Source organism: Neobacillus terrisolis, from assembly GCF_051233475.1.
GTDB lineage: Bacteria > Bacillota > Bacilli > Bacillales > Cytobacillaceae > Bacillus_BU.
Genome location: NZ_JBKFGH010000013.1, coordinates 1 through 57,671 on the forward strand (window position 1 = coordinate 1; position 57,671 = coordinate 57,671).

Genomic DNA, 57,671 nt, shown 5'->3' on the forward strand with positions numbered 1-57,671 from the left:
TAGGCACGCCGCCAGCGTTCGTCCTGAGCCAGGATCAAACTCTCCAAGAAAGTTGATTTAGCTCATAAAGTTACGTTGGCTAGTGTTTCTCGACCGAAGTCGATCGCACTATAAAATATTATTGTTGACGTTTGTTTGTTTAGTTTTCAAAGAGCAATTTTTCTTCAGTCACCTTGAGGCGACTTTATTAATATATCATTCTCAGGAAAATATGTCAATAATTATTTTTCACTATCTAAATAATATTTACATATTGTTACTGACCTGAATTATTATATCAGCTCTTTATATTAATGACAAGTGGTTTTTTAGAAAAAAGAAAAAGGTGACTTTTTATGCCACCTTTTTCTTGAAATATTATTCAGTATCGTTATCTGAATTTGATGAATCAGTGTCTGCCTCTAAAGCATCAACTTCTAAATTTTCTTCTTCTAAAGAGTCTAGATCCTCTTCTTGTTTTTCTTCTTTTGCAACTTTAGCTACAGTTGCTACTTGATCATGCTCCTCTTCACCTAAACGGATCAATCTGACACCCTGCGTGTTTCTTCCCATTGTAGAAATATCGTCTACGGCCATTCGAATTAACACACCGCCAGTTGTTATAAGCATGATATCTTCCTCACCAGTTACAACCTTCATCGAAACAAGATGCCCGTTCTTTTCAGTTATATTAAAGGTTTTTATACCTTTTCCGCCTCTTCCTTGAATACGGTACTCGGAAGCAGGAGTACGTTTGCCATAACCTTTTTTCGTAACGATTAGAATTTCCGTATTTTCTTCAAGTACTTCCATTCCAACCACTTCATCACCTTCATCAAGGGTAATTCCTTTTACACCAGTTGCGGTTCTACCCATTGATCTTACGTCTGTTTCTGGGAATCTTATCAGCATACCATTTTTTGTTCCGATAATGATTTCTTTAGTACCATCAGTCAATCGGACAGAAATTAACTCATCTTCCTCGCGCAGATTAACAGCTATTAATCCATTATTACGGATATGAGCAAATGAAGTTAATGGAGAACGCTTTGAAATACCGTCTTTAGTTGTGAAGAATAAGAACCAATCATCGACAAATTCTTCAACCGGAATAATTGCATTTACCCATTCACCTTTATCAATTTCGAGTAGGTTAATAATCGGTAAACCTTTTGCTGTTCGGCTATATTCAGGAATTTCATAGCCTTTAGCACGATATACTTTTCCTTTGTTTGTAAAGAAGAGAATAGTATTATGCGTTGAAGTTGTGATTAGATGTTCAACGAAATCATCCTCATGAGTATTCATTCCCTGAATCCCGCGTCCTCCTCGTTTTTGAGCACGATAAGTAGAAACAGGGAGACGTTTTATATACCCATTATGAGTTAAAGTGATAACAATACTCTCTCTAGGAATTAAGTCTTCGTCTTCAATCATTTCGATTCCGCCTGTTACAATTTCTGTGCGGCGCTTATCATTAAAGCGTTCTTTAATTTCAGTAAGCTCTTCACGAATGATCTCTAATACTTTTTCTTCATCAGCAAGGATGGCCTTTAACTCTGCTATTAACGCAAGTAAGTTTTGGAATTCTTCCTCGATCTTATCTCGTTCCAACCCGGTTAAGCGTTGCAGACGCATATCTAGTATTGCCTGTGCTTGCTTTTCAGATAATTGGAATTGGGTCATTAAGCCTTCACGAGCAATGTCTGTAGTTCTAGAGCTGCGAATTAAACTAATGACAGCATCAATGTTGTCTAAAGCAATTTTTAATCCTTCTAAAATATGGGCACGAGCTTCAGCCTTGCGAAGTTCAAATTCTGTTCTACGGCGAATAACAACTTTTTGATGATCTAAGTAATGTACTAAACATTGCTTAAGACTAAGTACCTTAGGTTGTCCGTCAACAAGTGCTAAAGTGTTAATTCCGAAGCTTGTTTGTAACGCTGTATGTTTGTATAAATTATTTAAAAGAACATTTGCATTCGCATCTTTACGAACTTCAATGACAATCCTCATCCCATTACGGTCTGATTCATCTCGTAAGTCGGTAATCCCATCAATTTTTTTCTCACGGGCTAATTCAGCGATTTTTTCGATTAATTTTGCTTTATTTACTTGATATGGCAATTCGTTAACAACGATAACTTCTTTACCGTTGGATTTTTGTTCAATTTCAACTTTTGAACGGATCGTTATAGAGCCTCTGCCGGTTTCGTATGCTTTACGGATTCCACTTCGGCCTAAAATTTGTCCTCCAGTTGGAAAATCAGGACCCGGGATGATTTCCATAAGTTCTTGTGTCGTGATTTCAGGATCTCGGCTAATTGCTAATACTCCATCAATAACCTCGCCAAGTTGATGGGGAGGAATATTAGTTGCCATACCAACAGCAATACCTGTTGTCCCATTAATTAATAGGTTCGGAAATCTTGCAGGAAGAACGATTGGTTCTCTTTCCTCACCATCATAGTTGTCTTGATAATCAATCGTATCTTTGTTAATGTCTCTTAAAAGCTCCATCGAGATTTTCGACATTCTTGATTCCGTATAACGCATTGCCGCAGCTGCATCACCATCAACTGAACCAAAGTTACCGTGGCCATCTACAAGCATATAGCGGTAATTAAAATCTTGTGCCATACGAACCATGGTTTCGTAAACGGCAGAATCCCCATGCGGGTGATATTTACCAATTACGTCTCCAACGATACGAGCAGACTTTTTATATGGTTTATCTGCATGGATTCCAAGATCATGCATAGCATAAAGAATACGACGATGAACCGGCTTTAGACCATCACGGACATCTGGAAGTGCTCGAGAAACAATAACACTCATTGCATAGTCAAGAAAAGAAGATTTCATCTCTTGGCTAATATTAATCTCTTTTACTTGAGAATTTGGTGATTCAGACATATTTGGTACCTCCTATTTAGGGTGAAAGGGAAGCCTTTATTCATCACCCTTCGATCTGGTAAAAGAAAAAAGGAGGATAGTGGTCTAACCTCTACCCTTACACTTTCTTATTGTCTCACTCAGGCGGTGAGCAGCTTTCGCTTTGCTTTTGTCCAGCTCCAGGCGCCATTGGCTCCTTCCGCTTTTCTATATATCTAAATTCTTAACGTATTGTGCGTTTGCTTCAATGAAATTACGACGCGGTTCTACTTTGTCACCCATTAACATTTCAAAGGTTTCGTCCGCTTCAATGGCATCCTCTAAACTAACTTGAAGCATTGTTCTTGTTGATGGATCCATTGTCGTTTCCCATAACTGACCTGGATTCATCTCTCCTAAACCTTTATAGCGTTGAATATTTGGCTTAGGTGCACTAGGCAATTCAGCGAAAATGCGATCCAACTCTTTATCGTTATAGGCATATTCAATCCGCTTCCCTTGTTGAACCTTATAAAGTGGTGGTTGAGCAATATAAACATAACCAGCCTCTAATATTTGTCTCATGTAACGGTAAAAGAAGGTTAATAATAGTGTTCTAATATGAGCACCATCAACATCGGCATCCGTCATAATGACTATTTTATGATAACGAGCTTTTGAAATATCAAAATCTTCCCCGATTCCTGTTCCGACAGCCGTAATCATTGCACGTACTTCATTGTTAGATAGAATTTTATCTAATCGTGCCTTTTCAACATTTAAAATTTTCCCTCGTAAAGGCAGGATTGCTTGGAAATGACGATCCCGTCCCTGTTTTGCCGAACCACCTGCTGAGTCACCCTCAACAATATAAAGTTCGCTAATAGATGGATCCTTTGAAGAACAATCCGCTAATTTCCCGGGCAAACTTGAAACCTCTAGTGCACTTTTACGTCGCGTTAATTCTCGGGCCTTTTTAGCTGCGAGCCTTGCTCGGGCAGCCATTAACCCTTTATCAACGATTTTGCGGGCAACTGCAGGATTTTCAAGCATAAACTTCTCAAAATGATCCGAGAATACCATATCTGTGATCGTACGAACCTCGGAATTCCCTAGTTTTGTTTTCGTTTGTCCCTCAAATTGCGGGTCTGGATGCTTAATCGAGATAATCGCAGTTAAACCTTCACGAACATCTTCACCTGATAAATTCGTATCATTTTCTTTAATTATGCCATTTTTTCGGGCATAATCATTTATTACTCTTGTTAATGCTGTTTTAAAGCCGGATTCATGTGATCCACCTTCATAGGTATGAATATTGTTAGCAAAAGAGTAGATATTACTTGTATAAGATTCATTATATTGGAGGGAAACTTCAACGGTAATTCCATCTTTTTCACCTTCAATATAAATTGGTTCTTCATGAATAACTTCTTTAGTTCTGTTTAAATGTTCAACGTAAGACTTAATACCGCCCTCATAAAGATACTCATTTTTCTTATTCTCTACTCGTTTATCTTCGATCGTGATCTTAATATTTCGGTTTAAGAAAGCAAGTTCACGTAAACGATTGGCAAGTGTATCATAGTCATACTCGAGTGTTTCAGTGAAAATTTCTCCATCTGGAACAAAATGAATCGTTGTTCCTGTTATGTCTGTTTCACCAACGATTTCTAAATCCGCAAGCGGAACGCCACGTTCATACTTTTGGTAATGAATGTGTCCGTCACGATGGACAAATACTTCAAGATTAGTTGATAATGCGTTAACAACAGAAGCACCTACACCATGAAGACCACCAGATACTTTATATCCGCCTCCGCCAAACTTACCTCCGGCATGAAGGACTGTTAAAATAACTTCAACAGCAGGACGACCCATTTTTTCTTGGATCCCGACAGGAATACCACGTCCGTTATCTATCACAGTAATACTGTTGTCCTTTTCAATAATGACATTAATCTCCGAGCAATATCCTGCAAGCGCCTCGTCAATACTATTATCAACGATCTCCCAGACAAGATGGTGTAATCCTTTTGCACTCGTAGAACCGATGTACATTCCTGGACGTTTTCTTACTGCTTCTAATCCTTCTAAAACTTGTATCTGACTTTCATCATAGGTTTCCTCTTGCACTGCTTTTTGCTCCATTGCCATTTCGATCACCTACACTTTCTGCATGCACTCGTCTTCCTCAATTTAAAAAAGCAAGTTTTCACTTTTATGATTCTAGATTGAATAGTCCTTGTGAGCGTTTTTTTAATGTACTTGAAGAAAAAGGGGAAAAGTAGATCTTATCTAGTGTGACCACAACCGATTTATATGGTCCTTTTGCTGCATTGATTATTCTGTCTTGACGATGTTGAATGAAACCAGCCATGAGTGGTGAAGACTTTATGCTATCTTTATCAATGATTGCAATAAGATCACTTGTTTTGATCGTGATCTCTTCTCCTACATGAAGATACACTTTCTCACCTCATTGGATCCGGTTCATTTTTCCGGTTTCTACACGATAGGTGGATGCCTCTTTTAACGTTTGGTGGTCAATCCCTTCAACACTTGTCGTTGTTACAAACGTTTGAACCTTGCCTTGAATGGTATTGAGCAAATGAGATTGACGATAATCATCTAATTCTGAAAGGACATCATCTAACAATAAAATTGGGTATTCACCGATTTCTGAACGAATTAATTCAATTTCGGCTAACTTAACGGAGAGAGCTGTTGTTCTTTGCTGTCCTTGTGAGCCAAATGTTTGCACATCACGTTCGTTGACGATAAAAAGGAGATCATCACGATGGGGACCAAACAAAGTTATACCGCGCTCAATTTCTTTATGTTTAACTTTTAAATATTTCTGTTCATATACTTCTAACATTTTCGACAAACCTTGGCCTTCTGATACATCAACAGAAGGTTTATACTCCATTTTTAACGTTTCTAACCCTCTGGATATACCTTGATGAATCGGAATTGCCCATTTCTCCAATAGTTGAAGGAATTCAAACCGTTTAAAAATGATTTTTACTGCAAGTCCAATAAATTGTTCTGTTAGTATATCGAGCATCGTGAGGTCGGTTTGTTTTTTCGTTTGAAGAAGCTTTAAATAATGATTCCTTTGTTGTAATACTTTTTGAAATTGACCCATATCATGTAGATAAATTGGAGAAACTTGGCCAATCTCCATATCAATAAAACGACGCCTTACTTGAGGGCTTCCTTTTACAAGGTTAAGGTCCTCAGGCGCAAACATTACAACATTCATATTGCCAACATATTGACTTAATTTTTGCTGTTCAATATGGTTGCATTTTGCCTTTTTTCCCTTTTTTGAAATAATTAATTGTAAAGGCAAAGAACCGTGCTGTTTTTTTACCCTACCTTCTATTTTAGCATATTCTTTGTCCCAGGAAATAAGTTCTTTATCATTTGATGTACGATGGGATTTTGCCATCGCTAAAACATATATGGATTCCATCACATTCGTTTTACCTTGTGCATTTTCGCCTAAGATAACATTTACTTTATTTTCGAACTGTGCATCTAGTTCCATATAGTTCCGATAATTTTTTAATTGTAATTGCTCGATATACATGAAAGTCACCTTTGTTTATTACATCACAATAAACGATCCAAACTCGGGGATATTGACTTTATCTCCGGAATAAAGTTTTCTTCCTCTACGTTGATCCTGTTCATCATTTATAAAAACAGGATATTCGCTTAAAAACCATTTAGCCATACCGCCAGTTTGAATCACTTCTGCCAATTTTAAAAACTGACCCAATGTAATATAATCCGTATCAATTTTGATTTCTTTCATTATCTCACTCTTTTCATTTTTAAAGAAAGATGATCTTGAAAAAAATATCTTTTTCAAGAGACTCAATTCTTTTATTTTACTAAAAAAAAACTTGCTAGACAAATGGCATAAGAAAAAAGCTGCAGCGCATAGGGGCCGCAGCTTGACATTAGTGAGTAATTAATACGTTCTTACCGGTAGAATTAATTGAAGAATGGATTCGTCTCCGATTGGACGAATGACGAATGGCCGCATTGCCCCAGTAAAACTGATTTTAATTTCTGTTCCTTCCAATGCTTTTAAAGCATCCATCATATATTTAGCACTGAAAGAAATTTTCAATTCTTCTCCATCAATTTCTTGTGCTTGAACTTCTTCAACAACTTTTCCGATCTCTGGAGTATTAGAAGAAACTTCAATACCTTTGTTATCTAGAGTCGCAAATTTTACGACATTGTTTTTTCCTTCACGTGCTAAAAGGGACGCACGGTCAATGGCATGTAAAAATTCTTTTGTAGTGACCGTTACATTTGTTTTATTATCTGTAGGAATTAAACGGGATGTATCAGGATAGTTTCCTTCAAGCAATCTTGAGAAGAATAATAAGTGTTTCGCTTTAAACAATACTTGATTTTCGGTAATGACGATATCAATTAAATCGTTTGAGTCATCTAAAATCTTGCTTAGTTCGTTTAAGCTTTTTCCTGGAATAACAACGTTGTATGTTTCATCTGTTTCGGATTCTATCCTTGCTTTTCTTAATGCAAGTCGATGACTATCTGTTGCAATACAGTTCAATTCATTGTTTTCAACCTTCCAGTTGACACCTGTCAAGATTGGTCGTGTTTCTGAGGTGGACACTGCAAACACAGTTTGACGAATCATCATTTTTAATAGATCGGTTGGGATACGGAAAACATTTTCCTCCGCAATTTGTGGTAAGTGCGGATATTCTTCTGCATCCAATCCATTTAAATTAAATTCCGATTTACCTGAGCGAATTACAGTTTGCAAATGATTTTCAACATGAATTTCGACGGAATCAGTCGGCAGCTTTTTGACAATTTCACTAAAGAATTTTGCCTGTAATACGATTGCTCCAGTTTGCTTGATTTCGACAATCTCATCTCCAGCTTCCTCTTTTGGAATAAAAGATTCAATAGAGATATCAGAATCACTTCCTGTTAAGGTTACGCCCTCATTAGTCGCCACAATTTTTATTCCTGTTAAGATTGGAATCGTTGTTCTTGATGTTACAGCTTTCATAACATCTTGGACGCTTTGAACAAGCCGATCTCGTTGGATTATAAATCTCATTTAATTAATCCTCCGTTAATGTGCATATTTTTTTGTTCTTAATCATATAATAATAAGTTTTAAAAATAGTAGAAGTACTAGTAGGGCTTGTGTATATGTGGATAACTTATTTTCATCAAAGGAAACACAGTCTATCCACATGTGGACAGACTGTGCGTAAGTCAACTAAAGTTATACACATTTTCCAAGCTAAGATTCTAAATTATTTATTTCCTACTGTTAAAATTTTAACAGTTCATTGATTTCTTTTAGCTGTTTTTGCAATTGAGGATCGGATTGAAGCAGCTTTGAAATTTTTTCATGAGCATGAATAACGGTTGTATGGTCCCTGCCGCCAAATTCCTCTCCAATTTTAGGTAACGAAAAATCAGTAAGCTCTCTTGATAAATACATGGCAATTTGCCTTGGAAAAGCGACAGACTTTGTTCGCTTTTTTGCTTTGAAATCATCCAGTTTGATGCTGAAATGTTCTCCGACTACTCGTTGAATTTCTTGAATCGTAATGACTTTCGGTTTAGAGCTCGGGATAATGTCCTTTAATGCTTCTGCAGCCAAATCAGCATTAATGTCTTTATTAATCAAGGAAGAATAAGCGACAACGCGAATAAGTGCACCCTCTAATTCTCTAATATTTGAATCGATTTGATTAGCAATATAAAGCATCACTTCATTAGGAATATCTAAACCTTCAGCTTTTGCTTTCTTTCGAAGGATTGCGATCCTTGTTTCTAAATCGGGTGGGGTGATGTCAGTAATTAAGCCCCATTCAAAGCGTGATCTCAAGCGGTCCTCTAAAGTTGGTATTTCGCGTGGTGGTCGGTCACTGGAGATGACAATTTGTTTACTTTCCTCATGCAGCGTATTAAAAGTATGGAAAAATTCCTCTTGGGTAGATTCTTTCCCGGCCAAGAATTGAATATCATCAATTAATAAAACATCTACATTTCGGTATTTATTTCGAAATTCAATCGCTTTATTGTCTCGAATTGAATTAATAAATTCATTTGTAAATTTTTCAGATGATAAATAAACCACTTTTGCTGATGGATTATGATCCAATACATAATGGCCAATTGCGTGCATTAAGTGTGTTTTTCCTAATCCAACTCCCCCGTAGATAAAAAGGGGATTATAGGCTTTTGCCGGTGCTTCTGCCACTGCTAAAGAAGCGGCATGGGCAAAGCGGTTGCCTGACCCGATAACGAAAGTATCAAATAAATATTTTGGATTAAGCAAACTTTGAGGAAGCTCCGTTACATCATCATCTTTTATTGCTTTTTTCGGAGGTACCGGAAGATTAATTTCTTCCTCACTTTGATTTTGCGGAATGATGAATTTCACGATAAGCTCTTCACCGGTAATTTCATAAAGGATTCCAGAGATCAGTTGAGAATATCGTTCCTCCAACCAATCACGGGCAAACTCATTTGGGGCTGTTATGGTTAACGTATCACCCTGAAGCGAATGTGCCTTTGTTGACTTTAACCAGGTTTCAAAGCTCGGTTTGCTTATCTTTGTCTCTATTGTTGCCAAAGCTTTATTCCACAGATCCGCAATATTTTCCAATAAATATCCCTCCTTTTCAGTATGTTAGATAACGGAACAGCCAATTACATTTCTTTTACTGGGCAATTAGTATTGATGGAAAATTTATAAATATTCAATCCTATTCATCCGAATAAACTATGAATTTATAAATATACAAAAAGCTTAATGTGGAAAAATATATAATAAGGAAGGAAAGTGGAGTTTCGACAATATCCACGACTTGTGGACAAACTTTTTCCTTACCCCTGAATAACCTGTCCACAGCTTATCCACAATCTGTGGATAAGCGAATTATTCACAACCATTTATTCAGAGTGAAAACACAAATATAATATCAAATAATCTCTAGCGGTGCAATGCTTTTTAATACATTATCCACAAGCGTCACATCTTGTTTATAAAAATTGTCCACAGCCTCTTGATCTGTGAAAAAGCTGTCTATATCTGCTGTGGATAATAAAAAAGGCTGTCGAAATATATCCACAACCGCCAGGATTTATTATTTTTGTTAAAAAAGTTTATAATAAAATATTAGAGATCCAAAAATAAAAGAAATGTTTTCTTTACCACGGAGAGAAAGAATATTTCTGTCAAAGAGTTGACAATTTTCAAGGTTGGTCATTATAATTAGAAAGACTGTCTTTAGCAGTTAATCCTCAGGGAGGTGTTATATATGAAAAGAACTTATCAACCAAACAAACGTAAACACAGTAAAGTTCACGGATTCCGTAGCCGAATGAGCTCCGCTAATGGACGTAATGTTCTAGCGCGTCGCCGTCGTAAAGGAAGAAAAGTATTATCTGCTTAGGCCACTGAAACGTCAGTGGTCTTTTTTCTCATATGCTTATTTTTTATGTTTAGCTAGAGACCACTGACTTCACTATACATAGATCCATCCCGGATTGAGGGTGTAATGATTTGAACAAAGAATTTCGTATTAAAAAAAATAAAGAATTTCAAACTGTTTTTAAGCAGGGAAAATCCTTTGCAAACAGACAGTTTATTGTTTATAGCCTGGAAAAACCTGATCAATTGAAGTTTCGGATTGGTTTGTCGGTAAGCAAAAAAATTGGCAATAGTGTGATGCGTAATCGGATAAAAAGATGTATCCGCCAATCTATTCTAGAACTTCAGGATCAATTAAAAGAAGGCTATGACTACGTTATTATCGCCCGTAAGCCAGCTGCAGAAATGGACTTTCATGAAATTAAAAGCAGTTTAATTCATGTGTTAAAGCTAGCAAAAGTGTTAAATAAACACGTTTAAAAACACAAAGGTTCATTAAAATAATAAAAGCGCTTTATTGGAAAAGATGATAAAATAAAAATAGTGTGCTTGTTTAGCTTTGAATCGAGACAAAAGTAAAAATAAAGTAGGGGATCTTTTGATTCTCCTTTATTATTATTGAATATTTTTTGAAGTCAGGAGGATAAACGCTTGAAAAAACGAATATTTCTTGTTGTTGGGTTGGTTTTTTTAATGGCGCTGATATCTGGATGCAGCCAAACAAACCTTCCGATTACTTCTGAAAGCACTGGCTTTTGGAATGAATACATTGTGTATCCTTTATCTTTATTAATCATAAAGGTGGCTGAATTTTTAGGTGGAAGCTTTGGTTTATCCATCATAATAGTAACTCTCATCATTAGACTTGCTATTTTACCACTCATGATTAAACAAACGAAAAGCTCCAAGGCCATGCAAGCATTACAACCAGAGATGCAGGCTTTAAAGGAAAAGTATAGTTCTAAGGATCAAAAAACGCAGCAAAAATTGCAAGAAGAAACAATGAAGTTATTTCAAAAACACGGTGTAAATCCATTAGCAGGCTGTTTCCCACTATTGATTCAAATGCCAATTTTAATTGGCTTTTACCACGCAATCTCAAGAACAAGAGAAATTGCTGAGCATAGCTTCTTATGGTTTGACCTAGGTTCTCCGGATCCATTTTATATACTGCCTCTAGTTGCAGGTGCGACAACTTTCATTCAACAAAAAATGACAATGGCTGGAACAGCTAATCAAAATCCACAAATGGCGATGATGTTATGGATGATGCCAATCATGATCATTGTCTTTGCAATCAGTTTTCCGGCAGCCCTTTCTTTATATTGGGTAGTAGGTAATATTTTCATGATTGTACAAACTTACTTCATTAAAGGCCCAGAAATTAAAGCTGAAACAGGTAAAGCGGGAGGAGCAAAAAAGTGAAACAAGTAACTGCTACAGGACAAACAGTCGAAGAAGCAGTAAAAAGTGCTTTAGCTCAATTAAATACAACAAAGGACCGTACAGAGGTTTCAATCATTGATGAAGGAAAAAAAGGCATATTCGGTATTTTTGGATCCCGTCCAGCAGTGGTTAAAGTATCCGTTAAAATTGATCCAATTGAGGAAGCAATGAAATTTATTACGGATGTTGCGAATAATATGGGAGTAAATGTCGAAATTGAATCTTTTCAAGACGGAAAACATGTTCATTTTGTGTTAACCGGAGAAAAAATTGCTTTATTAATCGGCAAAAGAGGACAAACTCTCAATTCGCTTCAATATCTTACCCAATTAGTGATTAATCGTTATGCCGATCAATATTTAACGGTTATGCTTGATGCTGAGGATTATCGCAAAAGAAGAAACGAAACGTTAATTCAATTAGCGGAACGCCTGGCGTCTAAAGCAGTAAAAACGGGGAAACATGTTGCTTTAGAACCGATGCCTTCATATGAGCGAAAAGTCATTCATACAGCTTTAGTCGAAAATAAAAAAATTAAAACATATTCAGACGGCACCGAACCGTATCGTCATATTGTGATAGCACCGAAATAATTATAGTTAAATAATAAAAAATCCATTCCAATCGGAGTGGATTTTTTTTGTGGATAAAGTTCAAAGATAAAAATTAAATTTTTTATAGGTAAAAAGATTGAGGAAAAATCGTGTTTTATTGTTATTCACATGTGGATAAGTTAAAATAAAGCGTAATAAAAACTTAGTGTGGATAACTCGCGGATTATTCTTTTGTCCAGAGGATGCTTATGGTATTCTAATGATTTAGGAAATGAAACCAAATTTATGAAATAAAGAATCGTCCAAATAAGGATGAAATATACTTAAAGCCAAAATAGGAGGTGAACAATGATGGAGTTTGATACGATAGCAGCAATCTCGACTCCGATGGGAGAGGGAGCGATTGCGATTGTACGGTTAAGTGGGGATGAGGCGATTTCCATTGCAGATAAACTGTTTCGTGGCGTGAATGGGAAAAGAATCGCTAATGTCCAATCTCATACGATACATTACGGGCATTTGATTGATCCAAAAACGAACCAGGTTGCTGAAGAAGTAATGGTCTCCATAATGAAAGGACCAAGAACATTTACGAAAGAGGATGTAGTTGAAATAAATTGCCATGGCGGAATCGTATCGGTCAATCGGGTATTGCAATTGGTTTTAAATCATGGTGCTCGGCTTGCAGAGCCGGGTGAATTTACAAAACGTGCTTTTTTAAATGGCCGAATTGATTTATCCCAGGCCGAAGCAGTTATGGATTTAATCCGTGCCAAAACTGATCGGGCGATGAATGTTGCACTTGGACAGATGGAAGGCCGGCTTTCCAAAATGATTAATAAGCTGCGTCAGGAAATATTAGAAACCCTCGCTCATGTGGAGGTTAATATAGATTATCCAGAATATGATGATGTTGAAGAAATGACTCATAAGATGTTGATTGAAAAAGCTACATATGTTCTAAAAGAAATTGAAAAGCTGTTACAAACTTCTCAACAAGGAAAGATTCTTCGCGAGGGTATATCGACTGTCATTATTGGTCGACCAAATGTAGGGAAGTCATCTTTATTAAACAGTTTAGTTCAGGAAAATAAGGCAATTGTAACAGATATTCCCGGAACAACAAGGGATGTTATTGAAGAATACGTAAATGTCCGTGGTGTTCCATTACGCCTTCTAGATACAGCCGGGATTCGTGAAACAGAGGATATCGTTGAAAGAATTGGTGTTGAACGGTCCAGACAAGTATTAAAAGAAGCGGATTTAATCTTGCTTGTGTTGAATTATTCGGATGATTTAACGGAAGAGGATGTTAATCTTTTTAAAGCTGTCGAAGGAATGGATGTTATTGTCATCGTCAATAAAACTGATTTACCGATAAAGATTGATATGGAAGCGGTAAAAGAAATAGCAAAAGAACATAAGATCATCACAACCTCTCTCTTGGAGGATCGTGGTGTTGACGAGCTTGAGGAGGCAATCGCATCCTTATTTTTTGCTGGTTCAATTGAAGCCGGCGATTTAACGTATGTTTCTAATACCCGACATATCGCTTTATTAAATCAAGCCTCGCACTCCATAGAGGAAGCAATTAACGGTGTCGAAATGGGTGTACCAATCGACATTGTTCAAATTGATTTAACGAGAACATGGGAATTACTCGGTGAAATTATCGGAGAAACTGTTCATGAGAGCTTGATTGATCAATTATTTTCCCAATTTTGTTTAGGGAAATAGTGTTAGTGAAATTTTTATAGAAAGAGTTAGGAGGCAGCATGATGCAATATGAGGCCGGAAATTTTGACGTAATAGTCATTGGTGCAGGGCATGCCGGTTGTGAAGCAGGACTTGCTTCCGCAAGACAAGGGGCAAAAACACTTGTGATTACAATTAATCTTGATATGGTAGCCTTTATGCCATGTAATCCATCTGTCGGTGGACCGGCAAAAGGGATTGTAGTCCGCGAAATTGATGCACTTGGCGGGGAAATGGGAAAAAATATCGATAAAACACATATCCAGATGCGGATGTTAAACACTGGTAAAGGGCCAGCTGTCCGTGCATTACGTGCACAGGCGGATAAATTTGCTTACCAGCATGAAATGAAAAAGACACTTGAGCAAGAGGCAAATTTAACCTTAATACAAGGGATGGCAGAGCAGTTAATTGTTGAAGACGGTATTTGTAAAGGAATCATTACAAAAACTGGTGCTATCTACCGCTCTAAAACGGTTGTCATCACGTCCGGAACATTTTTAAGAGGCGAAATTATTATTGGCGATTTGAAATATTCTAGTGGACCCAATAATCAACAACCTTCCATTAAGCTGTCAGAGCATTTGAAAGAATTAGGTCTTGACTTGGTTCGCTTTAAAACGGGAACACCACCTCGGGTCAATAGCAAAACCATTGATTACAGCAAAACGGAAATTCAACCGGGTGATGAAGTACCACGGGCTTTTTCTTATGAAACAACAAATTATATTACAGACCAGCTCCCGTGCTGGCTCACATACACGAATGAAACGACACATACCATCATTGATAATAACTTACACCGATCCCCTATGTTTTCTGGAATGATCAAGGGTACCGGACCTCGTTATTGTCCATCGATTGAAGATAAGGTTGTCCGCTTTAACGATAAACCTCGTCATCAGATTTTCTTAGAGCCGGAGGGGCGTCATACAGAGGAAGTCTATGTACAGGGATTGTCAACGAGTCTTCCTGAAGATGTTCAAAGGGAAATTATTAAATCTATTGCTGGATTAGAAAATGCCCAAATCATGCGGTCTGGTTATGCAATTGAATATGATGCAGTGGTACCAACCCAGCTTTGGCCAACTTTGGAAACAAAGGTAGTAAAAAATCTTTATACAGGTGGTCAAATTAACGGAACATCAGGATATGAAGAGGCTGCTGGCCAGGGCTTAATTGCAGGAATCAATGCCGGAAGAAGGGCATTAGGAAAAGAAGAATTAATTCTTAGCCGTTCTGATGCTTATATCGGCGTTTTAATTGATGACCTTGTCACGAAAGGAACAGCTGAGCCATACCGATTGCTGACTTCAAGAGCTGAATATCGTCTTTTATTACGCCATGATAATGCTGATTTACGGTTAACCGAAATTGGGCGGAAAATTGGCTTAATTTCAGACGAGCGTTATCAAAGATTTTTGAATAAGAAAGAAATGATCGAGTCAGAAATCCATAGATTACGGTCAATTTTCATTAAACCAACCCAGACTGTTCAAGAGATTATCAAGTCTCAGGGTGGAACTGAATTAAAAGATGGGATAAGAGCTGCGGATCTTTTGAAACGTCCAGAAATGTCTTATGAGCATATTGAGGCTGTCACACCAAGCGATATTGATCTTGATTTAGAGGTAAAGGAGCAAGTTGAAATCCAAATCAAGTATGAGGGGTATATTGAAAAGTCTCTCCAGCAGGTTGAGCGCCTTAAAAAAATGGAGGACAAAAAAATTCCGGAAAATATTGATTATGATGCGATCACAGGTTTGGCTACTGAAGCAAGACAAAAATTAAAGAAGGTACAGCCGCTTTCGATTGCTCAAGCATCAAGAATCTCTGGAGTAAACCCAGCCGATATTTCTATCTTGCTTGTATATATAGAACAGGGAAAAATAGCGAGAGTTTCAAACGAGAGTTAACCTGACAAGCGGGGGCGTCTTGCATAGGGGACATGGATAAACCGAATTTTGCTACATGAATCGTCTAATCCGGAGCCCCTTGGCGCCAGAGCAACAAATGATACTTTTATAAAGGAAGGCCTTCCGATGAATATTGATCAATTTCAAACCATGTTGGCTGAGAAAGGAATCGCTCTTTCACCAACCCAAATAGAACAATACAATCAATACTATCAAACACTTGTCGAGTGGAATGAAAAGATGAACTTAACGGCGATTACCGATAAGGAATCCGTGTATTTAAAGCATTTTTTCGATTCCATTTCTGCATCCTTTTATTTTGATTTTACGCAACCATTAACTATATGTGATGTCGGTGCAGGTGCTGGTTTTCCAAGTATTCCAATTAAAATAGCATTTCCTAATATTCATGTTACCATCGTTGATTCCTTGAATAAGAGAATTCATTTCCTGGAACATTTGGCAAATGAATTAAAATTGGAAAATGTTCGCTTTATCCATGATCGCGCCGAAACATTTGGACAAAATCCTTTGCATCGTGAGAAGTATGATGTCGTTATGGCGAGAGCGGTAGCAAGAATGTCTGTGTTAACTGAACTATGTTTACCTCTTGTAAAAGTAGGCGGAACATTTATTGCCATGAAAGCACAAAGTGCAGCAGAAGAATTGACTGCGGCGAAAAAAGCAATCACAGAGATGGGTGGAAAACTAGAATCGGTCCATTCATTTATTTTGCCAATTGAGGAAAGCGAAAGGAATATATTGATAGTAGAAAAGGTAAAATCTACACCGAAGAAATATCCTAGAAAACCTGGTACTCCGAATAAAACTCCAATTGAATAGAGGATACCTTTTTTCTTCATATTGTGGCATAATTTGTTTAAGGGATAGAAGCTAAATAGTAGTAAGAGCATGTTCTAACAAGAATCATTTTAGGGAGTTTCGTAAAGGTGGTGCAGGGTGATGAAGAATTCTTTTTCACGCTTTTTTGGCCTGGGCGAAAAGGGGATACAGGTTGAAATTGAAGAAGAGCAATCGAGTGAGCTTGGGGAAGCAAGTGAAACCGAAGAAATAAGGAAAATTGCAATTGATCTGATCGTTCCTAATCGTTATCAACCGAGAACGGTTTTTGATGATGATAAAATTGAGGAATTAGCACGAACCATACATACACATGGGATTATTCAACCGATCGTTGTAAGGGAATATGAAAATGGTCGTTTTGAAATCATCGCAGGTGAACGCCGTTGGCGCGCTATGAAAAAACTTGGCTGGGAAGAAGCTCCAACGATTGTTAAAAATCTAAATGATACCGAAACAGCCTCCGTTGCTTTAATAGAAAACCTTCAACGTGAAGAATTATCTCCGATTGAAGAAGCAATCGCTTATGGAAAACTACTTGAACTCCATAACTTAACACAAGAAGCACTTGCTCAACGACTCGGTAAAGGTCAATCAACAGTAGCAAATAAGCTGCGTCTATTAAAATTGCCTCAAGAAGTTCAAGATGCACTATTAAATAAGACGATTACTGAACGCCATGCTCGTTCACTTATTCCATTAAAGGTTCCTGAAAAACAGGTTCAATTGTTAATGGAAATTATTGATAAAAACTTAAATGTGAAACAAACTGAAGATCGAGTTGTAAAAATGCTTGAGCAAACCGAGGCAAAACCAAAGCCTAAGCGTAAAGCATTTAGTAAAGATATGAGGATCGCAGTTAATACGATCCGCCAATCATTATCAATGGTGTCAGATAGTGGAATTAATTTGAAGGCTGAAGAAGAAGAATTCGAAGACTACTATCAATTTACCATCCAAATTCCGAAGAAAAAATAATATTGGTAATTTATGGAATGGAAATCAAGTTAAACTTGCTTCCATTCTTTTTTTGTGCCAAATTGTTTTCTATACATTGGAATACTCCGGATTGTCAACTTGAAAAGTTCTTTTTTTAGTCAAAAAATCCTTAATTAAATCAACAACCTCTTAACAGATTTTAAATAAAAAATCGATACTCTTATCCTTTTCATGATAAAATAGAATACATGATTGCTAGTTTACCCTTCGTTTAGGTGGCTAAATTTCATTTTTTAAACAAATTTACGTACAAATTTGAGGAAAATCCCTCAGATAAGTTTCTACTTTATAGGAAATGAAGGTAGGTGACGTCGTGAGCAAGATTATTGCCATCGCGAACCAAAAAGGAGGAGTCGGGAAAACGACCACCTCTGTAAACCTAGGCGCCTGCTTGGCATACATAGGGAAAAAGGTCTTATTAGTAGACATCGACCCGCAAGGAAATGCTACAAGCGGAATTGGAATCGAAAAAGCAGATGTAGAACAATGCATATATGATGTTCTTGTTGATGATGTCGAAGCGAGCAAGGTAATTAAAGCGACTGCTGTAGAAAATTTGTTTGCTCTACCTGCGACCATTTCATTAGCAGGAGCTGAAATAGAGCTTGTTCCTACAATATCAAGGGAAGTCCGTTTAAAGAGAGCTTTAGAGGAAGTTAAGGAGCAATTTGATTTTATTATTATTGATTGCCCCCCATCTCTCGGGTTATTGACCTTGAATGCTTTAACTGCAGCAGATTCCGTCCTAATCCCAGTTCAATGTGAGTATTATGCTTTAGAAGGTTTAAGTCAGCTCTTAAATACAGTTCGTCTTGTTCAAAAGCACCTTAATCATGATTTGAAAATTGAGGGCGTGCTGTTAACGATGCTGGATGCTCGAACAAACTTGGGCTTGCAAGTAATTGAAGAAATTAAAAAGTATTTCCAGGACAAAGTCTATAAAACCATTATTCCAAGAAATGTACGCCTAAGCGAAGCACCAAGCCATGGTGAACCGATTATTAAATACGATTCAAAATCTCGCGGTGCTGAAGTTTATTTAGATTTGGCAAAGGAAGTGGTTGCGCATGGCTAAAGGTTTAGGAAAAGGTCTGAACGCTTTCTTTTCAAATATTGAGGTGGATTCAGAGGAAGTAGTCCAAGAAGTTAAGATTAAAGAACTTCGTCCCAATCCATATCAACCGCGTAAAATTTTCCAACAAGAGGCGATTGATGAATTAAAGCAATCGATTCTTGAACATGGAATTCTTCAGCCGATCATCGTTCGAAAAAGCATTAAAGGCTATGAAATCGTAGTCGGCGAAAGACGTTTTCGAGCTGCTAAGGAAGCAAAGCTTGAAACAGTCCCTGTTGTTGTTCGAGAACTGACAGAGCAACAAATGATGGAATTAGCTGTTCTTGAAAACTTACAGAGGGAAGATTTAACCCCGATTGAAGAGGGCGCTGCCTATCAAATGCTAATGCAAAAACTAGAGTTAACCCAGGAGCAATTAGCAAAGCGTCTTGGAAAGAGTCGACCTCATATTGCAAACTTGATCCGCCTCTTATCCCTTCCGCAAAAAATTCAAGATTTGATTTCTTCGGGCGAAATTTCAATGGGACATGGCAGAGCGTTATTAGGGCTACGGAAAAAAGAAAACATCTCCATTGTTGTCGATAAAGTAATAAAAGAGAATTTAAATGTCCGTCAACTTGAGTTATATATTCAACAATTAAATGAACATGTTTCACGTGAAACAAAAAAAGAAAAGCAAAAGAAAGATGTTTTTTTACTAGAGCAAGAGTCTTTTTTACGAGAGCGCTTTGGTACGACAGTTAATATTAAACAAACGAAAAAGAAGGGGAAAATTGAAATCGAGTTTCATTCTAAAGAAGACCTTGAGCGGATTCTGGAACTACTTGAAAACAATTAGAACTCCTTAAAAACCAACACCATTGTTGGTTTTTTTTATACCCACTCTTCTCCCTTTTATGAATGGATTATGAGTAGAAAGTTTGTGTTAAAGAACAATGTTTATTTTTAGCACTCTGTTGATTGGAGTGGAAGGTGCGAGACTCCTGCGGGAGAAGGTGTCACGGGAGACCCCACAGGCGCTATGGCGCCGAGGAGAAGGAAAAGTGGAAGCGGCTTGCCCAGGGGCGACAGGCATAGGACGAGCCGGCATGAAGGTCGTTCTTTGACCTTCTTGACGGATTGGCTTATGACCCCGAGCCCCTAGCCGCTGTAGCTAGATAGGCTCCCGGACTCCCCCGCGGAAAGCGAGCACCTGGAACGGAAATCAACAGCCAATTTAATAGAGAGAAAAGTGGTGGAAATTTTCCGGCAATAATGATAGGTTTGTACTATTAGATTTTTTTCGTGTTTCGAAAAATAATGATAGGAGAACATGTATGTTTTTATTGGGAACACTTGTAAATGGATTATTGATCGTCATAGGGACTCTTTTAGGAAAATTATTCCATCGAATATCGGAAGAAATGAAATATTCTGTTATGCACGTTATTGGACTTGCGGTCATGGTCCTTGGTTTGCAAATGGGATTTAAAAGTGAAAATTTCTTGATCGTTATTTTAAGTTTGGTATTTGGCACAGTTATTGGAGAATATTTCAAACTTGAAAATAAACTTAATACAGTTGGGCTGTGGCTAGAAAAGAAATTGGGTTCAAAAAGTCAAGGCAGTATCTCAGAAGGCTTTGTTACGGCCACACTTATCTTTGTTATCGGGGCAATGGCGATAATAGGTGCCCTGGACAGTGGTATTCGTGGCGATCATGATGTACTTTATACGAAGGCGATTATTGACGGATTCACGTCATTAATTTTAACAACAACATTAGGAATTGGTGTCATATTCTCCGCTATTCCGGTTGTTCTATATCAAGGTACCATTGCGATGTTTGCTACTCAAATTAACAGCTTTATTCCACAAGCCTTAATGGATAGTTTTATCCTTGAAATGACTGCTACCGGAGGAGTCATGATTTTTGCTATTGGTTTAAATCTTGCCGGTATAACAAAAATCAGAGTGGCAAACCTGCTTCCTAGTATTTTAATTACTGGATTAATTGTAAGCATCATTTATGGTTTTCAAATAAGTTTATAGGTAAAAAAAGGAAAGGTGCTCCCTTCCTTTTTTTAATAAATGGATTTTGTTTTAAGATTACCCTTAGGGTGTTTTTTCTTTGCTAATATGCTCCCATGACATATTTGACCAATGCTCGTGACGATGATGATGAAATGCTGTGCTCGCTTCAACAATTCCATTTGCAATCGTTTTTGCCATTTTTAGCACTAAATTTAACCGAGTATTTTGTAAAACAAAGAATTCCATAAACCCACTGACATTAACAATCCCAGTAATATGAATATCACCGACCTCAGGAAGATCTTTATTAACACCGGCGCCAGGCTTTACCGGACCATCGGCGATTTGAATAACACCTACACTTTTTAATCTTCCTAAACAAGCATCAATTCCAATTATGAAGGGATTTGAATGCTTTTCAAATATATCGGTTAATTGCTCCTTTAAATTGACTGCATGAATAGGGTTTTCTAATGTTCCGTATACAAAAAAAGGAGCAATCTTCTGTTCTTCAAGAAGAGTACCAACAAGCGGGCCTAATGAATCTCCTGTTGAGCGGTCTGTTCCAATACAAACAAAGACAATTGGGCGGTTAACAGTTAAACTAGCCATTTTCAATTTCAATTCTATCGCCAGTTTTTCTGGGGCTGCAATTTCATCATGAATAATTCTTGAGCTCCCGCCTTTCTTTTCAAAGAAATTTGGCATAAAATTCATTAGTTTCCACCTCTTCTCATTGTACTAACAGTATACGGATAATCCGGGCGATGTATACATCTGTTAACCATAAAAACATTAGCTGTGAGGAAATTTTATCCAATAAAACATATTTATTTTAGGAAAAATAACATTTCTGTTAAGATAATAGGAGAAATTGTTTCTTTAAGAAGGTGTTAATCATTGAATTTATCAGAAAAGGCATTGTTAAAATTAACGGAAAAACTGCTGGACCAAGATACTTGGATTAATATTGGAACAGTTTGTTTAAAGATTGTTGCCATTTTTATCATGGCCAGTTTGTTAAAAAAAATTGGAAAGCTCGCTATCTATAATATTTTTAAAGTAAGGTCCCATGCTCCGATTAGGACATCTGAACGTCGAGAAGCAACTCTTATGAAGCTGCTTCAAAATATTTTGTCTTATGTTATTTATTTTATTGCGTTTATGATGGTGTTGTCCACGTTAGAGATTGATGTGAAGCCAATCCTTGCGGGGGCTGGGATTGTTGGGTTAGCGGTCGGGTTTGGCGCTCAGAATTTAGTAAGAGATATCATTACAGGCTTTTTTATTATTTTTGAGGACCAATTCTCTGTTGGGGATTATGTAAGAATCGGCCAGTTTGAAGGCCATGTTGAGGAAATTGGTTTAAGAACAACGAAGATTAAGAGTTTTTCAGGTGAACGGAATATCATACCGAATGGCAGCATCGCGGAGGTCACAAATTTCTCGATTCACAATAGTATGGCAATTATTGATGTAGGGATAGCATATGAAGAGGATATTAGCAGAGCTGAATTGGTACTGACGGAGTTATTGGAAAAATTACCTGAAGAGTATGAGGATATTGTTGCTATGCCACAGCTTTTAGGAGTCCAACATTTTGGCCCTTCCGAAGTCATTTTAAGGATTGTGGCAGAAACGAAACCGATGAAGCATTTATTTGTGTCTCGAATGATCCGGAAAGATGTGAAGCATTGGCTGGACATGCATGGGATCGAGATTCCTTTTCCACGTCTTGTCATGTACTCAAGGTCCGAAGAATCTGGAAATCAAAACGTTTTTGCGGGAAAAAAGGAGGTTTAAACGATGGAAGAAAAGATTTATAACTTAAATGATGTTGTTGAAATGAAAAAACCTCACCCTTGTGGCACAAATCGTTGGAAAATCATTCGAATGGGTATGGATATTAGAATCAAATGTGAAGGCTGTGGACATAGCGTTCTAATTCCCCGTCGCGACTTTTCCCGTAAAATGAAAAAATTATTAGTCAAGCATGAGGAATAGCTCTCATGCTTTTTTTAACGAATCAAAAAGGTTCAGTATGCTAACAAGCTTGTAATTTTTATAGCTTGTATCTATAATTGTGAAAGGCTATCAGGTTTTGTTCGTATATACATTTTAATAATATTTTAAATAGATGAAGTAGAGGAGTGACAATGGATGGCTTTAACAGCAGGTATTGTCGGATTACCAAATGTAGGTAAATCCACATTATTTAATGCGATTACCCAAGCAGGTGCCGAATCTGCCAACTATCCGTTTTGTACAATTGACCCCAATGTAGGAATCGTAGAGGTACCAGATCATCGTTTAACAAAATTAACGGAATTAGTTCAGCCAAAGAAAACTGTTCCAACTGCTTTTGAATTTACTGATATCGCAGGAATTGTAAAAGGTGCTAGTAAAGGCGAAGGATTAGGGAACAAATTCCTGTCTCATATTCGTGAAGTTGATGCAATCTGCCAAGTTGTTCGTTGTTTTGCTGATGATAACATCACTCATGTTGCGGGAAAAGTTGACCCAATTGATGATATCGAAACCATTAATTTAGAGCTTATTTTAGCTGATATGGAGTCTGTTGAAAAACGGATTGGCCGTGTAGAAAAATTGGCTAAGCAAAAAGACAAGGATGCAACAGCTGAATACGAAGTTCTAGCAATGCTTAGAGATGCATTTGAAGCTGAAAAACCTGCACGTACTGTTGAATTTACTGAAGAACAATTAAAGCTTGTCAAAGGGTTACATTTGTTAACCATTAAACCGATGCTTTATGTTGCCAATGTATCAGAGGATGATATTGTCGATCCATCTGACAATGAATACGTCCAAAAGGTAAGAGAATTTGCTGAAAAGGATAATGCTCAGGTTATCGTGATCTGTGCAAAAATCGAATCGGAAATTGCTGAGCTTGAAGGTGAAGAGAAAACGATGTTCCTTCAAGAGCTAGGCATTGAAGAGTCTGGTCTGGACCAGTTAATTCGCGCAGCATACAGCTTATTAGGCCTAGCTACTTATTTCACTGCAGGCGTCCAAGAGGTTCGCGCTTGGACTTTCCGTAAAGGAATGAAAGCTCCACAATGTGCTGGTGTCATTCATTCTGATTTTGAGAGAGGTTTCATCCGAGCTGAAACGGTCGCATATGAGGATTTACTAGCTGCTGGAAATATGACAGCGGCAAAAGAAGCAGGAAAAGTTCGTTTAGAAGGAAAAGAATACGAAGTAAAAGACGGCGACGTCATCCACTTCCGATTTAACGTATAGACTAGTTCAACACTCTATTTCTCTACGTTTAAGGCGTGAAGACGCCTGCGGGAGCCGCGACTTATTTACACGTAAGAAGGCAATTCGTTTGGATTGTCTTCTTTTCCGTTGTCTAGACATTTGCAAGTGTTGAAAAGATATGGTATACTTTTACCTTGTGAGTAATGAATAGTTGCTCCTTGCCCAAATTGGGCCGTGTAGACCAAAAGGAGGTGAAATGTGATGAAAAAGTACGAAGTTATGTACATCATCCGTCCAAACATTGAAGATGAGGCGAAAAAAGCTTTAGTTGAACGTTTCAATACGATCCTAACTGATAACGGTGCAGACTCTGTTGAAACAAAAGATTGGGGTAAGCGTCGTCTTGCTTATGAAATCAACGATTTCCGTGACGGATACTACCAGTTAATGAATGTTGTAGCTGCACCAGCTGCGGTAGAAGAATTCTCCCGTTTAGCGAAAATCAGCGAAGACATCATTCGCCACATCGTGATTAAACAAGAAGAAAAATAATTGATAACTTGATATATTCTTCCATCAAGGTAATGTTTCACGTGAAACATATTGTACGGAAGAAAGGAGTTGGTTCTGATGATGAATCGTGTAGTGCTTGTCGGACGTTTAACAAAGGATCCTGATCTGCGTTATACACCGAACGGCGTACCGGTGGCAACTTTTACCCTGGCTGTGAATCGAACTTTTTCGAATCAACAAGGTGAACGGGAAGCAGATTTTATTAATTGCGTTATTTGGCGACGCCCTGCAGAGAATGTAGCCAATTTCTTGAAAAAAGGTAGCCTTGCCGGCGTTGATGGTCGTATCCAAACACGTAGTTATGAAGGACAAGATGGCAAGCGCGTTTATGTAACAGAAGTAGTAGCGGATAGTGTTCAATTCCTTGAACCAAGAAGCAGTGCTTCTGGTGACAAAGGCGGTAGCGGTTTTTATAGCGAACCTCGGGAGCAAGGATTCCCGTTCGGAGATAATAATCAGAATCAACGACCAAATAACAACAATAAGGGCTTTACACGTGTAAATGATGATCCATTCGCTGGAGAGGGACAAATTGACATCTCCGACGATGATCTACCGTTCTAACACCACAAGCCAACGTTTAATAAAATATCGTTGAAAAGGAGGTTACATGAAATGGCAGGAGGACGTAAAGGCGGACGTGCAAAACGTCGTAAAGTGTGTTACTTTACAGCAAACGGAATTACACGCATCGATTACAAGGATGTGGATTTATTAAAAAAATTCATCTCTGAGCGCGGTAAAATTTTACCTCGTCGTGTAACTGGCACAAGCGCAAAATACCAACGTAAATTGACTGTTGCAATCAAACGTGCACGTCAAATGGCTTTGTTACCATATGTTGCAGGTGAATAATAATTAGAAGAGACAGTGGGGTTCCTCACTGTCTTTTTTCTTTTTATCGTAGAATAAGATGAAAGTATAGTTGAACCTCTTCTGTCTATCAGTTGAATTGACAATCTATACTAGATAAAATAGACCCTATGAAGTCTTTTTATTTGTTTTACTTTTTTGGGAGGTTCGAATGAAAAATGTTAATCAGTTAACCAAAGGGGCAATGTTTTTAGCGATATATTCGGTATTATTGTTAATGACCCTTTACATACCAGTGTTAGGAGCAATCGTGAATTTTTTCTTACCACTTCCATTTATTTTGTTTTCAGCTAAAAACAACCTAAAAAGCTCAATTGTATTCTTAATTGCCGCTACACTAATTTCCCTTATATTAGGGTCTATGCTTGCCATTCCAATTACTTTGGCTTATGGGATGACTGGAGTAGTAATGGGATACTTAATCTTTAGAGAAAAAGGAAGATGGATGGTTTTATTAGCAGGATCATTCGTATTCTTATTGAATACAATCGTGCAATATATTATATCGGTTGTTTTCTTTGAGATGAATTTTCTTAAAGAATTTATCATCACTTTTAAACAATCCTTTAAATCAAGCTTGGATATAATGGAGAAAATGGGGCAAAGTCCTGAGCAGAAAGTGATCGAGCAAATGCAAAAAGGTATTGATATGATCGAAACGCTGATGCCAAGTATGATCGTTTTAGCTTCATTTATGATTGTGTTTTTGATTATGCTCGTTTCGGTACCTATTCTCAGACGATTTGGAGTATCTTTATCAGATTGGAAGCCCTTCAGGGAATTAACTCTGCCAAAAAGTCTACTATGGTATTATTTATTAAGTATGGCGGGAAGCCTGATTATAAATCCTGAGCAAGGAACTTATTTATATTTGGCTTTAGCAAACCTTCTGTTTATTTTACAGGTATGTATGCTTATTCAGGGAGCTTCGTTTATTTTTTACTATTGCTATCAAAAAGGATATGCAAAAGCAGTCCCCGTATTTGCATTAGCTTTTTCATTGATACTCCCGTTTCTTCTTTATATTGTAAGGATATTAGGTATAATTGATTTAGGATTTGATTTAAGAAAACGTTTGGTAAAGAAACAGTAGCATAGAATATATTTTATAAATGGTTAATTTTTTAAACGCTGTAATCACTACAGTTCTGGGAGCTGAAAATATGCCTTCTTTTTTGGATAAAAACTCCATGCGGTATTCGTTATTAGGGCTAATAGGCTTAACGATCGTCCTTTTGGGGCTGTTAGCTTATTATAACTGGCTGCTTGGTTTAATTGGATTAATACTTGCGGCCATTCCATATTACTTTATATTTTCATTTTCCAGAGAGCAGCGGAAAGAAGCTGAAGAATACATTTCCACCCTTTCTTACCGAGTAAAAAAAGTCGGTGAGGAAGCGTTAATGGAGATGCCTATCGGAATTATGCTTATCAATGATGAATACCAAATTGAATGGACAAACCCATTTTTGTCCTCCTTTTTTCAGGAAGACCGCCTTGTTGGCAGATCGTTATACGATGTTGCTGATATCCTCATTCCATTAATAAAACAAGAAGTAGATACTGAAATTATTACCTTGTATGATCGGAAACTTCGAGTAATTCATAAACGGGAAGAGCGTCTTTTATACTTTTTTGATGTCACCGAACAGACGGAGATAGAAAAAATGTATCGAGACGAGCGAACGGTAATTGGAATTATCTTTTTAGATAATTATGATGAATTAACACAAGGAATGGATGACCAAAGTCGAAGCAATATCAATAATTTAGTTACGTCCCTTTTAAATAACTGGGCAAGAGAAAATGGTGTGTTTCTCAAACGAATTTCATCCGAACGATTTATTGCCGTTTTTAATGAACATATTTTGCAGTTTTTAGAAAAAGGTAAGTTTACTGTTCTTGATGAAGTAAGGGAAAGTACTTCTAAGCAAAACGTCCCTCTTACGCTTAGTATTGGTGTAGGAACTGGTGTCTCATCTTTACCGGAACTTGGAACTTTGGCACAATCAAGCTTAGACCTAGCCTTGGGACGTGGCGGAGACCAGGTAGCGATTAAAAAGCCCAATGGTAAGGTTAAGTTTTTCGGAGGTAAAACAAACCCCGTTGAAAAACGGACTAGGGTTCGGGCCCGCGTCATTTCTCACGCATTAAAAGAATTAGTTTCTGCTAGTGATAAAGTGATCATTATGGGACATAAAAATCCTGATATGGATGCAATTGGTGCCTCAATTGGGATTTTAAAGGTTGCTCAAATGAATGAGCGAGAAGGATTTATTGTATTCGATAATAACCAAATGGATGCTAGCGTTGGCAGATTAATGCAGGAGATTAAGCAAAAAGAAGCGCTCTATTCGAGGTTAATTAGTCCAGAATTAGCTTTAGAGATTGCCACAGACCGCACCTTGCTGGTAATAGTTGATACACATAAACCTTCGTTAGTCATTGAAGAAAAACTGTTAATGAAAATCGATAATGTTGTGGTGATTGATCATCATCGCCGTGGTGAAGATTTTATAGAAAATCCTTTGCTCGTTTATATGGAACCATATGCGTCATCAACGGCTGAATTAGTAACAGAACTACTTGAGTATCAGCCAAAACGTGGTAAAATTGACATGCTTGAAGCTACTGCACTGTTAGCGGGAATTATTGTCGATACGAAAAGCTTTACTTTAAGGACTGGATCGAGAACGTTTGAGGCTGCCTCTTATTTACGTGCCCAAGGTGCGGATACGATTTTGGTTCAAAAATTTCTAAAAGAGGATATCCACGCTTATATAAAACGTTCCAAATTAATAGAATCAGTTTACTTTTACCATGAGGGGATTGCTATTGCTAAAGGGAATGAAGATAGCATTTATGACCAAATTGTTATTGCCCAAGCTGCAGATACCTTACTTACAATGAACGGCGTAATTGCCTCCTTTGTCCTCTCAAAACGCGGAGAGAATATTGTCGGTATAAGTGCACGATCTCTAGGAGATATCAATGTTCAAGTAATAATGGAACATTTAAATGGGGGCGGACATTTGACGAATGCCGCCACACAAATATCAGATTTAACTGTTGATGAGGTTGAATTACTTCTTCAACAAACGATCGATGAGTATTTAGAAGGGGGTAAAAAAGAATGAAAGTAATATTTTTAAAGGATGTTAAGGGTAAAGGAAAAAAAGGTGAAGTTAAGAATGTTGCGGATGGATATGCGCAAAACTTCCTTTTAAAACAGGGATTAGCGATAGAGGCTTCTCAAGCAAATGTAAGTACGTTAGATGCTCAAAAGAAAAAAGAAGCGAAGCTTGCTGAAAAAGAACTGGAACAAGCGAATGAATTAAAGGGTCAACTTGAAAAAATTACAGTTGAACTTTCAGCTAAATCCGGTGAAGGCGGACGACTTTTTGGGTCGATTACAAGTAAACAAATAGCTGAGGAATTGTTGAAAAAACATAAGATAAAAATTGATAAGCGTAAAATTGAATTGGAAGACGCTATTCGTAGTTTAGGGTTCACAAAGGTACCTGTAAAGCTTCATACAGAGGTTACAGCAACTTTAAATGTACATGTTAAAGAAGTAAACTAAATTTGGCAGTTCACTTCCGAATTAAATCTGTTAAAATAAAAGAGTTGAACTATTAAGGTGATCGGTATGAACTGATCACTTTTTTCATATTAAAACAATTAATTGGAATCATCCCTCTCAAAAAGGAGGTCATAATAGATGAATGATGTTTTTGTAGATCGTCTTCCTCCCCAAAATATTGAAGCCGAACAGGCGGTATTAGGGGCAATATTTCTTGAGCCCTCGGCCTTAACACTTGCTTCTGAGATTCTCATCCCTGAGGACTTTTACCGAGCTTCTCATCAAAAAATATTTACTGTCATGCTTAAGCTTAACGATCAGGGGAAAGCAGTAGATTTAATTACTGTTACCGAAGATTTAGCGGCAGCAAAATTACTTGAGGATACCGGCGGTGTTAGTTATTTAAGTGAGCTTGCTGCCTCTGTTCCAACGGCTGCAAATATTGAATACTATGCGAAAATCGTAGAAGAGAAATCATTGTTGCGTAGATTGATTCGTACCGCAACCGATATTGCCCAAGATGGATATAATCGTGAGGATGAAGTAAATACTCTTTTAAGTGAAGCAGAGAAAAATATTTTAGCAGTTGCTCAGCGCAAAAATGCGGGTGCGTTTCATAATATTAAAGACGTATTGGTTAGAACCTATGACAATATTGAACTATTAAATAATCGTAAAGGTGATATTACCGGGATCGCAACGGGATTTGCCGAGCTTGACCGGATGACGGCCGGTTTCCAGCGCAACGATTTAATTATTGTTGCAGCCCGTCCTTCTGTTGGTAAAACAGCCTTTGCATTAAACATTGCTCAAAATGTTGCCACGAAAACAGGAGAAAATGTAGCCATTTTCAGCCTTGAGATGGGTGCAGAACAGCTAGTCATGCGTATGCTCTGTGCCGAAGGAAATATCAATGCCCAGAATTTGCGAACGGGTTCTCTTACTGATGAGGACTGGGGAAAGCTGACGATGGCGATGGGAAGTCTCTCAAACGCTGGTATTTTTATTGATGATACTCCAGGTGTTCGAATCGGTGATATCCGGTCGAAATGTCGCCGTTTAAAGCAAGAACATGGTCTAGGCATGATTTTAATAGACTATTTGCAGTTAATCCAAGGGAATGGCCGTCCTGGCGAAAATCGTCAGCAAGAAGTATCGGAAATTTCCCGTTCATTAAAAGCCCTTGCCCGTGAATTACAAGTACCGGTTATTGCCTTATCGCAGTTGTCTCGTGGTGTTGAGCAGCGTCAAGATAAGCGGCCGATGATGTCTGATATTCGTGAATCAGGAAGTATTGAGCAGGATGCTGATATTGTTGCCTTCCTATATCGTGACGATTATTATGACAAGGAAACCGAAAATAAAAATATTATTGAAATTATTATTGCAAAACAACGTAATGGTCCGGTTGGAACGGTCCAGTTAGCATTTGTTAAAGAGTATAATAAGTTTGTAAACTTAGAGACTCGCTATGGTGAATCTTCTATGCCACCTGGTGCATAATCAATATTTTTTTCAAAATTTCAAGGTCAGCCTATTAATAGGTTGACCTTTTTTGATGGGAAATATACATCTTAATTTTAATATTTTAAAAAAATATTATTATAGCTCAATTATGAACTCTTACTCTCAATCATTAGTTTTCCGAACGTAAAATAAAAGTTTTGTTAAAATGTTCGTGTTTTATTGACTTTTTACGCAGTTAATTGATAAAATTAGGATGTTTGAATCGGAAAGTAAATTATATATGTAACCTGGGAGGTTCTATTAATGTCATCTGTTGTAGTTGTCGGTTCGCAGTGGGGCGATGAGGGTAAAGGAAAAATTACAGATTTCTTATCAGAAAATGCGGAAGTTATTGCCCGTTATCAAGGTGGGAATAATGCCGGACACACGATTCGGTTCAATGGTGTAACCTATAAATTGCATTTAATTCCATCTGGGATTTTCTATAAGGAAAAAATAAGTGTGATCGGTAACGGAATGGTAGTAGATCCCAAAGCACTTGTGGCTGAGCTTGCTTACCTTCATGAAAGAGGAGTTTCAACTGAAAATCTTCGCATTAGCAATCGCGCTCATGTTATTCTTCCTTATCACCTTAAATTAGATGAAGTGGAAGAAGACCGTAAAGGTGCAAATAAAATTGGAACAACTAAAAAAGGAATCGGTCCAGCTTACATGGACAAGGCAGCTCGTATTGGAATTAGAATGGCTGACTTGCTAGATCGTGAAGTATTTGAAGAAAAATTAACACGTAATCTTGAAGAGAAAAATCGCTTGTTTGAGCGTATTTATGAAACAGAAGGCTTCAAAATTGAAGATATTTTAGATGAATATTATGAATATGGCCAACAAGTTAAGCAATATGTTTGCGATACTTCCGTTGTGTTAAACGATGCATTAGATGAAGGTCGTCGCGTTTTATTTGAAGGTGCACAAGGTGTAATGCTTGATATCGATCAAGGTACATACCCATTTGTAACATCTTCAAACCCTGTTGCAGGTGGAGTGACGATCGGTTCTGGTGTAGGCCCTACGAAAATTAACCACGTTGTTGGGGTATGTAAAGCTTATACAACTCGTGTTGGTGATGGACCATTCCCAACCGAGTTAGATAATGAGATTGGACATCAAATTCGTGAGGTAGGCCGAGAATACGGTACTACAACTGGTAGACCGCGTCGCGTAGGCTGGTTCGATAGTGTGGTTGTACGCCATGCTCGCCGCGTAAGTGGTATTACGGATTTATCATTAAATTCCATTGACGTTTTAACTGGACTTGAAACGGTGAAAATTTGTGTCGCTTACGATTATAACGGTGAAATGATTACGGAATATCCTGCTAACTTAAAGATTTTAGCAGAATGTAAGCCGGTATATGAAGAGCTTCCTGGTTGGACTGAGGATATTACTGGTTGTAAATCACTTGATGAATTACCAGCAAATGCACGTCACTACTTAGAACGTGTTTCTCAGCTAACAGGGATTCCATTATCAATCTTCTCTGTTGGTCCAGATCGTAATCAAACAAATGTTGTGTTTAGTCCTTGGAGATAATTCTTCGGGTTGGGTTTTGGGAAAATGGCGTGCAGTTTTCGGGCTGCGCGTCGTTTTTTTTATGCGGGAAGTTGAGTGTCTAACGCTGTGATTAAAAGGGTTTGATGTGTTTACTGGTCGCGAGTGAGGGGGATCTGCGGGCAAAATCATCGCTGGGAGATGAGATGGGGATTATTTCAGAGTTTGATCTATATATGTGGAAATTGTCTCATATATTTTGAGCTTGTCCGATATAGTTGAAAGTTGTCCCATAAAATTTTGGACTTGTCCGATAAATTTCGAAAGTTGGTCCATAAATTTCAGAACTTGTCCGATATATTTCAAAAGTTGTCCCATAAAAATTTCGAAGTGTCCCATATCCACATTTAAATGAGCATAAGCGCTCTCCCGTGAGCTAATATTTTTTAAAAAACCAAGATTTCTTTAAAAAATAAGATGCTTTTACTAAAAAAAGCAAAATTCCCTTAATATTTGATTCGGATTTAATGAAAAACCCAAAAAAATCTGTTGTTTTTCCATGAAGAGGAAGGTTTTTCCGAAATTTGATGAGGTATTATTTAGCGAATGTAAAAACTTTAGTCTGAAATCTCAATTATGATAAAGTTTATTTTTATTTTTTTAAAAAAAGTGTTGTGCAAAACGAATTAACTGTGATAATATAAAAAACGTCGTTAAGAAATGTACGAGCCATTAGCTCAGTCGGTAGAGCAACGAGCAACACATCATTGTGATTGCTACGAGTTGTACCCATCGAGCAGCAACTTGAATAATCTTTCTGAGATGGGGACATCCGACGAAAGACTAATATAGGGTTGTTATTAATACGAGCCATTAGCTCAGTCGGTAGAGCATCTGACTTTTAATCAGAGGGTCGAAGGTTCGAGTCCTTCATGGCTCACCATTTATATTTTTAATATGGCCCCTTGGTCAAGCGGTTAAGACACCGCCCTTTCACGGCGGTAACACGGGTTCGAATCCCGTAGGGGTCATCGGCACATAGTTGGCTGGCGAAAAGCTGGCAAGGACGGTTTCAAGCTGGTCAACTATTTAATATATATGGTCCGGTAGTTCAGTTGGTTAGAATGCCTGCCTGTCACGCAGGAGGTCGCGGGTTCGAGTCCCGTCCGGACCGCCATATTGAATGGCTCAGTAGCTCAGTCGGTAGAGCAAAGGACTGAAAATCCTTGTGTCGGCGGTTCGATTCCGTCCTGAGCCATCAAAAATTAAAAGAGTACACGCTGTGTGCTCTTTTTTGTAACACTAATGTAATCTCCCTTTTGCTACAGTGAAAATGATTGTTAAAGTCCCGTCTTATTACAAACGCTGTAAAACGCGTAATACTAGCGTTTCGTCAAAAACCTCCCACATACAACTGTTGAAAACCCTTCCATTTCTATTCCATATTCCGACATAAAATGACAGTAATTATACATTTATGTTACATTATTAAGTCTATTAAACTTTTTACCTATTTTTATGGTAAAGTAAAAAAGTCGAAAATTGTAAGAGATACCATCTTTTTTGACAAAATACGATATTACTAGACTGTTTGTTACCGTTTTATAGGAGGATTATAATGAGTAAATGGAAAATCAGCTTGTCCAACCTTACGGGCAAAACAACAGCAAGTTTCTTTCCGCAAGTGAAGAAGGTTGTATACACAGCAGCAGCTGTGACTGCATTATCCTTTGGTATTCACACTGCCCCCCTAGCCCTAGCAAGTGCTACTGGTTCGGAAACGACCACGGTATATTATGTGTATTATAATGATGAATATATAGGAACTGTTTCTAGTAAAAAGGCTATTGAAACAGTGGTAAACAAGAAGATAAAAGAAACAAAAACGAACTTCGGTGGAGTGGAACTTACTACCGGGTCTCAATTAACCTACATACCTGAACAGGTTTTTCGCTCCAGTGTCTCTACTAATAATGAAGAGGTTGTAAAAAAGGTTAAAGAGAAGCTAACGGTTCAAGCAGAAGCTACAGCCATCGATCTTGATGGAAAACAAGCTGTCTTTGTGGATAGCAAAAAAACTGCAGAAGAGGTTATCAAGAAACTTAAACTTCAATACGTTACAGAAGATCAATTAAACGTAGTTGAGGCTAGAAAGAAAGACCCTTCTATTACTTTACCACCGCTGCAATTAAATGAAACGCGTGTCCTTGATGTGCGCTTATCAAAGAATGTTTCTTTTTCTAAGGCGAATGTAACACCAGATCAAATTTTGACGGTTGATAATGCCATTAAACTCCTACAGTCAGGTACACTTGAACAAAAGAAATATCAAGTTCAAGAAGGAGACGTATTAGGTTCAATCGCTAATGGTCATGGGTTAACTTTACAGCAAATGGTTGAAATTAATCCTGGATTAACTGAAGAGTCTGTTCTTCAAATTGGTCAGGAAGTTAATATTACTGTTCATGTCCCATTAATCGAAGTTGCAGTCGATAAAGAGTCGCTTGTTACGGAAACGATTCCGTATACTACTGAAACAGTTGAGGATGCTAACTTATCTAAAGGTGACAAAAAGGTAAGACAGGAAGGCCAAAACGGTGAAAGACAAGCGTCATACACCATATCAGAACAAAATGGCAATATTGTCAGCAAGCAAGAAATTAGCTCAAATATTACAATTCAACCGATCAATGAAGTAATTGTCAAAGGAACAAAGGTTGTTCCATCCCGTGGTGACGGATCGCTAGCATGGCCAACAGTAGGTGGTTATGTTTCCAGCCAAATGGGTTACCGTGGCGGCAAAATGCATAAAGGAATTGATATTGCTCGTCCAAGCAGTTACACCATTAAGGCCGCTGACAATGGAATCGTTGTTTCAGCAGGTTGGGATGGCGGTTACGGTAATAAAGTGGTCATTGACCATCAAAATGGAATCCGGACTGTATATGGCCACCTTGCATCAATCGGGGTTCGCACTGGTCAAACAGTTGCAAAAGGTTCAAGTATTGGAGTAATGGGATCTACAGGGGATTCGACAGGCGTACACCTACATTTTGAAGTTTATAGAAATGGAAGCCTGCAAAATCCGATTTCCTACTTGCGTTAATTCATTCACTAGTCTCTAGACTCTTGTAAGTCTAGGGGCTTTTTATTTTATTCTGGGAATGCAGTTGTTTTAATTACCTGTATTGGGATAAGTTAAAAGCCTCCCTCCTCTTTTCCATGGAAATGTTACATGGTAAAGTAAAATAGTAGAATTTTTGAAATTAAGTCCTTTTTGAAATACTAAGCGAAAAAATAAATATAGGATTTCTAGTTTTTTACCATTTATATAAGCAAGGGGATTGTAAAACCCCAGATAAAGGAGCAAAAAAGATGGATAAGAAAAAAATACTAGTCGTCGACGATGAAAAACCAATTGCAGATATTCTTCAATTTAATTTAAAAAAAGAGGGTTATGAGGTCTTTTGTGCTTACGATGGTATGGCTGCCATTGAGATGGTAAATGAGCTTATTCCTGACCTAATTCTCCTTGATATTATGCTTCCATTAAAGGATGGAATGGAAGTATGTCGTGAGGTAAGGAAAAAATATGAAATGCCAATCATCATGTTAACGGCAAAGGATTCTGAAATAGATAAAGTGCTTGGGCTTGAATTTGGTGCGGATGATTATGTGACAAAGCCTTTTAGTACTCGAGAACTGATTGCTAGAGTAAAGGCAAACCTAAGGCGTCATCCACAGCCGGTTTCACAAATCGATGAAGTGGAAAATAATTCGATTAATGTTGGATCTTTAATTATTCATCCCGACGCCTATGTTGTTTCAAAGCGTGGAGAGATGATCGAATTAACAACGAGAGAATTTGAGCTTCTTCATTATTTGGCGAATCATATCGGACAAGTTATGACGAGAGAACACTTACTTCAAACTGTTTGGGGTTACGATTATTTTGGTGATGTCCGCACAGTTGATGTTACAGTCAGACGGCTCCGTGAAAAAATCGAAGATAATCCGAGTAATCCCGTTTGGATTGTAACCAGAAGAGGTGTCGGGTATTATTTGAGAAATCCAGAACAAGACTAGGGTGCCAATATGAGAAAGGTTGGTTTTTTTCGGTCCATACATTTAAAATTTGTGATGATTTATGTATTGCTGATTTTAGTAGCAATGCAAGTAATCGGAGTTTATTTTGTTAGACAGCTTGAAGAAACGTTATTAACGAATTTTAAAACCTCATTAAAACAACGCGTTGACTTGCTTGCATATAATGTAGAAGAGGAAATGACAAAAGAGCGCGGGACGAAAGATCCAAAATTAGAAGAGGATATTCAAAAGATTTTAGTAGATTTTTCTTCTGGCGATATTATTGAGGTTAGGGTAATTGAAGCGGGCAGTTTGAAGATACTCGGTACTTCTGAGTTGAATAATCAGGATATCGTTGGGCAAAGAACCAATGATTTAATGGTTAAAAGATCTCTTGTGTTAGAAACAGAACAAAGCTCCGTTTTGATTGACCCGCAAACAGGAAAAAGGAATTGGGTCCTCTCCTCTCCGATTACTTCCAATAGAGAAGTTAAAGGCGCTATTTATTTGGTAGCAAAGGTAGAGAATGTTTTCACGCAAATGCGTGAGATTAATGATATCTTTATTTCTGGCACAGCGATAGCATTAGCTATTACGGCGATTCTGGGGATTTTACTGGCACAAACAGTGGCAAAACCTATTTCTGACATGAGAAAACATGCTCTGGCAATGGCAAGAGGAAATTTCACCAGGAAAGTAAAGGTTTACGGATATGATGAAATCGGCCAGCTAGCAATTACATTTAATAATTTAACGAAAAAATTACAGGAAGCTCAAGCGACGACTGAAGGAGAGCGAAGAAAACTTTCCTCAGTTCTTTCTAATATGACGGATGGAGTAATCGCCACTGATCGGCGCGGGCGTGTCATTCTTATTAATGAGCCTGCTGTTAAAATGTTGAATGTTTCACGTGAAACAGTTCTTTCACAGCCAATCGTGACGCTGTTGGGAATTGAAGATAAATATAGCTTTGAAGACTTATTAGAAGAGCAGGATTCGGTCATTTTAGACTACAGTACCGAAAAAACCCATTATATATTAAGAGCAAATTTCTCGGTCATTCAAAAGGAAACAGGCTTTGTAAATGGATTAATATCAGTACTCCATGATATAACCGAGCAGGAAAAGGTAGATATGGAACGTCGTGAATTTGTAGCCAACGTTTCTCACGAACTGCGAACTCCGTTGACTACAATGAGAAGCTATTTAGAAGCATTAGCCGAAGGAGCTTGGCAGGATGAGGAAATTGCTCCTAACTTCTTGGATGTAACCCGAAATGAAACAGAACGAATGATTCGCCTTGTCAATGACCTTCTGCAGCTGTCAAAGATGGATAGCAAGGACTATCAATTGAAAAAAGAGTGGATCGATTTTGTTGTTTACTTTAACCGAATTATCGATCGGTTTGAGTTAACAAAAGAGCAAAATGTCCGGTTCACCCGCAAGCTTCCAAATCATGATATTTTTATTGAAATGGATGAAGATAAGTTGACACAAGTACTGGATAATATCATTTCTAATGCGCTCAAGTACTCACCAGAAGGTGGTTATGTGACGTTTAATTTAGAGGAACAAGAAGATCAGATTATCGTCAGCATATCGGATCAGGGCGTTGGAATACCTAAAGCTGACCTTGAAAAAGTCTTTGACCGGTTTTATCGGGTTGATAAAGCAAGATCAAGAAACCTTGGGGGGACTGGTTTAGGGTTAGCAATTGCCAAGGAAGTTGTACAAGCCCACGGAGGGGATATTTGGGCATCTAGTGTCGAAGGAAAGGGAACAACCATTTTCTTTACTCTTCCATACGACCATTCTTATGAGGATGATTGGTCATGACATACGAAAATATTAAATCAGTGATATTAACCTTTCTTGTTGTCACTAGTATCGTTTTAACTTGGAATTTATGGACTTATCAACCAAAATATGCAACGATGGAACACTCTAATACAGTCCAAGAGGTTGTATTGAGCCAGCAGAAGGAAATTGGCGATATCATTAAGCCGGATAAAGTTATTTATCATTTCAAAGACGCTCATTTTGGGACAACGAATAGTAATGACGTTAACCGTATATTGGAGGTAATGAGCGGTTGGAATTTTTATGAGATCGACAATATTTCCGGTGAGGTAGCGCGGTTATCTGAGTTCGTTCATGCTAAAGGAAACGTAGAAATCATTTTTCCTGCCGCCGTCCCAATGGATCTATATAAAAATGTGATTCAAATAGAGGATAAAAAAGTACCGAATTTCAAGTTTAACAGGATCGTCATTGATGTCGAAAATCGAACAAAGGACGATGGTCATATTTATTTTGTGAATTACGGTAATTCAAGAAGCCATCAAGTGTATGCCAGCCATATTAAAGCGGCCGATATTAAAAAGTTTTATAATGAGTTTTACAGTGTATCGAATCAGTTGAGCCCGTATTTCCCATTTGAAATTTCAGAAGAGCGGACGATTTTTCTGCCTCAAAATAAAACAGTAATGAAAAATTATAAATATTTTTTGACTCGGTTAGATCCCGAACAAGTAAAGGACGCTCTTTTTAATGACCCAAGCTATGTTCAAAGAAATGATGACGCAGGCAGTGTGGAATATACTAACGGCTCAAGTATGCTAACGGTAGATAATAACTCCTTGATGCTTTTTTATGTAAATCCTGCCGAAGAAATAGACGGCCTAGTCAATACAAAAGATTTGTTGAAAAAAAGCGTTAATTTTATCAATGCCCATGGAGGCTGGACTGGACTTTACAAGTACGCTTCTATTGATGAAGAAAATAACAAAATTACCTATAGGCTTTATGACCGTAATGGTTCTCCGATTTTTAATGAACAAGGATTAGCGGAAATCGTTCAAGTATGGGGAAAGAATGAAGTTTATAAGTATAGTCGTTCTTCTTTTTCTTCGGATGTGCCACTAACGATCGAAACAAATGAAGTAGCGCTAAATTCCGGTAATGAAGTATTAGAGTATTTGAAAAAAAAGAAAGGCTTTAAACAAGAATTACTACTGGATTTGGTAATAGGCTATAAAATGTCTAAAGATCCAGACGAGCCGCAATTAATGAACCTTGAACCATCCTGGTTTTATAATTATGGAAACGCATGGGTGCAAATTAATGATAAGGATCTAGGAGGGGGAAACCGTGGATTGGAGTAAGATAAAAACAATCTTTATTTTAACCTTCCTAGCACTCGATATCTACTTGCTATACGAGTTTTTCAAAATACTTGATACGAATAAATATGAGTTTATCGCTGAAACCTCATTTGAAGAGAAGCTAGCGGCTGACCGTATTAAATATGTGGAGCTTCCCAAGAATGTCGGCAAAGAAGCTTACATGAGTGCAAAACCGAAGCAGTTCAACAAAGAGGAACTTGAAAAAATAAAGGGAATTCATTTTTCCATTATTGATAGCAACGTTTTACAAGTTGAATTTGAAGAGCCAATTAAGCTGAGTAATGATTATGAAATATCCGAGCTGAACGCTTTTGTAAAAAATAATATTGTAGCTGGAGAACAGTATCAATATTTTGGTAAAAGCGATAAAGGACATCTCATAACGTACTATCAGCAATATCAAAATAAAACTTTTTATAAAAATAAAAATGGTAAACTGATTCTTCATATTAACGATGAAAATGAAATTTTCTCTTATACTCAAACGATGCTAGAAGAGGTTGAAACACAATCCGAAAAGCTTGAAGTATTACCTCCTCTGAAAGCAATCGAAACTCTTTATGACAATGGCGTTTTGCAGCCAAAAACAAAAATAACCAAGGTTGAGCTCGGATATTTCACATTGGTTCAATTAACAGCATCTCAAGTGTTAACGCCAACCTGGCATTTTGTTGTAGATGATAAAGAAGATTTATTTGTAAACGCCTTTGAAGGCCAAATTGTTACAATGGATGAAGAAGAAGAAAAAAACTTAGTGGAGTGAGTAATATGTCTTTGCATTTTAGTGTACTTGCAAGCGGAAGTACAGGAAATGCGATCTATGTGGAGACGGAGGAGCATTCATTTTTGGTTGATGCGGGCTTTAGCGGCAAGCAAATGGAAGGGTTATTCTCGCAAATCGATCGTAAAATTGATAATCTATCCGGAATACTAGTAACGCATGAGCATAGTGACCATATTAAAGGAATCGGAGTACTGGCCAGAAAATATAAATTACCTGTATTTGCGAACGAGAAAACATGGCGGGCAATGGATGGTTTAGTAGGTGAAATTCCCGTTGAGCAAAAGTGCGTATTTGGGATGGAAACAGTAAAGAGCTTTGGCTCACTTGACATCGAATCCTTTGGTGTCTCTCATGATGCGGCAGAGCCAATGTTTTATGTTTTTCATCAAGAACAGAGAAAGTTAGTCCTGATTACAGATACAGGGTATGTAAGTGATCGCGTAAAGGGGATTATTTCGAATGCGGATACTTATATATTTGAGAGTAATCATGATGTACAGATGCTTAGAATGGGTCGATATCCGTGGAATGTTAAGCGGCGAATTTTGAGCGATGTAGGGCATGTTTCGAATGAAGATGCAGCTCTGGCCATGAGTGAAGTGGCGGGAGATAAAACGAGAAGCTTTTATTTAGCTCATTTAAGCTTGGATAATAATATGAAGGACCTCGCACGAATGTCAGTGACCCAAACATTGCAGTCGAGAGGCATTATTGTGGGAGAGGAATTTAGTTTGTACGATACAGACCCGAAAATTCCTACTCCGTTAACAGCGGTTTAATATGGAATCTTAAAAAAGGACTGGGATATATTTTTTAAGGGCGCACAAAATATTACCAAGTTTGGACTAATTTATTAACAAAATCGTACGATTGTCAAATTTCGCTTGTTTTTATAAATTTATGTGATCAAAATAGTAATAAGACGAATAGTAATCTGACTAGCTTAGCAATTGTCTTGTAGGAAAGGAAGGATAACTATGGGTTATTATGATCAGGATTCTGAAAGCCGATTTAAGCCTCAAAAAGGAAATAAAATTGGCTTATTTTTAGCCAGCTTAGTAGGAGCTGCATTAGGTGCCATGCTTGTCATCATTTCCCTACCGCAACTAACAGATTTAGGTGTACTTCCTTATAAGCCAGTTGATGAGAACAATGTGCAAAACGCAGTAGGAAATAATCAAAAGACAACAACAGGAACGACGCAAAATGTATCATTAGATGTTACCTCACAGATTACGGCTGCTGTTGATAAAGCAGGTGATGCGGTCGTTGGCATATCTAACCTTCAAGAAGCCGGTTTCTGGGGTAATGGAGAAGGAAGTCAAGAAGCTGGAACGGGCTCCGGAGTAATCTACAAAATTGATGGCGATAAAGCATATGTTGTCACCAATCACCATGTTGTAGAAGGTGCCTCTGAACTAGAAGTAACTCTATCAGATGGAACTAAGCTTAGCGGAAAGCTGCGCGGCTCTGATGTTTGGACCGATTTAGCTGTGTTGGAGGTTGATTCAAAAAAAATTAAAACAGCAGCTCAATTTGGAAACTCTGACAATATTAAAGTGGGTGAACCAGCGATTGCGATCGGAAATCCCCTTGGTGCAACCTTCTCTGGTTCGGTAACACAAGGGATTATTTCCGGATTAGAGCGGACAATCCCAATTGATATTAATCAGGATGGCGTCGAGGACTGGCAGGCAGAAGTATTGCAGACGGATGCAGCAATTAATCCAGGTAACAGTGGCGGTGCACTGGTCAATATCGAGGGTCAATTGATCGGAATCAATTCGATGAAGATTGCCCAATCTGCAGTTGAAGGAATAGGACTGGCGATTCCAATAAATTATGCGATTCCCATTATCGAGGATTTAGAAGAGCATGGAGAAGTAAAACGTCCATATATGGGGGTTGAATTACAATCCGTTAGTGGTGTAGCAAAATATTATCAAGAAGAAGCATTGAAGCTTCCTGAGGATATAAATTATGGTGTAGCACTTCGACAAGTAGTTCCAAATTCACCTGCTTCTCAAGCTGGATTAAAAGAACTTGATGTCATCGTTGAAATGGACGGAGAAAAAATTGAGGATGTCATCGATCTCCGTAAACACCTATATAATAAGAAAAAAATCGGCGAACAAATGAAGATTAAGTTTTATCGAGATGGAAAGATCCAAGAAACAACGCTGAAGCTTGGCAGCGAATCTTATAAATAATGAGGATAATTTCAGCAGGAAGCTAGGAGTAGCTTTCTGCTTTTTCTTTTCTTATACTTTATATAGGAATTTCGTTATTGTGGATAGGTTACATTATTGTTAATAATATTTTTCTTTGTGGATAAATAGGAGATTTGATTGGATAAAATCTTGTCGAAAAATGCAAGAAAGGAGAATGAGTGCTTGATGATCTATTGTTGTGAAGAGCATGTTGAATTAGCCCTTGATGTTATTGTAGATGACTACTTTACTGCACCGAAATTAGAGAAGATTACCGACCCGGAAAAGATATCAACAGGGTGTGAATATTGTCGAAACAAGGCTGTATATGTTGTGGCGAACGGATGATCCCATACAAGATGTGGATAGAAAATGTGGGTATGTGGATAACTTCTGTGGATATCTTGTTTGTAAACTGTTTGTAAAGTGGGGGTAAGTTGTGAATATCGCAATTGTGACGGTTGGGAAATTGAAAGAAAAATATTTAAAACAAGGAATCGATGAGTTTGTGAAGCGAATGTCCGGCTATGCCAAGCTGGACATGATTGAGGTGGCGGATGAAAAAGCACCTGAGGTGTTGAGCGCCGCAGAGATGGAGCAAGTGAAACAAAAAGAGGGCGAGCGGATCTTAAGTAAAATCAGTCAGGATACATATGTAATTGCATTGGCGATTAACGGGAAAATGAAATCGTCGGAAGAGCTGGCTAGTGATTTAGATAAGCTGGCGACGTATGGGAAAAGCAAAATTGCCTTTGTGATTGGCGGTTCGTTAGGATTGAGTGATGAGGTACTAAGCCGGGCAAACGAAAAGCTTTCTTTTTCGAAGATGACCTTCCCACATCAGATGATGCGTCTAATACTTGTGGAGCAGATTTATCGGGCGTTTCGGATTAATCGGGGAGAACCGTATCATAAGTAAATGAGGTTTTTATTAGTCCTTTCCTTATATATATTCTCGTTTCGCCCTCTAATCTTGGTATAATATTTATATCAAGTTAGGAGGTGTATTCTATGGATATTAATGAAATCATTCAACAAGGTGAATCAAAGAAAGTTGAATTTAAAAGTTGGGTTAAAGCAAACAAGAAAGAACTAATGAATATCTTAACAAATGAGTCGGTTGGATTTGCAAATACAGATGGTGGTATCATCTTAGTTGGTGTTGAAGATGATGGAGAAATTACCGGATGTCATGATTATGATGAGCAGAATATTATCGAAAGTATTTATGACAGGACTGTACCTAACCTTTTTACTGATATAGATATAATAAGATTTGCTGGTAAGGATATTTTAAAAATATCTATTCAAAAGTCTCAAGAAATTGTTGCTACCTCAAAAGGTGTTGTTTATAAAAGATTGGGGAAAAACACCAAACCATATTATCCATCAGAGTATACATCTAATAATATTCAAGGATTTAAAGGGGATTACTCTGCCAAGATTATTGAACCTTCAACTATTAATGATTTAGATATGACTGAAGTAGAAAGATTAAAATTAAAAATACAATCCCGGGATAAAGATTCTACTTTATATCAATCAGATAATATTAGTTTTTTAAAGGATTTACGATTGATAGATGTTGATGGCGATGAAATTCAGCTAACAGTAGCAGGATTGTTATTTGTTGGAACAAAAGAAGCGATAGCCAAATATATGCCTCAATCAGAAATAATCATTCTTACATATAATGAAGGGCAGACTGAATATCATAAACGCTTAGAGCTAAAAGTTCCATTAGTCCAGGTTGTAGATAGGATTCAACAATTTTTTGAAGATAGAAATGGAATACAGAACATTCAAATGGGGCTATTTAAATTGGAAATTCAAGATTATCCTATTAATGTTTTCCAAGAGGCTCTTTTAAATGCAATTTCACACCGTGATTATGAGAGCGCTTCTTCAATTTTTGTTAAGTTTTATCCGAACGAAATAATTATTGAAAATCCAGGTTCGTTTCCATCTGGGGTAGACAGTACCAATATTATTACACATCCTTCCTCACCAAGAAATAAATTGATTGCTGAAACACTCCAAAAGCTAAGATACGTTCAACGTTCCGGCCAAGGTGTAGATATCATATTTAAGGATATGCTATCTTTAGGAAAGTCAGCTCCAGAATATAATCTATATTCTGATGCTGTAAGTTTGACTTTAAGAAGCAGTTTGGAAGACATAGAATTTCTAAAGTTTATTACTAAAGAGGAAGAAATAAACGGTGAGTTTTCAGTTTCGGAAATCTGTATTTTAAAATACATTAAATCTAATAAAAACATTACTCTAGGTAAGGCTGCTGAGGTCGCTCAAATAACAACTCAATCTGCAGCAAATGTGTTAAATAAACTTTGTCAAAAAAGAAATGTTTTACAAAGGGAAGCCAGAAATAAATATATGTTTACTCATCGAGTATATGAAAGTTTTAATGCAAATATTGATTACACAAAAGATAAAGACTTTGATGAAATTCAAGCGAATGTAATGATTTTGGACTATTTATCTAAAAATGAATATATAACACGTAAAGAAGTCGAGAGACTTTGTGGATTTTCTCCAGCCACAAGTAAAAGAATTTTAAAGGATTTAAGGGAACAAGGAAAAATAATTTTAGAAGGTCATAATAAATCTAGTAAATATAAATTAAATAAGTGAGCCGCAAATGAGCCGCAAATGAGCCGCAAATGAGCCGCAAATGAGCCGCAAATGGATTAAATAAAAAATGAAAAACCTCATTTATATGCGTTACGGTGAACCGTATCATAAGTAATGAGGTTATAATTCCACTATCGAGGTTGGTGTGAATTTTAATTTATAAGAATTTCAAAAGACTACTCTTCTTTTTTAAAGTTGAGTAGTCTTTTGAATTAATATATAAAACAAGACGTCAGGTATGGTTATTTTTTATTCTTTTAACACATCACTCAATAAAGAACTAATGGCTACTTCAATAGGTTTTAACTTGATATTCGTTACATACCCTTTAGCGACTAAGTTTTTTAACGATTTCCTAACGACGTACTCAGTTACTTCTAAAACAGATTCAAGTTCTTTCATTGTCATACCAGTTCCTTCAATTCCAAAAATATAATGCTGACCTAAAATAAATAATATTTGTTTCTCAAAATCATTTAGATCATCATGACTTTTGGATAAAAGAGATATTTTCTCCATTTTTTCTTTCTTTTTAGATAAATCTTCAAGGATATCATTTTGTGCATTATGCAAAATTTGAAAAAATACCTCACAAAAAAATGTTAATTCTCCCTTATTTCTTGGATCGTTACTAACTGAAAAGGCATCATAATAAAATTGCTTAGATTTATTTGTTGAGTAAGAAAGAGTGAGTGCTGTTAATTTGTCTAGCTCGTTTATTAAATACATACTGCTAATATACCTAGATGTCCGTCCATTTCCATCGTAAAATGGATGGATAAAGCCAAAATAGTAGTGAGCAATTGCGATTTTATACAACATTGGAGAATTATGCCCATTTAAGTAATGTATCATTTTTTTTAGTTGAGTTTGAATCGATGATTCAGGATAGACTCCTCTATGAATTACTTTATTGCTAGAGGTTACTACATCTACTGCCTCTCTTCTAAAGAGTTGGCCATCAAGGGTATCTTCTGATTTAACTTCTTCTTTTACTAATTGATCATATACTTCTCTAATTTCTTCAATAGTTTCAATAGAAGATTTGTCTTCAGAAATAAGGTTAAAATACGTGTGCATCAAACTTAAATGCCTTATTTTTTTCTTGGGATTATCTTTTTTTACTACAATTTCAATTACAGTTGTCATTTCTGCTTTTGTACTATGTACACCTTCAATTTCATTAGTGCTGAGCAATTCATCTACTAGCTTTGATTTAATGTACTGACTAATTGCTATAGGTGGCAAATTTTCCATTATAGCTTGAATAAGTTTACTTTGTTTTATTATTTGATCATGCAACATATCCAACTCATTATGGTTAACATAAAAACAAGTAAATTCGTCTGTGAAATTAAAAGGTCGTATTACAAATGGAAGTTGGACAGTCCCATAGCTATTAAACCTTTTATCATATTCAATTCTATACTTTTCTAAATCTTTATAATAAAGCTTTGATAAGGTTTCATACATGATATCACCACCCTATTCTTAAAAAAATGCACTTTTTTGTGTTTATTTATGTATATTAGTAATTATAACCATAAAAATCAACAAAAATTAACTTTTATCTAAAATTAATATATATTATTCGGAAAGCTTAAGAATAAACCGTACTATATCTATTGATTTAGGATGCCTAGTTAAAATACAACACAAATATATCGCAGCAAATACAAAAATACCCTATAGATAAACTTTTTTCTGTCTATCCAATAGGGTATTTTTTATTACGGTATTTTTGTTGATTAGCTATTTTACTACCTTAATATAAAAATAGATATCCTGCCCGACCTTTTTCGGCTCGGTTAGGAGCTGGTAGCCATGTTTGACCGCTTCTTCAGGGACACTTCGAAAGGATTGCGGACAGTCTGCGATAACTAGTAAGACTTCCCCGACTTTCATCGTTTTTAGCGCATCCAGCGCATAAATGACGGGGTATGGTCAAGGCTCGCCGCGAATGTCTAAAGTATAGTTAACATCGATCACCTGGGACATGAATTATACCTCCTTCGTAACGGGAGATATCCGTTCAGTTTTTTGTTGTTTGATTCCTGTTCCGTAACGGAAGCGCTTTTCCCACCAATTTGATAGTAGGAACCAGGCAGCCAACATGGCGATTGTTCCGAATAGGGCGCCCATAGGTCCCCATTGTTCGATCAAGTTAACCTTTGGCCAATTTTCGGCAAGGGCATGATAGATGCCAAGGTGATCCCAGCCATAAGCAAGAGCGGTAGCACCGACAATATTTCCTACGCCAACTACCCAGAATAACAATTGGCCTTCCATTGCCCGATACATCATACCCGTTTCACAACCGCCGGCAAGAACAATCCCAAAACCAAAGAGAAGACCGCCAATCGCTGTGCTTGGAGCAGCCATTTTGATAAGGGCGACAGAACCGTTTTGAATATAAATGAATGTGACCACTACACTGATCATCATCCCCACTGCAAGCGCTTTGGACATTATAGCCCGGCCGCTGATCCATAAATCGCGGAAAGCGGAAGTAAAACAAATTTGGCCGCGTTCAATAAGAATCCCAAATAGGGCCCCAGCTATACAGGCAACCGCGAGAAGTGGTTTACCTATTGCGAAAAAGTATACGACAAGAGCGAGATACAGACAGGCTAAAATGAGCCCTAAGACTGGCTGGATATTTCTCTTTTGGTCATGCTGGGTGACAGCAGGATTCATCGAACCTTTCATTAAGGTCGGTTTTCCCCGCCACCATTTCGTATTGACGACTTTGACGCCAAAGTAAGTTCCAATGGCTGTGGTCAACATAAAAATCCAAGAATGGAACGAGAACTGAGGCACTCCCGTGAAAAAGGCGGCCAAATTACAGCCAAGGGCAAGCCGTGCGCCAAACCCTGCAATGATTCCGCCAATAAATCCTTGAAATAGTCGCCGCTTTTGTTTCGGTATCCGGATTTTAAAACTGTTGCTTAGTAAAATCGTAATCAGAGCGCCAACAAGCATCCCAATGACAATCCAGCCATCGGTCCGGCTGATAGGTGATCCTTCAAGGCCTACTAATTGAAAATACGCCCATTGTGACACATCAATCCCAAACCATCCTAGAATGTGTCCGCCTAAACGAGTGAATTCCCCGGTAACGGCCCAAACTGTACCGGTAATCCCGAAGTACAATGCACTGACCAGACCTGCAATACTAATGGCTATGTAGGGATTCCAGTATTCTTTGAAGATTTTTTGATAAAGACTCATGATGGTTTACTCCCCCTTTGTACAAAAACTATGGGGACGGTTCTAGTGCAAAAAACACATGAGAACCGTCCCTATGGTACCTAATACACAAAAAATGCCTAGGGTTTCCAGGCATTTTGGCAATTATATTTATTTATTAAATTAACGGTTAATTGTGCTCAAAGCAATTCATATTATCGATAATTAGGATTAGTAATCATCGGAATCATCGATACTACTTTGAAATGAGTATCCTATTCTACTATAGTTTGAGGACGGGTCTCTCGATGCTTTCAGCTTTTAAATAACGAATAACTATTATATAATAGTAAATAAATATTTTAATTTTTAGAAAACAGTGATACACTAGTAATTAAAAGTGATATACTATTGGGTGAAAGTGCTACACTATTTAAATACAAGTAATACTGTATCATCAGGTTATTATTGATCCAGAAAAGATGTGTTCCTAGATCGCGCCCTGGCTTGCTGTGGTGCTTAAGCGGAAGCGCATACATCTTTCTGCAAATCTTAGGGTATAGGGATGGGGAAAATGAGCAACAGACAAACTAAAACAGACGTTATCTTAATTGGTGCCGGAATCATGAGTGCAACTTTGGGGTCACTGCTGAAAGAATTAGTCCCGGAGTGGGAAATCACAGTGTTTGAAAGGCTCGAAAATGTTGGAGAGGAAAGCTCTAACGAATGGAATAATGCGGGAACGGGGCATGCCGCACTGTGCGAGCTTAATTACACCAACGAAAAACCGGATGGATCTATCGATATTACTAAAGCAATAAATGTTAATGAACAGTTCCAGGTTTCAATGCAGTTCTGGTCTTATCTTGTTAACAGCAATCTAATACGTAATCCGCAAGATTTTATCATGCCATTACCACATATGAGTTTTGTACAAGGGGAACAAAACGTAACGTTTTTAAAGAAACGCTTTGAAGCGCTTTCGAATAATCCGCTGTTTAAAGGGATGGAATTTTCCGATGATCCTGGAAAACTGATGGAATGGATTCCGCTGATGATGGAAGAGCGTACATCGAATGAACCGATAGCGGCAACGAAAATTGACTCTGGAACGGATGTAAACTTCGGTGCTTTAACACGGATGTTATTTGACCATTTACAGAGTAAAAATGTCGATATTAAATACAAGCATAGTGTTAATGATATTAAACGCACTAGCGACGGCTTATGGGAATTGAAAGTAAAAAATCTCGATAGTGATACTGTTGAACGCCATACTGCAAAATTCGTCTTTATCGGAGGCGGGGGCGGGTCCTTGCATTTATTGCAAAAATCCGGAATTCCTGAAGGAAAACATATTGGTGGATTCCCGGTAAGCGGACTGTTTATGGTGTGTAAAAATCCGGATGTTGTAGAGCAGCATCATGCAAAAGTTTACGGAAAAGCTAAGGTTGGTGCTCCACCAATGTCTGTTCCGCACCTTGATACACGATTTATCGATAATAAAAAATCATTGCTATTTGGACCGTTTGCCGGCTTTTCACCAAAGTTCTTAAAAACTGGTTCAATGTTTGATTTGATTACTTCTGTAAAACCGGATAATCTGTTAACGATGTTGGCAGCTGGAGCAAAAGAGATGTCATTGACCAAATACCTAATCCAGCAAGTTATGTTATCGAAAGAACAACGTATGGAAGAACTACGTGAGTTTATCCCGAACGCAAAAAGTGAGGATTGGGACTTAGTAGTAGCCGGCCAACGTGTTCAAGTTATCAAAGATACTGAAGCGGGCGGAAAAGGAACGCTTCAATTTGGTACGGAAGTCATTACGGCTGCAGATGGTTCGATTGCAGCACTACTAGGTGCTTCTCCGGGCGCTTCTACTGCCGTTAACGTTATGCTTCAAGTAATTAATAAATGTTTCCCGCAACAAATGAAAGAGTGGGAACCTAAAATTAAAGAAATGATTCCTTCATATGGCTTGTCACTAATGGACAATCCTGAGCTTCTAAACGAAGTTCATACTTCAACAGCAGAGGCGCTTGGCTTAGCAGAGAAAGAACAATCGAAAGCAAGAATTCCGGAACTGGTTTAATAGTGCTTGGAATTGAAAATAAACGGGTAAATTAATAGAGTTCTAACTTTTAGTACCAGGTATCTAAATTTTTTATGATGCCTGGTACTTTTTTGTACTCTTATTTTATTTTTTTAAAAAGTGTTAAGGAACAATATTAAAATATGAAAAAAAACACAAAAACCAGATTCAAATATGAATCTGGTTTTTTATATAAAATCTGACGGTATTCCAGGTGAATACCCGCTACAGATGATAAACTATTAAGTTCTAATATCTGTTTATAATCTCATTTTAAAATCCTGATAGCCAAATTCACGGACAATTTTACAATCGCCATCTTTATCTTGAACAGCGATGGCTGGTAATGGCATTCCGTTAAACGTCGTATTTTTCACCATCGTGTAGATGGCCATATCGCCAAACACTAAACGGTCGCCGAGCTTTAATGGTTGATCAAATGAATAATCACCGATAAAATCGCCTGATAGGCATGTTTGACCGCCAAGTCGGTAGCTATACGCTTTTTCGCCAACCTCTCCAGAACCGAAAAGTGGAGGACGATAAGGCATTTCCAAAACATCCGGCATATGACAAGATGCAGACGTGTCAAGGATCGCGATGTCGACGCTGTTCTTTAAAGTATCTAGGACAGTCGTTACGAGATAACCCGCATTAAGAGCAACGGCTTCGCCTGGCTCGAGATATACTTCTAAACCATATTTGTCTTGCATTCTCTTAATACAAGCTTCTAAGCGAGGAATATCATAATCTTCTCTTGTAATATGATGACCGCCGCCAAAGTTGATCCATTCCATTTGAGAAAGATATCGACCAAACTTTTCTTCCACTGCATTAAGTGTTGTTTCTAAATCGTCGGAGTTTTGCTGGCAAAGTGTATGGAAGTGAAGTCCTGATACACCTTCAAGCAAATCTGGACGAAAATGCTCGATCGTTACACCGAAACGAGAACCAGGGGAGCAAGGATCATAGATCGCATGCCCAACCTGAGTAGAACATTCCGGATTAATGCGCAGGCCGACTTTTTTTCCGGCTGCAAGAACTTTATCTTTAAACTTTTCCAACTGGGAGTTGGAATTGAAAATGATGTGATCGGTAATGGCGATAATTTCGTCCATTTCTTCCTCACGATAGGCTGCTGAGAAGACGTGGTTTTCTTTACCCATTTCCTCATAGCCAAGACGAGCTTCATACAAGCCGCTAGCTGTTACTCCACTTAAATACTTTCCGATAAGAGGATACAACGAATACATTGAAAAAGCTTTTTGAGCCAAAACAATCTTACATCCTGTCCGTTCCATGACTCCGTTCAGGATTTTTAGATTTTTTTCCAGAAGACCTTCATCTACTACATAACAAGGCGTTGGTAACTCTTCAAAACGCATTTATTTTACAGACTCCGGCTGTTTCGCTTTAATAGGCTCATCATCAACAAGGACAGGGGTAAAGTCTTCTTTCCATGGTAGTCCCCACTTGTTCAATGCATCCATGAATGGATCTGGATCAAACTCTTCAATGTTGTAAACGCCTGGCTTATTCCAAGTTCCATTCATGATCATCATCGCACCAATCATTGCAGGAACACCAGTTGTATAGGAAATTGCTTGAGAACCAACTTCTTTAAAGCATTCTTGATGGTCACAAACATTGTATACATAGTAAGTTTTTTCAACGCCGTCTTTTTTACCTTTAAAAATACATCCGATATTCGTTTTACCAACTGTACGTGGTCCAAGAGAAGCTGGATCTGGTAAAACAGCTTTTAAGAATTGAAGTGGAATGATTTGTTTTCCTTCAAACTCAATTGGCTCGATTGAAGTCATGCCAACATTTTCAAGACACTTTAAGTGTGTAAGGTAGCTTTGACCAAATGTCATGAAGAAACGAATACGCTTAAGTCCTGGAATGTTTTTTGCAAGAGATTCAAGCTCTTCATGATAAAGCAGATACATATCCTTTTCGCCAACTTCATCGAAGTTATATACGCGTTTAATTTCCATCGGCTTTGTTTCAATCCATTCGCCATTTTCCCAATAACGTCCGTTAGCAGAAACCTCACGGATGTTGATTTCTGGATTGAAGTTTGTAGCAAATGGATAACCGTGGTCACCACCATTACAATCAAGGATATCGATTGTTTCAATCTCATCAAAATAATGCTTAAGAGCATAAGCAGAGAATACTCCTGTTACACCAGGATCAAAGCCGCTGCCTAAAAGAGCTGTGATGCCAGCTTCTTTGAAGCGCTCTTGGTATGCCCATTGCCAGCTGTATTCAAATTTAGCTGTATCTTCCGGCTCATAGTTTGCTGTGTCCATATAGTGTGTTTTTGTTGCAAGACAAGCATCCATGATTGTTAAGTCTTGATATGGTAATGCTAAGTTCATGACGATATCAGGCTTTACTTCATTAATTAATGCAATCAATTCATCAACATTATTTGCATCAACTTGTGCAGTTGTAATTTTTGTTTTACCGCCATCTAGCTTAGCTTTTAAATCATCACATTTTGATTTTGTACGACTTGCAATACAAATTTCTTCAAAAACTTCACTGTTTTGAACGCATTTGTGAATGGCAACAGAAGCTACTCCGCCACAACCAATAATAAGTGCTTTTCCCATTTCTTTAATCTCCTAACTAAATAGATTTTTCAAAGCAAAGAGGAATTCCATAACTTCCAATGTACTAGCTGTACATCCAGTACTGTGGAAGGCTGCAGAAAGGATTATAGTTATAATCCCCCAAAAAATTTTTTTATCCACAAAAAAAACAAGTGCAAAGCGCATAATTGCGCACAACACTTGTTTGGATATATTCTTCAATATTAAAAAATGTATATTCATGACAAAAAGTCATATTTATACGGCCTATCATAAACTTCAAAAGACATTATGATAGAAAGCTCTTTAATATTCAAAATATATCTTAAATAGGATCAGAGTCTATATAGCAAATAATTACTTTTACCACTCTTATTGACCGTTTCACAAGTTGTGTGCATATGCACTGGTTGTAAAGTAACCAACTTATAAAATTTGAGCTTTTAACTCAATCAATAAGGCAACTAAAGTTGCCAATCGGCATTTGACCCGGCTGTCCGTATGGCCTTAACTTCTCTTGCAAGAAGTGGTCAAAATTATCTGCTTGGAAAGATCCAGATATATTGAATAATAGCTTTCCAAATTACGCTTCTTTATATTATCAGCATATAATATAAATAGCAAGAGATAAAATGAAAATTTTGTCACATAAATTCGATTACACTGTCATAATCAGCAGGATTTTAAGTTTTTGGCTTTTTATGAGGATTAGAAGAAATTATTTTTTGTGATAAATTTGACATTCATACGGTAACTAATTTATGTGAACTGCCGCATAACGTGCAAGTCTAAACTACATATTGCCAATCTTATTGGAAAAACTAAAATAAAGGAGGTTTTCAATCAATGAAAAAGTTCTTTATTATGTTTTTCTTTATCCTTTTTTCTTTCTCACTAACGGGTTGTGGAGATGACGAAAAACTTGAGGAAGGAGAAAAGATTGAAGAAGTAGAAGAAGAGGATGAAATTGGCGATGGCGAAATAGATGATGAGTAACGAATGATTCAGGAGACAGAATCTAGGTAATTATTGAAATTATTCATATGAATTAGTAAAAAACCTCAAGCATGTTCATACAAATGCTTGAGGTTTTTGCTTTTTTTAAATTAAATAATCCCTTGAGCTAACATGGCATCAGCAACTTTAATGAAACCGGCAATATTAGCACCAACTACAAGGTTTCCCGGGTTGCCGTACTCTTCGGCAGCTTTTACACTTTCACGATAAATATTAACCATGATATTGTTTAATTTTGAATCAACTTCTTCAAAGGTCCATCCATATCTCATGCTGTTTTGAGCCATTTCTAATGCAGAAACAGCGACCCCGCCTGCATTGCCCGCTTTAGCAGGTGCAAACATAACCTTATTATTTAAGAAGATTTTTATCGCTTCAAGCGTCGAAGGCATGTTAGCACCTTCACCAATTGCTTTAACTCCGTTCAATACGAGTGTATTTGCAGCTGCTTCATCAATTTCATTCTGAGTTGCACAAGGCAGGGCGATATCACATGGAATCGACCAAATTCCCTGCCAGCCCTCCGTGTATTGAGCCTCTGGATGATAATTTATATAGTCACTAATTCGAGCTCTTTGTACTTCTTTAATCAGTTTAACAGTTTCTAGATTAATGCCATTTTCATCGTAAATATACCCGTTTGAATCACTGCAGGCAACCACTCTTGCCCCTAACTCCAGCGCTTTTTCAATTGCATAAATGGACACATTACCAGAGCCTGATACAACAACTGTACTACCATGGAATGTATGGCCGTGATCCTGGAGCATCTCTTCTACAAAGTAGACAGTACCATATCCGGTCGCTTCTGTTCTTGCTAAGCTTCCCCCATATCCAAGCCCTTTACCTGTAAGAACACCTGCTTCATAGCCACCGCGTATTTTTCGATATTGGCCAAATAGATAGCCTATTTCTCTCCCGCCTACACCAATATCACCGGCAGGAACATCCGTATCCGGACCGATATGTTTGGCTAGTTCTGTCATAAAGCTTTGGCAGAAGCGCATGATCTCATGATCGGATTTTCCCTTTGGATCAAAGTCGGCCCCACCTTTACCACCACCAATAGGCTGGCCGGTAAGCGAGTTTTTTAAGATTTGTTCAAAGCCTAAAAATTTAATAATACTTGTGTTTACAGAAGGATGGAATCTGAGACCGCCCTTATAAGGACCAATTGCACTATTAAATTGGACACGGAAACCTCGGTTAACATGGACTTTACCAAGATCATCAACCCAAGGTACACGGAAGGTAATCATTCTTTCTGGTTCTGCGATACGCTCGAGGATTCCAGCTTCAGCATATTTGGGGTGTCTGGCAAAAACCGGTACAAGGGAATCAAAAATTTCTTTAACAGCTTGATGGAATTCACTTTCACCGGGATTTCTAGATAGGATTTTTTCGTATACGTTATTTACATAATCGCTTGCTGTTTGCATATCTTCTTGGTTTAATACCGTTACCATGTTCATGGATTAGAATTTCTCCTTTTTAGATAGAATTATTTCAGTAAACTAAAAAATCAGAAATCATAGATTAAACTACTATTTATAAGTATTCTATTCCATTGGTTTTCGTTTAAACAAGAAATTTTACAGCTAACAAAAAAAGGATATCAATAGAATAAAAGTAATTTCGAAATAATAAATTAACTTTTAAAAATTGTAAATCAGTTATATAATTTAGATTAAAAACAATCTCATTTTGAGATAAATGTTAAGGGAGTTTAGTAATGGAGCTACGGCAATTACGCTACTTTATTGAAGTAGCGAAACGAGAGCATGTATCAGAGGCAGCTCAACATATACATGTTGCTCAATCAGCTATCAGCAGACAAATCGCTAATCTTGAAGATGAGCTGGGAGTCCAGTTGTTTGAAAAGGATGGACGAAATGTAAAGCTCACACCAGTAGGGAAATTATTTTTAGAACATGCGGAAACAGCATTAAAGGCAATTGACTATGCGAAGGAACAAATCGATGAATACTTAAATCCGGAAAGCGGAACGATAAAAGTTGGCTTTCCAACTAGTTTGGCCAGCCATTTAATGCCAACAGTTATATCAGCCTTTAAGGAAAAACACTCGAATGTTGCCTTTCAGTTGCGACAGGGTTCATATAAATTTTTGATCGATGCTGTTAAAAATCGGGAGATCAACCTGGCCTTTTTAGGACCTGTACCGACCCAAGACCCGGATATTGAAAGTCAAATATTATTTTCTGAAAATATATCTGCCCTTTTGCCAATCAGTCATCCTTTGGCAGGACAGCGAAGCTTGCGACTAAACGACCTACGAAATGATGAATTTGTTTTATTCCCTGAAGGGATGGTTTTACATCGGGTCGTAATCGATGCCTGCAAGCAAGCCGGTTTTATTCCTAACGGGTCTTCAGTTGGAGAAGATTTAGATGCGATTAAGGGTTTAGTTTCAGCAGGAATGGGAGTCACGCTTCTTCCTGATAGCACTTTTGATGAAACTTCTCCTCGGTTTACAGTAAGAATTCCAATCGATATGCCCCAAGTGAGAAGGACCGTTGGTCTTATTTTACCCAAGCAGCGGGAACTTGCCCCTTCAGAAAAGGTGTTTTATCGATTTGTAAAAGATTTTTTCAATAGGCTAGAGCAATACAAATAAAGGATGTAAAGGCAGTCTTTTTAGACTGTCTTATTTTAATAGAGGCAATCGATGGTTTTTACGCAAATTGTTAAAAAGTGTTAATAATTTATTGAAAATTAAGTATGAAAATAATTGTATAATTTTTCTGTATATATCGACTATTTTCTAATAAGAAAGGGGCAACGAGGACTAGAAATTCATTTAGATCTCTGAAATGTGGGGGAATGAACATGTATTGTTCCAATTGTGGAGTAAGAATTTCTAATACAACAGAGATTTGCCATAAATGTGGTGTTAGGCCATTTAGAACAAAGGATTATTGTTATAGTTGTGGAGAGAGAAACTATAATAAACAAGCAGAGTGTAGCAATTGTGGGGAAACTTTAGACGATAAAACTGTAAGCGCTTCAATTGGTGTAAATATGGATGATTCATGGTTTGCTTCTATTCAGACTACTCTTCCACCGGGCTTAAAACAGTTAATGGTTATGTTTAAACGTGATTGAAGTTATTTACATAAAGGAGAAAAGACCTGGAACGAGATTCAGGCCTTTTTTATTTGACCATTTTTCCATTTTGTTCGCAATTTTGTCACAAAATTAGCCATAAAGAGTCATATTTCATCATTTTCACCCGTGCTATATTTTTTTTAGAGGTGTGGGAAATGCTACCAAAATCGCGGTTCGTATGTTTTGTTCTAATTGGGTTCCTGCTTGGCGGATTTAGTCATCCTACTCTAGCCAACGTTGATATTCAGGAGCTAATTGATCATGCCAAAGCGGGTGAAACGGTCAAAATTCCGAGTGGTACATACAGAGAGTCAATAACGATCGATAAGGCAATAAAGGTCATTGGTGAGGGCGAGGTAAGGATTATTTCTGATGGAGAGAACCCTGCTTTAACCATTAAAAACAGGGGGGCTTCCGTACAAGACGTCATCGTTGAGAACACCAGATCTGAATTTGCAGTATTCGTAACAGGTTCAAATCATCTGTTGCAAAACATAACCGTAAAGACGGCTAAAATCGGAGTCCGGTTAA

General features: G+C 37.5%; 51 protein-coding genes and 4 tRNA genes (1 of these 55 running past the window's edge). 41 read left to right on the plus strand and 14 right to left on the minus strand.

The window, feature by feature from the left end; all coding sequences use genetic code 11:
* Positions 1-357: 357 nt before the first annotated feature.
* The 7 genes from gyrA to dnaA form a co-directional block, all read right to left on the minus strand.
* Positions 358-2,895 (minus strand): DNA gyrase subunit A, encoded by a 2,538-nt coding sequence (gene gyrA, locus ACI48O_RS08565; protein ID WP_435561348.1) that lies wholly within the window; start codon positions 2,893-2,895, stop codon positions 358-360.
* A 186-nt stretch (positions 2,896-3,081) separates the two neighbouring features.
* The gene (gene gyrB, locus ACI48O_RS08570) at positions 3,082-5,004 is read right to left on the minus strand and encodes a DNA topoisomerase (ATP-hydrolyzing) subunit B (RefSeq protein ID WP_435561619.1); all 1,923 of its coding nucleotides are present in this window, start codon (positions 5,002-5,004) and stop codon (positions 3,082-3,084) included.
* A 70-nt stretch (positions 5,005-5,074) separates the two neighbouring features.
* Positions 5,075-5,323, minus strand: a complete 249-nt coding sequence (gene remB / locus ACI48O_RS08575; RefSeq protein ID WP_435561349.1) for an extracellular matrix regulator RemB — start codon at positions 5,321-5,323, stop codon at positions 5,075-5,077.
* A 9-nt stretch (positions 5,324-5,332) separates the two neighbouring features.
* The gene (recF, locus tag ACI48O_RS08580) at positions 5,333-6,451 is read right to left on the minus strand and encodes a DNA replication/repair protein RecF (protein WP_435561350.1); all 1,119 of its coding nucleotides are present in this window, start codon (positions 6,449-6,451) and stop codon (positions 5,333-5,335) included.
* An 18-nt stretch (positions 6,452-6,469) separates the two neighbouring features.
* The gene (gene yaaA, locus ACI48O_RS08585) at positions 6,470-6,679 is read right to left on the minus strand and encodes a S4 domain-containing protein YaaA (RefSeq protein WP_435561351.1); all 210 of its coding nucleotides are present in this window, start codon (positions 6,677-6,679) and stop codon (positions 6,470-6,472) included.
* A 159-nt stretch (positions 6,680-6,838) separates the two neighbouring features.
* Positions 6,839-7,975 (minus strand): DNA polymerase III subunit beta, encoded by a 1,137-nt coding sequence (gene dnaN / locus ACI48O_RS08590; RefSeq protein ID WP_435561352.1) that lies wholly within the window; start codon positions 7,973-7,975, stop codon positions 6,839-6,841.
* A 219-nt stretch (positions 7,976-8,194) separates the two neighbouring features.
* The gene (gene dnaA, locus ACI48O_RS08595; protein WP_435561353.1) at positions 8,195-9,541 is read right to left on the minus strand and encodes a chromosomal replication initiator protein DnaA; all 1,347 of its coding nucleotides are present in this window, start codon (positions 9,539-9,541) and stop codon (positions 8,195-8,197) included.
* Positions 9,542-10,196: 655 nt separating this feature from the next.
* Here dnaA and rpmH point away from each other — a divergent pair.
* The 11 genes from rpmH (at position 10,197) to ACI48O_RS08650 (ending at position 20,945) form a co-directional block, all read left to right on the plus strand.
* Entirely contained in the window at positions 10,197-10,331 is a 135-nt protein-coding gene (gene rpmH, locus ACI48O_RS08600; protein WP_015596232.1) for a 50S ribosomal protein L34, read from the plus strand.
* Between the two features lie 110 nt (positions 10,332-10,441).
* Positions 10,442-10,789 carry a ribonuclease P protein component gene (gene rnpA, locus ACI48O_RS08605; RefSeq protein ID WP_435561354.1) on the plus strand — a complete coding sequence of 116 codons (348 nt, stop codon included), beginning with the start codon at positions 10,442-10,444 and terminating at the stop codon, positions 10,787-10,789.
* 171 nt (positions 10,790-10,960) lie between these two features.
* A complete protein-coding gene (gene spoIIIJ, locus ACI48O_RS08610; protein WP_435561355.1) occupies positions 10,961-11,734 on the plus strand; it encodes a YidC family membrane integrase SpoIIIJ in 774 nt (257 codons plus the stop codon).
* Positions 11,731-12,348 (plus strand): RNA-binding cell elongation regulator Jag/EloR, encoded by a 618-nt coding sequence (gene jag, locus ACI48O_RS08615; protein WP_435561356.1) that lies wholly within the window; start codon positions 11,731-11,733, stop codon positions 12,346-12,348. The genes spoIIIJ and jag overlap by 4 nt, the downstream gene beginning before the upstream one ends.
* 312 nt (positions 12,349-12,660) lie before the next feature.
* A complete protein-coding gene (mnmE, locus tag ACI48O_RS08620; RefSeq protein ID WP_435561620.1) occupies positions 12,661-14,046 on the plus strand; it encodes a tRNA uridine-5-carboxymethylaminomethyl(34) synthesis GTPase MnmE in 1,386 nt (461 codons plus the stop codon).
* Between the two features lie 41 nt (positions 14,047-14,087).
* Positions 14,088-15,980: a tRNA uridine-5-carboxymethylaminomethyl(34) synthesis enzyme MnmG gene (gene mnmG, locus ACI48O_RS08625; protein WP_435561621.1), complete on the plus strand. Its 1,893-nt coding sequence runs from the start codon at positions 14,088-14,090 to the stop codon at positions 15,978-15,980.
* Between the two features lie 126 nt (positions 15,981-16,106).
* Complete coding sequence (rsmG, locus tag ACI48O_RS08630) at positions 16,107-16,823, plus strand: 16S rRNA (guanine(527)-N(7))-methyltransferase RsmG (protein ID WP_435561358.1); 717 nt, start codon at positions 16,107-16,109, stop codon at positions 16,821-16,823.
* A gap of 120 nt (positions 16,824-16,943) precedes the next feature.
* Positions 16,944-17,819 (plus strand): nucleoid occlusion protein, encoded by an 876-nt coding sequence (gene noc / locus ACI48O_RS08635; RefSeq protein ID WP_435561359.1) that lies wholly within the window; start codon positions 16,944-16,946, stop codon positions 17,817-17,819.
* Between the two features lie 334 nt (positions 17,820-18,153).
* A complete protein-coding gene (locus ACI48O_RS08640; RefSeq protein ID WP_435561360.1) occupies positions 18,154-18,915 on the plus strand; it encodes a ParA family protein in 762 nt (253 codons plus the stop codon).
* Complete coding sequence (locus tag ACI48O_RS08645) at positions 18,908-19,753, plus strand: ParB/RepB/Spo0J family partition protein (RefSeq protein ID WP_435561361.1); 846 nt, start codon at positions 18,908-18,910, stop codon at positions 19,751-19,753. The genes ACI48O_RS08640 and ACI48O_RS08645 overlap by 8 nt, the downstream gene beginning before the upstream one ends.
* A 478-nt stretch (positions 19,754-20,231) precedes the next feature.
* A complete protein-coding gene (locus tag ACI48O_RS08650; RefSeq protein ID WP_435561362.1) occupies positions 20,232-20,945 on the plus strand; it encodes a DUF554 domain-containing protein in 714 nt (237 codons plus the stop codon).
* Positions 20,946-21,008: 63 nt separating this feature from the next.
* On the opposite strand, the gene yyaC is transcribed toward ACI48O_RS08650, so the two are convergent.
* Complete coding sequence (yyaC, locus tag ACI48O_RS08655) at positions 21,009-21,644, minus strand: spore protease YyaC (RefSeq protein ID WP_435561363.1); 636 nt, start codon at positions 21,642-21,644, stop codon at positions 21,009-21,011.
* Positions 21,645-21,827: 183 nt separating this feature from the next.
* Here yyaC and ACI48O_RS08660 point away from each other — a divergent pair, with 183 nt between their 5' ends.
* From ACI48O_RS08660 to ACI48O_RS08780, 25 genes are all read left to right on the plus strand, one after another.
* Complete coding sequence (locus tag ACI48O_RS08660) at positions 21,828-22,730, plus strand: mechanosensitive ion channel family protein (protein ID WP_435561364.1); 903 nt, start codon at positions 21,828-21,830, stop codon at positions 22,728-22,730.
* A 3-nt stretch (positions 22,731-22,733) separates the two neighbouring features.
* Positions 22,734-22,931 carry a DUF951 domain-containing protein gene (locus tag ACI48O_RS08665; RefSeq protein ID WP_435561365.1) on the plus strand — a complete coding sequence of 66 codons (198 nt, stop codon included), beginning with the start codon at positions 22,734-22,736 and terminating at the stop codon, positions 22,929-22,931.
* Between the two features lie 156 nt (positions 22,932-23,087).
* On the plus strand, positions 23,088-24,188 hold the full coding sequence (gene ychF, locus ACI48O_RS08670; protein ID WP_435561366.1) for a redox-regulated ATPase YchF: 1,101 nt from the start codon (positions 23,088-23,090) through the stop codon (positions 24,186-24,188).
* Positions 24,189-24,410: 222 nt separating this feature from the next.
* Entirely contained in the window at positions 24,411-24,701 is a 291-nt protein-coding gene (rpsF, locus tag ACI48O_RS08675; RefSeq protein WP_435561367.1) for a 30S ribosomal protein S6, read from the plus strand.
* Between the two features lie 78 nt (positions 24,702-24,779).
* Entirely contained in the window at positions 24,780-25,286 is a 507-nt protein-coding gene (gene ssb / locus ACI48O_RS08680; protein WP_435561368.1) for a single-stranded DNA-binding protein, read from the plus strand.
* Between the two features lie 51 nt (positions 25,287-25,337).
* Positions 25,338-25,577, plus strand: coding sequence for a 30S ribosomal protein S18 (gene rpsR, locus ACI48O_RS08685; protein ID WP_435561369.1), 240 nt, complete (start codon positions 25,338-25,340; stop codon positions 25,575-25,577).
* A 169-nt stretch (positions 25,578-25,746) separates the two neighbouring features.
* On the plus strand, positions 25,747-26,688 hold the full coding sequence (locus ACI48O_RS08690; protein ID WP_435561370.1) for a YybS family protein: 942 nt from the start codon (positions 25,747-25,749) through the stop codon (positions 26,686-26,688).
* A gap of 70 nt (positions 26,689-26,758) precedes the next feature.
* On the plus strand, positions 26,759-28,732 hold the full coding sequence (locus ACI48O_RS08695; protein ID WP_435561371.1) for a DHH family phosphoesterase: 1,974 nt from the start codon (positions 26,759-26,761) through the stop codon (positions 28,730-28,732).
* The gene (rplI, locus tag ACI48O_RS08700; protein WP_435561372.1) at positions 28,729-29,178 is read left to right on the plus strand and encodes a 50S ribosomal protein L9; all 450 of its coding nucleotides are present in this window, start codon (positions 28,729-28,731) and stop codon (positions 29,176-29,178) included. Before ACI48O_RS08695 ends, rplI begins: the two co-directional genes overlap by 4 nt.
* Positions 29,179-29,316: 138 nt before the next feature.
* Positions 29,317-30,681, plus strand: coding sequence for a replicative DNA helicase (dnaB, locus tag ACI48O_RS08705; RefSeq protein WP_435561374.1), 1,365 nt, complete (start codon positions 29,317-29,319; stop codon positions 30,679-30,681).
* A gap of 267 nt (positions 30,682-30,948) precedes the next feature.
* The gene (locus tag ACI48O_RS08710) at positions 30,949-32,235 is read left to right on the plus strand and encodes an adenylosuccinate synthase (RefSeq protein WP_435561376.1); all 1,287 of its coding nucleotides are present in this window, start codon (positions 30,949-30,951) and stop codon (positions 32,233-32,235) included.
* An 825-nt stretch (positions 32,236-33,060) separates the two neighbouring features.
* Positions 33,061-33,136, plus strand: a tRNA-Lys gene (locus tag ACI48O_RS08715).
* A 16-nt stretch (positions 33,137-33,152) separates the two neighbouring features.
* Positions 33,153-33,224: transfer RNA gene (locus ACI48O_RS08720), tRNA-Glu, on the plus strand.
* 69 nt (positions 33,225-33,293) lie between these two features.
* Positions 33,294-33,370, plus strand: a tRNA-Asp gene (locus ACI48O_RS08725).
* 8 nt (positions 33,371-33,378) lie between these two features.
* Positions 33,379-33,451 (plus strand) — tRNA-Phe (locus tag ACI48O_RS08730).
* Positions 33,452-33,811: 360 nt separating this feature from the next.
* A complete protein-coding gene (locus ACI48O_RS08735) occupies positions 33,812-35,299 on the plus strand; it encodes a peptidoglycan DD-metalloendopeptidase family protein (protein ID WP_435561377.1) in 1,488 nt (495 codons plus the stop codon).
* A gap of 269 nt (positions 35,300-35,568) precedes the next feature.
* Positions 35,569-36,279, plus strand: a complete 711-nt coding sequence (yycF, locus tag ACI48O_RS08740; protein WP_435561379.1) for a response regulator YycF — start codon at positions 35,569-35,571, stop codon at positions 36,277-36,279.
* Positions 36,280-36,288: 9 nt separating this feature from the next.
* Positions 36,289-38,115, plus strand: a complete 1,827-nt coding sequence (walK, locus tag ACI48O_RS08745) for a cell wall metabolism sensor histidine kinase WalK (protein ID WP_435561381.1) — start codon at positions 36,289-36,291, stop codon at positions 38,113-38,115.
* Positions 38,112-39,443, plus strand: a complete 1,332-nt coding sequence (locus ACI48O_RS08750) for a YycH family regulatory protein (protein WP_435561382.1) — start codon at positions 38,112-38,114, stop codon at positions 39,441-39,443. Before walK ends, ACI48O_RS08750 begins: the two co-directional genes overlap by 4 nt.
* Positions 39,430-40,227, plus strand: coding sequence for a two-component system regulatory protein YycI (locus tag ACI48O_RS08755; RefSeq protein ID WP_435561383.1), 798 nt, complete (start codon positions 39,430-39,432; stop codon positions 40,225-40,227). The genes ACI48O_RS08750 and ACI48O_RS08755 overlap by 14 nt, the downstream gene beginning before the upstream one ends.
* A 5-nt stretch (positions 40,228-40,232) precedes the next feature.
* Entirely contained in the window at positions 40,233-41,027 is a 795-nt protein-coding gene (locus ACI48O_RS08760; protein ID WP_435561384.1) for an MBL fold metallo-hydrolase, read from the plus strand.
* A 198-nt stretch (positions 41,028-41,225) separates the two neighbouring features.
* Positions 41,226-42,458, plus strand: coding sequence for a S1C family serine protease (locus ACI48O_RS08765; RefSeq protein WP_435561385.1), 1,233 nt, complete (start codon positions 41,226-41,228; stop codon positions 42,456-42,458).
* A gap of 186 nt (positions 42,459-42,644) precedes the next feature.
* Positions 42,645-42,806 (plus strand): CxxH/CxxC protein, encoded by a 162-nt coding sequence (locus ACI48O_RS08770; protein ID WP_435561622.1) that lies wholly within the window; start codon positions 42,645-42,647, stop codon positions 42,804-42,806.
* 91 nt (positions 42,807-42,897) lie between these two features.
* Entirely contained in the window at positions 42,898-43,377 is a 480-nt protein-coding gene (rlmH, locus tag ACI48O_RS08775; RefSeq protein ID WP_435561386.1) for a 23S rRNA (pseudouridine(1915)-N(3))-methyltransferase RlmH, read from the plus strand.
* A 92-nt stretch (positions 43,378-43,469) separates the two neighbouring features.
* Positions 43,470-45,110: an RNA-binding domain-containing protein gene (locus tag ACI48O_RS08780; protein ID WP_435561387.1), complete on the plus strand. Its 1,641-nt coding sequence runs from the start codon at positions 43,470-43,472 to the stop codon at positions 45,108-45,110.
* 249 nt (positions 45,111-45,359) lie between these two features.
* Here ACI48O_RS08780 and ACI48O_RS08785 read toward each other — a convergent pair whose 3' ends face one another.
* The 3 genes from ACI48O_RS08785 to yedE form a co-directional block, all read right to left on the minus strand.
* Complete coding sequence (locus tag ACI48O_RS08785; RefSeq protein ID WP_435561388.1) at positions 45,360-46,583, minus strand: Fic family protein; 1,224 nt, start codon at positions 46,581-46,583, stop codon at positions 45,360-45,362.
* Between the two features lie 279 nt (positions 46,584-46,862).
* A complete protein-coding gene (locus ACI48O_RS08790; protein ID WP_435561623.1) occupies positions 46,863-47,042 on the minus strand; it encodes a sulfurtransferase TusA family protein in 180 nt (59 codons plus the stop codon).
* A gap of 69 nt (positions 47,043-47,111) precedes the next feature.
* Positions 47,112-48,341 (minus strand): selenium metabolism membrane protein YedE/FdhT, encoded by a 1,230-nt coding sequence (yedE, locus tag ACI48O_RS08795; RefSeq protein WP_435561389.1) that lies wholly within the window; start codon positions 48,339-48,341, stop codon positions 47,112-47,114.
* Between the two features lie 532 nt (positions 48,342-48,873).
* Between yedE and ACI48O_RS08800 the strand changes: the two genes are divergently transcribed.
* Positions 48,874-50,394: a malate:quinone oxidoreductase gene (locus tag ACI48O_RS08800; RefSeq protein ID WP_435561390.1), complete on the plus strand. Its 1,521-nt coding sequence runs from the start codon at positions 48,874-48,876 to the stop codon at positions 50,392-50,394.
* Positions 50,395-50,654: 260 nt separating this feature from the next.
* Here the strand turns inward: ACI48O_RS08800 and nspC are convergent, their stop codons facing one another.
* Both nspC and ACI48O_RS08810 read right to left on the minus strand, forming a co-directional pair.
* On the minus strand, positions 50,655-51,779 hold the full coding sequence (gene nspC / locus ACI48O_RS08805; protein ID WP_435561391.1) for a carboxynorspermidine decarboxylase: 1,125 nt from the start codon (positions 51,777-51,779) through the stop codon (positions 50,655-50,657).
* Positions 51,780-53,018, minus strand: a complete 1,239-nt coding sequence (locus ACI48O_RS08810) for a saccharopine dehydrogenase family protein (protein ID WP_435561392.1) — start codon at positions 53,016-53,018, stop codon at positions 51,780-51,782.
* Positions 53,019-53,843: 825 nt separating this feature from the next.
* On the opposite strand from ACI48O_RS08810, the gene ACI48O_RS08815 reads away from it, so the two are divergent.
* Positions 53,844-53,993 (plus strand): hypothetical protein, encoded by a 150-nt coding sequence (locus ACI48O_RS08815; protein WP_435561393.1) that lies wholly within the window; start codon positions 53,844-53,846, stop codon positions 53,991-53,993.
* A 110-nt stretch (positions 53,994-54,103) separates the two neighbouring features.
* Here the strand turns inward: ACI48O_RS08815 and gdhA are convergent, their stop codons facing one another.
* Entirely contained in the window at positions 54,104-55,486 is a 1,383-nt protein-coding gene (gene gdhA / locus ACI48O_RS08820) for an NADP-specific glutamate dehydrogenase (RefSeq protein ID WP_435561394.1), read from the minus strand.
* Positions 55,487-55,746: 260 nt separating this feature from the next.
* Between gdhA and ACI48O_RS08825 the strand changes: the two genes are divergently transcribed.
* From ACI48O_RS08825 to ACI48O_RS08835, 3 genes are all read left to right on the plus strand, one after another.
* Positions 55,747-56,649 (plus strand): LysR family transcriptional regulator, encoded by a 903-nt coding sequence (locus ACI48O_RS08825; RefSeq protein WP_435561395.1) that lies wholly within the window; start codon positions 55,747-55,749, stop codon positions 56,647-56,649.
* Positions 56,650-56,861: 212 nt separating this feature from the next.
* Complete coding sequence (locus ACI48O_RS08830) at positions 56,862-57,137, plus strand: hypothetical protein (protein WP_435561396.1); 276 nt, start codon at positions 56,862-56,864, stop codon at positions 57,135-57,137.
* 158 nt (positions 57,138-57,295) lie between these two features.
* On the plus strand, positions 57,296-57,671 hold the beginning of the coding sequence (locus ACI48O_RS08835; protein ID WP_435561397.1) for a right-handed parallel beta-helix repeat-containing protein. Its footprint extends 920 nt past the window's final position; 376 of the gene's 1,296 nt are visible here — the first part of the coding sequence; its start codon is at positions 57,296-57,298; the stop codon falls past the right edge of the window.

Coding starts and splice junctions, on each gene's coding strand:
- noc (WP_435561359.1), top strand. CDS start 16,944: ATGAAGAATTCTTTTTCACGCTTTTTTGGCCTGGGCGAAAAGGGGATA.
- ACI48O_RS08780 (WP_435561387.1), top strand. CDS start 43,470: ATGGATATTAATGAAATCATTCAACAAGGTGAATCAAAGAAAGTTGAA.
- ssb (WP_435561368.1), top strand. CDS start 24,780: ATGATGAATCGTGTAGTGCTTGTCGGACGTTTAACAAAGGATCCTGAT.
- ACI48O_RS08815 (WP_435561393.1), top strand. CDS start 53,844: ATGAAAAAGTTCTTTATTATGTTTTTCTTTATCCTTTTTTCTTTCTCA.
- yycF (WP_435561379.1), top strand. CDS start 35,569: ATGGATAAGAAAAAAATACTAGTCGTCGACGATGAAAAACCAATTGCA.
- ACI48O_RS08735 (WP_435561377.1), top strand. CDS start 33,812: ATGAGTAAATGGAAAATCAGCTTGTCCAACCTTACGGGCAAAACAACA.
- ACI48O_RS08760 (WP_435561384.1), top strand. CDS start 40,233: ATGTCTTTGCATTTTAGTGTACTTGCAAGCGGAAGTACAGGAAATGCG.
- ACI48O_RS08750 (WP_435561382.1), top strand. CDS start 38,112: ATGACATACGAAAATATTAAATCAGTGATATTAACCTTTCTTGTTGTC.
- rpsF (WP_435561367.1), top strand. CDS start 24,411: ATGAAAAAGTACGAAGTTATGTACATCATCCGTCCAAACATTGAAGAT.
- recF (WP_435561350.1), bottom strand. CDS start 6,451: ATGTATATCGAGCAATTACAATTAAAAAATTATCGGAACTATATGGAA.
- rplI (WP_435561372.1), top strand. CDS start 28,729: ATGAAAGTAATATTTTTAAAGGATGTTAAGGGTAAAGGAAAAAAAGGT.
- ACI48O_RS08665 (WP_435561365.1), top strand. CDS start 22,734: ATGGAAGAAAAGATTTATAACTTAAATGATGTTGTTGAAATGAAAAAA.
- rpmH (WP_015596232.1), top strand. CDS start 10,197: ATGAAAAGAACTTATCAACCAAACAAACGTAAACACAGTAAAGTTCAC.
- gyrB (WP_435561619.1), bottom strand. CDS start 5,004: ATGGAGCAAAAAGCAGTGCAAGAGGAAACCTATGATGAAAGTCAGATA.
- ACI48O_RS08770 (WP_435561622.1), top strand. CDS start 42,645: ATGATCTATTGTTGTGAAGAGCATGTTGAATTAGCCCTTGATGTTATT.
- yaaA (WP_435561351.1), bottom strand. CDS start 6,679: ATGAAAGAAATCAAAATTGATACGGATTATATTACATTGGGTCAGTTT.
- dnaB (WP_435561374.1), top strand. CDS start 29,317: ATGAATGATGTTTTTGTAGATCGTCTTCCTCCCCAAAATATTGAAGCC.
- mnmG (WP_435561621.1), top strand. CDS start 14,088: ATGCAATATGAGGCCGGAAATTTTGACGTAATAGTCATTGGTGCAGGG.
- yyaC (WP_435561363.1), bottom strand. CDS start 21,644: ATGAATTTTATGCCAAATTTCTTTGAAAAGAAAGGCGGGAGCTCAAGA.
- yedE (WP_435561389.1), bottom strand. CDS start 48,341: ATGAGTCTTTATCAAAAAATCTTCAAAGAATACTGGAATCCCTACATA.
- rpsR (WP_435561369.1), top strand. CDS start 25,338: ATGGCAGGAGGACGTAAAGGCGGACGTGCAAAACGTCGTAAAGTGTGT.
- ACI48O_RS08695 (WP_435561371.1), top strand. CDS start 26,759: ATGCCTTCTTTTTTGGATAAAAACTCCATGCGGTATTCGTTATTAGGG.
- ACI48O_RS08785 (WP_435561388.1), bottom strand. CDS start 46,583: ATGTATGAAACCTTATCAAAGCTTTATTATAAAGATTTAGAAAAGTAT.
- ACI48O_RS08810 (WP_435561392.1), bottom strand. CDS start 53,018: ATGGGAAAAGCACTTATTATTGGTTGTGGCGGAGTAGCTTCTGTTGCC.
- ACI48O_RS08825 (WP_435561395.1), top strand. CDS start 55,747: ATGGAGCTACGGCAATTACGCTACTTTATTGAAGTAGCGAAACGAGAG.
- ACI48O_RS08650 (WP_435561362.1), top strand. CDS start 20,232: ATGTTTTTATTGGGAACACTTGTAAATGGATTATTGATCGTCATAGGG.
- ACI48O_RS08800 (WP_435561390.1), top strand. CDS start 48,874: ATGAGCAACAGACAAACTAAAACAGACGTTATCTTAATTGGTGCCGGA.
- ychF (WP_435561366.1), top strand. CDS start 23,088: ATGGCTTTAACAGCAGGTATTGTCGGATTACCAAATGTAGGTAAATCC.
- ACI48O_RS08645 (WP_435561361.1), top strand. CDS start 18,908: ATGGCTAAAGGTTTAGGAAAAGGTCTGAACGCTTTCTTTTCAAATATT.
- rsmG (WP_435561358.1), top strand. CDS start 16,107: ATGAATATTGATCAATTTCAAACCATGTTGGCTGAGAAAGGAATCGCT.
- ACI48O_RS08690 (WP_435561370.1), top strand. CDS start 25,747: ATGAAAAATGTTAATCAGTTAACCAAAGGGGCAATGTTTTTAGCGATA.
- ACI48O_RS08710 (WP_435561376.1), top strand. CDS start 30,949: ATGTCATCTGTTGTAGTTGTCGGTTCGCAGTGGGGCGATGAGGGTAAA.
- mnmE (WP_435561620.1), top strand. CDS start 12,661: ATGGAGTTTGATACGATAGCAGCAATCTCGACTCCGATGGGAGAGGGA.
- nspC (WP_435561391.1), bottom strand. CDS start 51,779: ATGCGTTTTGAAGAGTTACCAACGCCTTGTTATGTAGTAGATGAAGGT.
- walK (WP_435561381.1), top strand. CDS start 36,289: ATGAGAAAGGTTGGTTTTTTTCGGTCCATACATTTAAAATTTGTGATG.
- gdhA (WP_435561394.1), bottom strand. CDS start 55,486: ATGAACATGGTAACGGTATTAAACCAAGAAGATATGCAAACAGCAAGC.
- dnaN (WP_435561352.1), bottom strand. CDS start 7,975: ATGAGATTTATAATCCAACGAGATCGGCTTGTTCAAAGCGTCCAAGAT.
- ACI48O_RS08830 (WP_435561396.1), top strand. CDS start 56,862: ATGTATTGTTCCAATTGTGGAGTAAGAATTTCTAATACAACAGAGATT.
- gyrA (WP_435561348.1), bottom strand. CDS start 2,895: ATGTCTGAATCACCAAATTCTCAAGTAAAAGAGATTAATATTAGCCAA.
- ACI48O_RS08765 (WP_435561385.1), top strand. CDS start 41,226: ATGGGTTATTATGATCAGGATTCTGAAAGCCGATTTAAGCCTCAAAAA.